General features: G+C 74.9%; 55 protein-coding genes and 1 riboswitch (2 of these 56 cut by a window edge). Of the genes, 50 read left to right on the plus strand and 5 right to left on the minus strand.

All coding sequences use genetic code 11. The features are described from left to right. The 4 genes in view from alaS to NF338_RS08915 are tightly spaced (each overlapping or abutting the next) and all read left to right on the plus strand, a layout consistent with a single transcriptional unit that may run on beyond the window. Positions 1-2,514 carry the 3' portion of an alanine--tRNA ligase gene (alaS, locus tag NF338_RS08900; RefSeq protein WP_264030429.1) on the plus strand. 174 nt of this gene lie to the left of the window's left edge, so 2,514 of the gene's 2,688 nt are visible here — the last part of the coding sequence; its start codon lies off the left edge, out of view; it ends in the stop codon at positions 2,512-2,514. Next, positions 2,511-3,047, plus strand: a complete 537-nt coding sequence (gene ruvX / locus NF338_RS08905) for a Holliday junction resolvase RuvX (protein ID WP_264030430.1) — start codon at positions 2,511-2,513, stop codon at positions 3,045-3,047. Before alaS ends, ruvX begins: the two co-directional genes overlap by 4 nt. Further along, complete coding sequence (gene mltG / locus NF338_RS08910; RefSeq protein WP_264030431.1) at positions 3,044-4,198, plus strand: endolytic transglycosylase MltG; 1,155 nt, start codon at positions 3,044-3,046, stop codon at positions 4,196-4,198. The genes ruvX and mltG overlap by 4 nt, the downstream gene beginning before the upstream one ends. Beyond that, positions 4,195-5,073 (plus strand): shikimate dehydrogenase, encoded by an 879-nt coding sequence (locus NF338_RS08915; protein ID WP_264030432.1) that lies wholly within the window; start codon positions 4,195-4,197, stop codon positions 5,071-5,073. Before mltG ends, NF338_RS08915 begins: the two co-directional genes overlap by 4 nt. A 51-nt stretch (positions 5,074-5,124) precedes the next feature. Here NF338_RS08915 and NF338_RS08920 read toward each other — a convergent pair whose 3' ends face one another. After that, positions 5,125-5,820: a prepilin peptidase gene (locus tag NF338_RS08920; protein WP_264030433.1), complete on the minus strand. Its 696-nt coding sequence runs from the start codon at positions 5,818-5,820 to the stop codon at positions 5,125-5,127. Positions 5,821-5,998: 178 nt separating this feature from the next. On the opposite strand from NF338_RS08920, the gene aroC reads away from it, so the two are divergent. The 3 genes from aroC (at position 5,999) to aroB (ending at position 9,014) form a co-directional block, all read left to right on the plus strand. Next, positions 5,999-7,216: a chorismate synthase gene (gene aroC, locus NF338_RS08925; RefSeq protein WP_264030434.1), complete on the plus strand. Its 1,218-nt coding sequence runs from the start codon at positions 5,999-6,001 to the stop codon at positions 7,214-7,216. After that, complete coding sequence (locus tag NF338_RS08930; protein ID WP_264030435.1) at positions 7,216-7,824, plus strand: shikimate kinase; 609 nt, start codon at positions 7,216-7,218, stop codon at positions 7,822-7,824. Before aroC ends, NF338_RS08930 begins: the two co-directional genes overlap by 1 nt. Before the next feature lie 107 nt (positions 7,825-7,931). Next, positions 7,932-9,014, plus strand: a complete 1,083-nt coding sequence (aroB, locus tag NF338_RS08935; RefSeq protein WP_264030538.1) for a 3-dehydroquinate synthase — start codon at positions 7,932-7,934, stop codon at positions 9,012-9,014. A gap of 19 nt (positions 9,015-9,033) precedes the next feature. Here aroB and NF338_RS08940 read toward each other — a convergent pair whose 3' ends face one another. Both NF338_RS08940 and NF338_RS08945 read right to left on the minus strand, forming a co-directional pair. Further along, a complete protein-coding gene (locus NF338_RS08940; RefSeq protein ID WP_264030436.1) occupies positions 9,034-9,816 on the minus strand; it encodes a glycerophosphodiester phosphodiesterase family protein in 783 nt (260 codons plus the stop codon). Further along, positions 9,813-10,835 carry an alpha/beta hydrolase gene (locus NF338_RS08945; RefSeq protein WP_264030437.1) on the minus strand — a complete coding sequence of 341 codons (1,023 nt, stop codon included), beginning with the start codon at positions 10,833-10,835 and terminating at the stop codon, positions 9,813-9,815. Before NF338_RS08945 ends, NF338_RS08940 begins: the two co-directional genes overlap by 4 nt. A 123-nt stretch (positions 10,836-10,958) precedes the next feature. Here NF338_RS08945 and NF338_RS08950 point away from each other — a divergent pair, with 123 nt between their 5' ends. The 25 genes from NF338_RS08950 (at position 10,959) to NF338_RS09070 (ending at position 36,630) form a co-directional block, all read left to right on the plus strand. Further along, positions 10,959-11,405, plus strand: a complete 447-nt coding sequence (locus NF338_RS08950) for a type II 3-dehydroquinate dehydratase (protein WP_141388149.1) — start codon at positions 10,959-10,961, stop codon at positions 11,403-11,405. Positions 11,406-11,499: 94 nt separating this feature from the next. Next, positions 11,500-12,150, plus strand: coding sequence for a SatD family protein (locus NF338_RS08955; RefSeq protein WP_264030438.1), 651 nt, complete (start codon positions 11,500-11,502; stop codon positions 12,148-12,150). After that, a complete protein-coding gene (locus NF338_RS08960) occupies positions 12,147-12,638 on the plus strand; it encodes a hypothetical protein (protein WP_264030439.1) in 492 nt (163 codons plus the stop codon). Before NF338_RS08955 ends, NF338_RS08960 begins: the two co-directional genes overlap by 4 nt. A 110-nt stretch (positions 12,639-12,748) precedes the next feature. Continuing rightward, positions 12,749-13,312: an elongation factor P gene (gene efp / locus NF338_RS08965; RefSeq protein ID WP_087472015.1), complete on the plus strand. Its 564-nt coding sequence runs from the start codon at positions 12,749-12,751 to the stop codon at positions 13,310-13,312. Between the two features lie 48 nt (positions 13,313-13,360). Continuing rightward, positions 13,361-13,780 carry a transcription antitermination factor NusB gene (nusB, locus tag NF338_RS08970; protein WP_087472016.1) on the plus strand — a complete coding sequence of 140 codons (420 nt, stop codon included), beginning with the start codon at positions 13,361-13,363 and terminating at the stop codon, positions 13,778-13,780. Positions 13,781-13,960: 180 nt separating this feature from the next. Next, a complete protein-coding gene (gene pyrR, locus NF338_RS08975) occupies positions 13,961-14,608 on the plus strand; it encodes a bifunctional pyr operon transcriptional regulator/uracil phosphoribosyltransferase PyrR (RefSeq protein WP_264030440.1) in 648 nt (215 codons plus the stop codon). Further along, positions 14,605-15,696 (plus strand): aspartate carbamoyltransferase catalytic subunit, encoded by a 1,092-nt coding sequence (locus NF338_RS08980; RefSeq protein WP_264030441.1) that lies wholly within the window; start codon positions 14,605-14,607, stop codon positions 15,694-15,696. Before pyrR ends, NF338_RS08980 begins: the two co-directional genes overlap by 4 nt. After that, positions 15,693-17,057 carry a dihydroorotase gene (locus NF338_RS08985; RefSeq protein WP_264030442.1) on the plus strand — a complete coding sequence of 455 codons (1,365 nt, stop codon included), beginning with the start codon at positions 15,693-15,695 and terminating at the stop codon, positions 17,055-17,057. Before NF338_RS08980 ends, NF338_RS08985 begins: the two co-directional genes overlap by 4 nt. Continuing rightward, positions 17,054-17,758, plus strand: a complete 705-nt coding sequence (locus NF338_RS08990; RefSeq protein ID WP_264030443.1) for a hypothetical protein — start codon at positions 17,054-17,056, stop codon at positions 17,756-17,758. Before NF338_RS08985 ends, NF338_RS08990 begins: the two co-directional genes overlap by 4 nt. Continuing rightward, complete coding sequence (gene carA, locus NF338_RS08995; RefSeq protein WP_412846455.1) at positions 17,755-19,014, plus strand: glutamine-hydrolyzing carbamoyl-phosphate synthase small subunit; 1,260 nt, start codon at positions 17,755-17,757, stop codon at positions 19,012-19,014. Before NF338_RS08990 ends, carA begins: the two co-directional genes overlap by 4 nt. Before the next feature lie 2 nt (positions 19,015-19,016). After that, positions 19,017-22,388, plus strand: a complete 3,372-nt coding sequence (carB, locus tag NF338_RS09000) for a carbamoyl-phosphate synthase large subunit (RefSeq protein WP_264030444.1) — start codon at positions 19,017-19,019, stop codon at positions 22,386-22,388. 32 nt (positions 22,389-22,420) lie between these two features. Further along, the gene (pyrF, locus tag NF338_RS09005; protein WP_412846504.1) at positions 22,421-23,251 is read left to right on the plus strand and encodes an orotidine-5'-phosphate decarboxylase; all 831 of its coding nucleotides are present in this window, start codon (positions 22,421-22,423) and stop codon (positions 23,249-23,251) included. A gap of 131 nt (positions 23,252-23,382) precedes the next feature. Further along, a complete protein-coding gene (locus tag NF338_RS09010; RefSeq protein ID WP_264030446.1) occupies positions 23,383-24,273 on the plus strand; it encodes a tyrosine-protein phosphatase in 891 nt (296 codons plus the stop codon). Positions 24,274-24,540: 267 nt separating this feature from the next. Then, positions 24,541-24,852 carry an integration host factor, actinobacterial type gene (gene mihF, locus NF338_RS09015; RefSeq protein WP_021482878.1) on the plus strand — a complete coding sequence of 104 codons (312 nt, stop codon included), beginning with the start codon at positions 24,541-24,543 and terminating at the stop codon, positions 24,850-24,852. A 61-nt stretch (positions 24,853-24,913) separates the two neighbouring features. Continuing rightward, positions 24,914-25,576: a guanylate kinase gene (gene gmk, locus NF338_RS09020; protein ID WP_264030447.1), complete on the plus strand. Its 663-nt coding sequence runs from the start codon at positions 24,914-24,916 to the stop codon at positions 25,574-25,576. 178 nt (positions 25,577-25,754) lie between these two features. After that, positions 25,755-26,033: a DNA-directed RNA polymerase subunit omega gene (gene rpoZ, locus NF338_RS09025; RefSeq protein ID WP_047234226.1), complete on the plus strand. Its 279-nt coding sequence runs from the start codon at positions 25,755-25,757 to the stop codon at positions 26,031-26,033. 107 nt (positions 26,034-26,140) lie between these two features. Next, positions 26,141-27,427 carry a bifunctional phosphopantothenoylcysteine decarboxylase/phosphopantothenate--cysteine ligase CoaBC gene (coaBC, locus tag NF338_RS09030; protein ID WP_264030448.1) on the plus strand — a complete coding sequence of 429 codons (1,287 nt, stop codon included), beginning with the start codon at positions 26,141-26,143 and terminating at the stop codon, positions 27,425-27,427. A gap of 63 nt (positions 27,428-27,490) precedes the next feature. Then, positions 27,491-28,687: a methionine adenosyltransferase gene (gene metK / locus NF338_RS09035; protein ID WP_264030449.1), complete on the plus strand. Its 1,197-nt coding sequence runs from the start codon at positions 27,491-27,493 to the stop codon at positions 28,685-28,687. Between the two features lie 145 nt (positions 28,688-28,832). Then, complete coding sequence (locus NF338_RS09040; protein WP_264030450.1) at positions 28,833-31,199, plus strand: primosomal protein N'; 2,367 nt, start codon at positions 28,833-28,835, stop codon at positions 31,197-31,199. Further along, positions 31,196-31,870: an HAD family hydrolase gene (locus tag NF338_RS09045; RefSeq protein ID WP_264030451.1), complete on the plus strand. Its 675-nt coding sequence runs from the start codon at positions 31,196-31,198 to the stop codon at positions 31,868-31,870. The genes NF338_RS09040 and NF338_RS09045 overlap by 4 nt, the downstream gene beginning before the upstream one ends. A gap of 62 nt (positions 31,871-31,932) precedes the next feature. Beyond that, positions 31,933-32,247, plus strand: coding sequence for a hypothetical protein (locus NF338_RS09050; RefSeq protein WP_264030452.1), 315 nt, complete (start codon positions 31,933-31,935; stop codon positions 32,245-32,247). Positions 32,248-32,329: 82 nt separating this feature from the next. Beyond that, positions 32,330-33,283: a methionyl-tRNA formyltransferase gene (fmt, locus tag NF338_RS09055; RefSeq protein ID WP_264030453.1), complete on the plus strand. Its 954-nt coding sequence runs from the start codon at positions 32,330-32,332 to the stop codon at positions 33,281-33,283. Next, complete coding sequence (locus tag NF338_RS09060) at positions 33,280-34,995, plus strand: RsmB/NOP family class I SAM-dependent RNA methyltransferase (RefSeq protein ID WP_264030454.1); 1,716 nt, start codon at positions 33,280-33,282, stop codon at positions 34,993-34,995. The genes fmt and NF338_RS09060 overlap by 4 nt, the downstream gene beginning before the upstream one ends. Positions 34,996-35,119: 124 nt before the next feature. Further along, positions 35,120-35,347: a helix-turn-helix domain-containing protein gene (locus tag NF338_RS09065; protein ID WP_087472029.1), complete on the plus strand. Its 228-nt coding sequence runs from the start codon at positions 35,120-35,122 to the stop codon at positions 35,345-35,347. Then, entirely contained in the window at positions 35,344-36,630 is a 1,287-nt protein-coding gene (locus NF338_RS09070; protein ID WP_264030455.1) for a type II toxin-antitoxin system HipA family toxin, read from the plus strand. Before NF338_RS09065 ends, NF338_RS09070 begins: the two co-directional genes overlap by 4 nt. A 147-nt stretch (positions 36,631-36,777) precedes the next feature. Here NF338_RS09070 and NF338_RS09075 read toward each other — a convergent pair whose 3' ends face one another. Continuing rightward, positions 36,778-37,368, minus strand: a complete 591-nt coding sequence (locus NF338_RS09075; RefSeq protein WP_264030456.1) for a GNAT family N-acetyltransferase — start codon at positions 37,366-37,368, stop codon at positions 36,778-36,780. A gap of 55 nt (positions 37,369-37,423) precedes the next feature. Between NF338_RS09075 and rpe the strand changes: the two genes are divergently transcribed. From rpe to NF338_RS09115, 8 genes are all read left to right on the plus strand, one after another. Continuing rightward, positions 37,424-38,092 (plus strand): ribulose-phosphate 3-epimerase, encoded by a 669-nt coding sequence (gene rpe, locus NF338_RS09080; RefSeq protein ID WP_087472032.1) that lies wholly within the window; start codon positions 37,424-37,426, stop codon positions 38,090-38,092. 217 nt (positions 38,093-38,309) lie between these two features. After that, positions 38,310-38,435, plus strand: a riboswitch (FMN riboswitch). 160 nt (positions 38,436-38,595) lie between these two features. Beyond that, positions 38,596-39,720, plus strand: a complete 1,125-nt coding sequence (gene ribD / locus NF338_RS09085) for a bifunctional diaminohydroxyphosphoribosylaminopyrimidine deaminase/5-amino-6-(5-phosphoribosylamino)uracil reductase RibD (RefSeq protein WP_264030457.1) — start codon at positions 38,596-38,598, stop codon at positions 39,718-39,720. Beyond that, on the plus strand, positions 39,720-40,343 hold the full coding sequence (locus NF338_RS09090) for a riboflavin synthase (protein WP_264030458.1): 624 nt from the start codon (positions 39,720-39,722) through the stop codon (positions 40,341-40,343). Before ribD ends, NF338_RS09090 begins: the two co-directional genes overlap by 1 nt. A 47-nt stretch (positions 40,344-40,390) precedes the next feature. Then, positions 40,391-41,758, plus strand: a complete 1,368-nt coding sequence (ribA, locus tag NF338_RS09095) for a GTP cyclohydrolase II (RefSeq protein WP_264030459.1) — start codon at positions 40,391-40,393, stop codon at positions 41,756-41,758. Next, entirely contained in the window at positions 41,755-42,222 is a 468-nt protein-coding gene (gene ribH, locus NF338_RS09100; protein WP_264030460.1) for a 6,7-dimethyl-8-ribityllumazine synthase, read from the plus strand. The genes ribA and ribH overlap by 4 nt, the downstream gene beginning before the upstream one ends. A 73-nt stretch (positions 42,223-42,295) precedes the next feature. Beyond that, positions 42,296-42,559 carry a phosphoribosyl-ATP diphosphatase gene (locus NF338_RS09105; protein ID WP_024839663.1) on the plus strand — a complete coding sequence of 88 codons (264 nt, stop codon included), beginning with the start codon at positions 42,296-42,298 and terminating at the stop codon, positions 42,557-42,559. Positions 42,560-42,668: 109 nt separating this feature from the next. Continuing rightward, on the plus strand, positions 42,669-43,523 hold the full coding sequence (gene hisG, locus NF338_RS09110) for an ATP phosphoribosyltransferase (RefSeq protein ID WP_253049399.1): 855 nt from the start codon (positions 42,669-42,671) through the stop codon (positions 43,521-43,523). 60 nt (positions 43,524-43,583) lie between these two features. Continuing rightward, positions 43,584-44,078 carry a PH domain-containing protein gene (locus NF338_RS09115; RefSeq protein WP_087472036.1) on the plus strand — a complete coding sequence of 165 codons (495 nt, stop codon included), beginning with the start codon at positions 43,584-43,586 and terminating at the stop codon, positions 44,076-44,078. A 95-nt stretch (positions 44,079-44,173) separates the two neighbouring features. Here the strand turns inward: NF338_RS09115 and NF338_RS09120 are convergent, their stop codons facing one another. Further along, a complete protein-coding gene (locus tag NF338_RS09120; protein WP_264030461.1) occupies positions 44,174-46,078 on the minus strand; it encodes a DEAD/DEAH box helicase in 1,905 nt (634 codons plus the stop codon). Positions 46,079-46,478: 400 nt separating this feature from the next. Between NF338_RS09120 and NF338_RS09125 the strand changes: the two genes are divergently transcribed. From NF338_RS09125 to NF338_RS09170, 10 genes are all read left to right on the plus strand, one after another. Beyond that, positions 46,479-47,105 (plus strand): CDP-alcohol phosphatidyltransferase family protein, encoded by a 627-nt coding sequence (locus NF338_RS09125; protein ID WP_264030540.1) that lies wholly within the window; start codon positions 46,479-46,481, stop codon positions 47,103-47,105. After that, positions 47,102-48,073: a DUF881 domain-containing protein gene (locus NF338_RS09130; RefSeq protein ID WP_244286150.1), complete on the plus strand. Its 972-nt coding sequence runs from the start codon at positions 47,102-47,104 to the stop codon at positions 48,071-48,073. Before NF338_RS09125 ends, NF338_RS09130 begins: the two co-directional genes overlap by 4 nt. Then, positions 48,070-48,402, plus strand: coding sequence for a small basic family protein (locus NF338_RS09135; protein ID WP_021483549.1), 333 nt, complete (start codon positions 48,070-48,072; stop codon positions 48,400-48,402). The genes NF338_RS09130 and NF338_RS09135 overlap by 4 nt, the downstream gene beginning before the upstream one ends. Further along, complete coding sequence (locus NF338_RS09140; protein WP_264030462.1) at positions 48,399-49,736, plus strand: DUF881 domain-containing protein; 1,338 nt, start codon at positions 48,399-48,401, stop codon at positions 49,734-49,736. The genes NF338_RS09135 and NF338_RS09140 overlap by 4 nt, the downstream gene beginning before the upstream one ends. 176 nt (positions 49,737-49,912) lie before the next feature. Next, on the plus strand, positions 49,913-50,395 hold the full coding sequence (locus tag NF338_RS09145) for an FHA domain-containing protein (protein WP_087472040.1): 483 nt from the start codon (positions 49,913-49,915) through the stop codon (positions 50,393-50,395). After that, positions 50,392-51,153: a MerR family transcriptional regulator gene (locus NF338_RS09150; protein WP_264030463.1), complete on the plus strand. Its 762-nt coding sequence runs from the start codon at positions 50,392-50,394 to the stop codon at positions 51,151-51,153. Before NF338_RS09145 ends, NF338_RS09150 begins: the two co-directional genes overlap by 4 nt. A gap of 106 nt (positions 51,154-51,259) precedes the next feature. Beyond that, positions 51,260-51,733: a bifunctional nuclease family protein gene (locus tag NF338_RS09155; protein ID WP_024839673.1), complete on the plus strand. Its 474-nt coding sequence runs from the start codon at positions 51,260-51,262 to the stop codon at positions 51,731-51,733. Between the two features lie 215 nt (positions 51,734-51,948). Beyond that, complete coding sequence (locus tag NF338_RS09160; protein WP_264030464.1) at positions 51,949-52,539, plus strand: MerR family transcriptional regulator; 591 nt, start codon at positions 51,949-51,951, stop codon at positions 52,537-52,539. A 195-nt stretch (positions 52,540-52,734) separates the two neighbouring features. Beyond that, positions 52,735-56,133 carry a pyruvate carboxylase gene (locus NF338_RS09165; RefSeq protein ID WP_264030465.1) on the plus strand — a complete coding sequence of 1,133 codons (3,399 nt, stop codon included), beginning with the start codon at positions 52,735-52,737 and terminating at the stop codon, positions 56,131-56,133. 118 nt (positions 56,134-56,251) lie between these two features. Next, positions 56,252-56,702: the 5' portion of an MBL fold metallo-hydrolase gene (locus NF338_RS09170; protein WP_264030466.1), read on the plus strand. The gene runs 392 nt beyond the window's last position; 451 of the gene's 843 nt are visible here — the first part of the coding sequence; it begins with the start codon at positions 56,252-56,254; the stop codon falls past the right edge of the window.

The following is a 56,702-nucleotide window of genomic DNA, read 5'->3' on the forward strand; positions in this document are numbered from 1 at the left end:
GCGACGAGCGTCCAGAAGTGCGTGCGCACGCTCGACATCGACGAGGTCGGCAAGACGACCCGCCACGGCACGTTCTTCCAGATGAACGGCAACTTCTCCTTCGGGGACTACTTCAAGGAAGGCGCGATCACCTACGCCTGGGACCTCGTCACGGGCTCGCGTGAGGAGGGCAAGTACGGGTTCGACCCGGAGACCGTCTGGGTGACCGTCTACCACGACGACGACGAGGCACGGCAGCTCTGGAAGCGCATCGCCGGCCTGCCCGACGAGCGCATCCAGGCCCGCGGCAAGAAGGACAACTACTGGTCGACCGGCCAGCCCGGTCCCGCCGGCCCGTGCTCGGAGATCTACATCGACCGCGGCCCCGAGTTCGGTCAGGAGGGTGGCCCCGTCGTCGACGAGGACCGCTACCTCGAGATCTGGAACCTCGTGTTCATGCAGTACGCGATCGACGACGTGAAGTCGAAGGAGGAGTTCCGGATCGTCTCGGAGCTCGCGCGCAAGAACATCGATACGGGCATGGGCCTGGAGCGCGTCGCCTACCTGCTCCAGGGCAAGGACAACCTCTACGAGATCGACGAGGTCTTCCCCGTCATCGCGGCCGCCGAGGCGCTCTCGGGGAGGCGCTACGGCGCGAACCGCGAGGACGACGTGCGCATGCGCGTCGTGGCCGACCACGTCCGCTCGGCGCTCATGATCATGAGCGACGGCGTGCGTCCCTCCAACGAGGGTCGCGGCTACGTCCTGCGCCGCCTGCTGCGCCGCTCCGTGCGCGCCATGCGCCTGCTCGGTGTGGAGGACCGCGCGATGCCCGCGCTGCTCCCCGTGAGCCGCGACGCCATGGCCCCGTCGTACCCGGAGGTCGCGACCGACTTCGAGCGCATCTCGAACGTCGCCTACACCGAGGAGGACGCGTTCCGGCGCACCCTCACGTCGGGGACGACGATCCTCGACACGGCCGTCACCAAGGCCAAGGCCGCCGCGGGGACAGGCGGGGTGCCGCTGCTCGGCGGCGACCAGGCGTTCGCCCTGCACGACACGTACGGCTTCCCGATCGACCTCACGCTCGAGATGGCAGCCGAGCAGGGCGTCCAGGTCGACGAGAAGGCGTTCCGCGCCCTCATGACCGAGCAGCGCCAGCGCGCCCGCGCCGACGCGCTCGCCAAGCGCTCGGGCGGGGTCGACACGGCCGCCTACGAGTCGCTCGCGGGCGAGCTCTCCGCGCCGGTGGAGTTCCTCGGCTACACCGAGTCCTCGGCCGCCGTGCGCGTCGCGGGCCTGCTCGTCGACGGCGTGCCCGCGCCCGCCGCGACCGCGCCCGCGGACGTCGAGGTCGTGCTCGACCGCACGCCGTTCTACGCGGAGGCCGGCGGCCAGCTCGCCGACCACGGGACGATCGTGCTCGACGGCGGCGCGACCATCGAGGTCGACGACGTCCAGCGCCCGATCAAGGGCCTGTCCGTGCACCGCGGCCGCCTCGTCGAGGGGACCGCGGCGCTCGGCGACCCGGGGACCGCGACGATCGATCGCGACCGCCGCAAGGCGATCAGCCGCGCCCACTCGGCGACGCACATGATCCACAAGGCGCTGCAGGAGTCGCTCGGCAAGGAGTCGACCCAGGCCGGGTCGGAGAACGCGCCGAGCCGGATCCGCTTCGACTTCCGCCGGTCGTCGGCCGTGCCCGCGGGCGCGCTGTCGGAGATCGAGGAGCGGGTCAACACCCAGCTCCAGGAGAACCTCGAGGTCACGGACCAGCTCATGCCGATCACCGAGGCGCGCGCCCTGGGCGCGATGGCGCTGTTCGGCGAGAAGTACGGCGACGTCGTCCGCGTGGTGTCGATCGGCGGGGACTGGTCGCGCGAGCTGTGCGCCGGCACGCACGTGCGCCAGACGGGCCAGCTGGGCCTCGTCACGCTGCTCGGCGAGTCGTCGATCGGCTCGGGCGTGCGCCGCGTGGACGCCCTGGTCGGCGACGGCGCCTACGGCTTCCAGGCCAAGGAGCACGCGCTCGTCGGCCAGCTCACGGGCCTGCTCAACGTGCGGACCGAGGAGCTGCCCGACCGCGTGGGCGCGCTCGTGTCCCGATTGCGCGACGCGGAGAAGGAGCTCGCGCAGCTCCGGCAGGGCCAGCTCCTCGCGGTGGCCGGCACGCTCGCCGCAGGCGCGGAGCTCGTCGGCGGCACGCGCGTCGTCGTGCACGACGCCGGTGAGGTCGCCTCCGCGGACGACCTCCGCGCGCTCGCGCTCGACGTGCGGGGTCGCCTCGGCGAGTCCGAGCCGGCCGTCGTGGCCGTCGGCGGCGTCGCGAAGGGCCGCCCGCAGGTGGTCGTCGTGACCAACGCCTCCGCCCGGGCCGCCGGCCTGCGCGCGGGCGTGCTCGCCAAGGCGGCCGCCCAGACGCTCGGCGGTGGCGGCGGCGGCAAGGACGACATGGCCCAGGGCGGCGGTACGGACGTGTCCGCGCTGCCCGCCGCGCTCCAGGGCGTGCGCGACGGCGCCGCGGTCGCCGCGTGACAGGCGTCCCCTCGCTGCCCGGTGACGACGAGCGCGCCCCCCTCACGCGGGGGGCGCGCCTCGCCGTCGACGTCGGCAGCGTGCGCGTCGGGCTCGCGGCGAGCGACCCCGACGGGCTCGTGGCGACCCCGGTCGAGACGCTCGCGCGTGACACGCGCACCGGCGCCGCGGTCCCGTCGGACATCGCACGGATCGCGGCCGAGGTCGAGGAGCGCGGGGCACGCGTGGTCTACGTGGGCCTCCCGCGCCACCTCTCCGGGAGCGAGGGCGCCGCCGCCCAGGGCGCGCGGGCGTACGCTGGACGGGTGGCACGCGTCGTCGCACCGGTGCCGGTGCACCTCGTCGACGAGCGGATGTCGACGGTCAGCGCCCACCAGGCGCTGCACGCGTCGGGACGCGCCGGCAAGAAGCACCGCAGCGTCGTCGACCAGGCCGCCGCCGTTATCATTCTGCAATCCGCTCTCGACGCCGAGCGGGGCGCGGGGGCGCGCGCCGGAGAACCTGTAGACCCGACAGGAGACCACCGACCGTGACCGACCTGTTCGAACGGCCCGCCGTCCAGGGCGAGCAGCAGCCCGCGCGCTCGTCGCGCTCGGAGCAGCGCGCGCGCCGGGCGGCGAAGAAGCGACGCCAGCGCCGGCGCCGCCGCGCCCTCGTGGTGCTGCTCGTCTCCCTCCTCGTGGTGGGCGGAGCGGGGTACCTGCTGCTCAACAACGCCTCCGACCTCTTCGGGTTCGACAACCCGCTCGAGGCGAAGGACTTCGAGGGCCCGGGCACCGACCCCGTCGACGTCGTCATCGAGCCCGGCTCGACCGGCCGCGACATGGGCGCGGTGCTCACCGAGGCGGGCGTCGTCGCTAGCTCGGCGGCGTTCGCCAAGGCGTTCGAGGAGAACCCCAACGCGGGGAAGATCCAGCCGGGCACCCACACCCTGCTCCTCGGTATGCCCGCGAAGGATGCCGTCGCGCGCCTCGTCGCGAACGACTCGCGCGTCGAGACGAAGATCACCATCCCCGAGGGCTACACGGTCAAGCAGATCCTCGAGAAGGCGTCCTCCGTGACGGACATCCCGGTCGCCGACTTCGAGGCCGCCATGGCCGACACCGCCGCGACGGGCCTGCCCGCGGAGGCGAACGGCAACTACGAGGGCTGGCTCTACCCGACGACGTACGTCCTCGAGCCCGGCGACGTGAGCCCCCAGGGGGTCATCCAGGGGATGGTCTCGCAGACGGTCATGAAGCTTGACGAGCTCGGGGTGGCTCCGGAAGATCGCGAGACCGTGCTCAACAAGGCCTCGCTCATCGAGCGAGAGGCGAAGTACGCGCCGGACCGTCCCAAGATGGCGCGTGCGATCGAGAACCGCCTCGCGATCAACATGGCGCTCCAGATCGATGCGGCGGTCGCCTACGGCCTGGACAAGCCGGGGACCGAGCTGACGCGTGACGACACGCAGAACCCCGACAACCCCTACAACACCTACGTGCACAAGGGGCTGCCGCCGACCCCGATCGCCAGCCCGGGCGCCGAGTCGTTGGCCGCCGTCGTGAACCCTGAGCCGGGGGACTGGATCTTCTGGACCGCCGTGAACCTCGAGACCGGGGAGACGAAGTTCGCCGTGACGTGGGACGAGCACGAGGCGAACGTCGCCGAGCTTCGTCGGTGGCAGGCGGAGAACGGCGGGTGAGCGCGCCGCGCGCGCCGCGACGGGCGGCCGTCCTCGGCCACCCCGTCGCCCACTCGCTGTCCCCGGTGCTGCACCGCGCCGCATACGAGGCGCTCGGCCTCGACGGCTGGACGTACGAGGCGATCGACACGATCGAGGAGCAGCTCCCGGCGCTGGTCAACGGTCTCGACGCGTCGTGGGCGGGCCTCAGCCTGACCATGCCGCTCAAGCACGCGGTGATCCCGCTTCTCGACCACGTCGACCCGCTCGCGAACGTCGTCGGCGCCGTGAACACGCTCGTCGTGCAGCCCACGGGCGGCCGGCGGCCGACGTTCGTCGGGACGAACACCGACGTGCACGGGCTCGTCGCCGCGCTCCGGGAAGGCCTGGGGGAGCGGGACGCACGGACGGCCGTCGTGCTCGGGGCGGGCGCGACCGCCGCGTCGACGCTCGCCGCTCTCGCCGAGCTCGGCTGCACCACGCCGACGGTCCTGGTGCGCTCGCTCGGGCGCACCGGCACGCTCCAGCGCGCGGCGCACCGCATGGGCGTCGAGCCGCGCTTCGAGATCCTTGACCCGTCGTCCTCCGCACTGCGCGACCGCCTCGGGCGGGCCGACGCGGTCGTCGCGACCCTTCCGTCGCGTGCGGCCGACCCGGTGGCCGAGGCGCTGGCACAGGCTGCCGCGCCGGTCGCAGGCGTGCTGCTCGACGTCGTCTACGACCCCCGGCCCACGGCGCTCTCGGCCGCGTGGGCAACCCTGGGCGGCACCGTCGTGGGCGGCGAGCGCATGCTCCTGCACCAGGCGGCGGAGCAGGTGCGTCTCATGACGGGCAAGGTGGCCCCGCTCGCCGCGATGGACCGGGCGCTCGGGGCCGCCCTCGGCGTCGCGGTCTGACGGAGTTCCGGGAGACCGTCGGTCAGGCTGGCGCGCGTCGGGACCCCGCCGTCACGCGACGGCGTGCACCCGGAGCGCCGCGTCGCCGAGCACGGCGGCGACTCCCGCCCCGATGACCATGAACGGGCCGAACGGCACGGCGGTGTCCCGGCGTGCGCGGCGCGTGACGACGAGCGCGAGCGCCCACACGCCGCCGAGCACGAACGGCAGGACGAGACCGGCGACGAGCTCGCCCCACCCGAGCCAGGCGAGCGGCGCGGCGAGCATCCCCGCGAGCTTCACGTCACCGAAGCCCAGGCCCGGCGGGTACGCGATCCGCAGCGCGGCGTAGGCACCGAAGCCCAGGAGACTGCCGACGACGGCACGGCCGAGGGCGGCGCCGTCCGCGGTGACGAGCGCGGCGAGGCCGAGCAGGAGCACGGCCGCGAGCCAGGACGGCAGGACGATCACGTCGGGCAGCCGGTGCGTCCGCGCGTCCACCACGGCGACGATCGCTCCCGCCGCGGCGACGAGCACGAGGGCCGGCGTCGCCCACGACGGACCCGACCACCACGTCGTGCCGGCCGCGGCGAGCCCGGCAAGGACGATCCCGGGCGGCCCGGAGAGCCGCAGCTCGCGGACCAGGTCGTCGCCCCGGCGTCGCACCCAGGGTCGCTCGTCCTCGGCCATCACGTGCTCGACCGCCTCCGATGCGGCGACCCGCGCCGGCGCGCCGTCCGTCGTCGTCCCGTCCCCCTGCTGGACCATGCGCGGCACCGTAGCGCGCCCGCCACCGCGCGCGCCGCCGTCGTCCACGACGCGCCGGACCGCGCGTCCGCCTCTCCGATCCTCGGGTCTTCGCCGCCCGGGGACCCGGTCGGCGATCGCCGGTCCGCACTGCGGGCGCCCGCCGGGACGTGGGTGCCGACGTGGGAGGATGGCGATCATGCTGCGTTGGTTGACATCGGGTGAGTCGCACGGTGAGGCGCTGGTCGGGATCCTCGACGGGCTGCCCGCGGGCGTCGAGCTCACCACGGAGGACGTGAAGGCCGCGCTCGCGCGTCGTCGCCTCGGGTACGGGCGCGGCTCGCGCCAGAAGTTCGAGCAGGACGTGCTGCGCGTCCTGGGCGGGCTGCGTCACGGCGTGACCCAGGGCGGCCCGCTCGCGCTCGAGATCGCGAACTCCGAGTGGCCCAAGTGGGTCGACGTCATGTCGTCCGACCCGGTGCCGCCCGAGGCGCTCCAGGTCGACGCCGGGACGGGCGACGTGCGCGAGATCGCGCGCAACCGGCCGCTCACGCGTCCGCGCCCCGGCCACGCCGACCTCGTGGGCATGCGCAAGTACGGCTTCGACGACGCCCGCCCCGTGCTGGAGCGGGCGTCGGCGCGCGAGACGGCGACGCGCGTCGCCCTCGGCGCCGCGGCGGCGAAGTTCCTCGAGCAGGCGCTGGGCGTCCGCCTCGTGTCGCACGTCGTGGGTATCGGCCCCGTCGAGGTCCCCGAGGACGCCGCGGTGCCCGGGCCCGACGACGTCGCCGCGCTCGACGCCGACCCGGTGCGCTGCTTCGACGCCGCGACGTCCGCCGCGATGGTCGCGGAGATCGACGAGTGCCAGAAGGCGGGCGACACGCTCGGCGGCGTCGTCGAGGTGCTCGCCTACGGTGTCCCGTCCGGGCTCGGCACGTACGCGCAGAGCGACCGGCGCCTCGACGCGCGGCTCGCCGCGGTGCTCATGGGCATCCAGGCGATCAAGGGCGTGGAGGTCGGCGACGGCTTCCGCACCGCGCGCCGCCGCGGGTCCGCGGCGCACGACGAGATCGAGCGCGGCACCGACGGCCGCATCCACCGCCTGAGCAACCGCGCGGGCGGCGTCGAGGGCGGCATGTCGAACGGCGAGGTGGTGCGCGTGCGCGCCGCGATGAAGCCCATCTCCACCGTGCCGCGCGCGCTCGCGACGGTCGACGTCGTCACGGGCGAGGTCGCCAAGGCCCAGCACCAGCGCTCCGACGTGTGTGCCGTCCCTCCGGCGGCGGTCGTCGCCGAGGCCATGGTCGCGCTCGTGCTCGCCGAGCAGGCGCTCGAGAAGTTCGGCGGCGACTCCGTCGCGGAGGTCCGCCGCAACGCCGAGGCCTACCTTGCCGCGATCCCGGAGCTCCAGCGCTGATGACGCCCGTCCCCCCAGGCACGCGCCCGGTCGTCGTCCTCGTCGGCCCGCCCGGCAGCGGCAAGTCGACGGTGTCGCGGCACCTCGCGGACCTGCTGGGCCTCGCGCAGCGTGACACGGACACCGACGTCGAGACCGCGGCCGGCAAGCCGGTCGCCGACATCTTCGTCGACCACGGCGAGCCGCACTTCCGCGAGCTCGAGCGCGAGGCAGTGACGACGGCGCTCGCGACCCACGACGGCGTCCTCGCCCTGGGCGGCGGCGCCGTCCTCGACGAGCACACCCAGACCGCCCTCGCGGCGTACGTCGCGTCGGGCGGTGCCGTGGTGTTCCTCGACGTGAGCCTCGCGCACGCGGCGCCGCGCGTCGGGCTCAACCAGTCCCGCCCGCTGCTGCTGGGCAACCCGCGGGCACGGTGGGTCGCCCTCATGGAGGCGCGGCGTCCCGTCTACGAGCGGGTCGCGACGCTGCACGTCGTCACCGACGCGCGCACGCCCGCGCAGGTCGCCCAGGAGATCCGGGCGCACCTCGCGGGTGGCGGCGGCGCGGCGGACCGTGCCGCCGCGCCCGCCCCCGCCGACACCCCGGCCGAACAGGAGAACGCGTGAGCGACACGACCCCCGCCCCGGACACCGAGCCCGTCGTCGGGCCGACCGACGAGCGTCCCGCGCCGACGCGCGTCCGGGTCGTCGGGGACCAGCCGTACGACGTCGTCGTGGGCCGGCACCTGCTCGGCGAGCTCCCCACCATGCTCGGCGAGCGGGTGCGCCGCGTGCTCGTGGTCCACCCCGCGGCCCTCGCCGCGACGGCCGAGGTGGTCCACGAGGACCTCAAGGCGTCGGGCTACGAGGCCTTCGTCGCAGAGGTCCCGGACGCGGAGGAGGCCAAGACCGCGCAGGTCGCGGCGTTCCTGTGGGGCGTGCTGGGGCAGCTGGACTTCACGCGCACGGACGCGGTCGTCACGGTCGGCGGGGGCGCGACGACCGACCTCGGCGGGTTCGTCGCCGCGACCTGGCTGCGCGGCATCCGCGTGGTGCACGTGCCGACGACGCTGCTCGCGATGGTCGACGCGGCGGTCGGCGGCAAGACGGGCATCAACACCGCCGAGGGCAAGAACCTCGTCGGGTCGTTCCACCCGCCCGCGGGCGTGCTGTGCGACCTCGCGGCGCTCGAGTCGCTCGGGCGCTGGGACTTCGTCGCCGGCATGGCGGAGGTCGTCAAGACGGGCTTCATCGCCGACGAGCGCATCCTCGAGCTCGTCGAGGAGCACGCCGACGCGCTGAGCGCGTGGGGCACGCGCCCGACCACCGACGAGACGTGGGCGGTCGTCGCCGAGCTCGTCGAGCGCTCGATCGCGGTCAAGGCGCGCGTCGTGGGGGAGGACCTCAAGGAGGCCGGCCTGCGCGAGATCCTCAACTACGGGCACACGCTGGGCCACGCGGTCGAGCTCACCGAGCGCTACCAGTGGCGCCACGGCGCCGCCGTCTCCGTCGGCATGGTGTTCGCGGCCGAGCTCTCGCGCCTCGCGGGGAAGCTCGACGACGCGGTCGTCGAGCGCCACCGCGCGGTCCTCGGCTCGCTCGGGCTGCCGCTCACGTACCGCGGCGACCGCTGGGAGCAGCTCCTGTCCGCCATGCGCCGCGACAAGAAGTCGCGCGGCGACCTCCTGCGCTTCGTCGTGCTCGACGACGTCGCCCGGCCCACGCGGCTCGAGGGCCCGGACCCGACGCTCCTCGCCGCGGCCTACGCCGAGGTCGCGGCCGACGCGCCGGTGGGACGCGGCCCCGTCGCGCTCTGACGTCGCGCCGCCCGCGCGCTCACGCCCACAGGCCGCGCGCCCGGAGCACGTCGCGCAGCAGGTCCGCGCGGTCGGTGACGATCCCGTCGACCCCGAGGTCCAGCAGCCGGTGCATCGTCGCGCGGTCGTTCACGGTCCACGCGTGCACCGCCACGCCCGCCCGGTGCGCGGCGCGCACGAACCCCGAGTCGACGACGCGCACCCAGCCCCCGCGCACGGGGACCTGGAGGCAGTCGACCGAGCGCGCCGCGAGGCGGGCCAGCGCGTCCGTGCGCGCCCTCCCGGCGAGGAACATGCCCAGGACCGCGCCTCGCGCCCCCGAGACGGTGACTGGGCGCGAGAGCCGTGCCACCGTCGCCTCCCGGCGCGACGCCGCGAACGACGCGACGCACACGCGGTCGTGCGCGCGCGTGCGCTCGATCGCCCGCGCGACCGGCTCGGCGGCCGCCGCGGACTTCACGTCGAGGTTCACCCGCAGGTCCGGCCACGTGCCCAGCACGTCCTCGAGCGACGGCACGGGCTCGGTCCCGCCGATCCGGGCCGCGCGCACGGTCCGCCACGGGAGGTCGGCGACGAGCCCGTGCGCGTCCGTCGTGCGGTCGAGGGACGCGTCGTGGAGCGCGACGGCGACCCCGTCCGCCGTCGCGTGGGCGTCCGTCTCGACGTACCGCAGCCCGAGGTCGCGCGCGGCGGCGAAGGCCGCCATGGAGTTCTCCAGGCCCGCGCGCGAGAACCCGCGGTGCGCGAGCGCGACGAACGGCGCCTCGAGGTAGCCGCCGGTGCGGTCCGCGGCGACGCTCACGCCGCCACCCGGGCCGCGTGCTCGTCGAGCCAGCCCGTGAGGGCGCTCAGATAGCTCGCGCGCGGGCCGTCGGCGGAGAGCGTGAGGTCGTGCACCGCGTCGGGGACGACGAGCTCCGTCACGTCGCGCCCGAGCCGCGGTGCGAGCCGGGCGATCTGCGCGACGTCGAGGACGGTGTCGGTCGTGTCGAGGTCCCGCTCTCGGTCCGGGCTCGTCGGGTCGTCCGTCCCGGACCGCTCCGCCCGGGCGACGAGCACCGGGCACGCGACCTCCAGGCCGCGCGCCACGCGCGCGTGCCCCCGCCGCACCGCCCGCAGCCAGCCGGCCCGCACGGGCACGCCCTCGGGGCGCTTGAGCGTGGTGTCGAAGGCCCACCGACCGCCACGGTCCGCGAGCAGGTGCCCGGTGTACGCGGAGGGACCTGCGCTGACGACCGTCAGCGGGCTCCACGGCCCGACGGCGTCCAGCACCCGCGTCCCCACGGTCCGCTCGACCCACGACGCGCGCAGGTCCAGGAACGGGCTGTCGAGCACGAGCGCGTCGCACCCGCCCCCACCCCGGTGGGAGTGCGCCCACAGCGCGGCGACGAGGCCGCCGGTCGAGTGCGCGTGCACGACCACCGGTCCCGGCGTCCGCCGCGCGGCCGCGACCGCCACGCCGAGGTCCGCCGCCGTCTCGCGCAGGTCGTCCACGTAGTGCGGCACCTGCCCCGGACGCAGCGACCGGCCCGCGCGCCGCAGGTCCACTCCCAGCGCGTCCCACCCCGCCTCGGCGAGCGCCGCGACGACGTGGTCCTGGAAGACGTAGTCGTTGTACCCGTGGACGAGGACGACGGTCCCGGCAGGGCGCGCCGGTCGGTCCGCGCGCCGCACCAGCGTCAGGACCGGCGGGACCGCCTCGCGCGCGCTGCCCGGGGTGGAGACGCCCGGCAGCCGTGGGGCCGGGAGCTCGAGCGACTCCCACCCCTCGACCAGCGCGTCGGGCTCCCAGCGGGCGCGGGGGACGGCGACGAGGCTCACCCCGCCAGCGTGCCCGACGGCGCGGCCCGCCGCGCGTCGAGAGAAGCACCCCCGCCGTGGGGCCCGACCACGGCACGAGCACGTACGCGCCGCGCGCCCACGGCGCCGCTAGGCTCGGGCGCCATGGAACGCGTGCTGGTCCTCAACGGACCCAACCTCGGCCGGCTCGGAGTGCGCGAGCCGGAGATCTACGGCTCGGCGTCGATGGCCGACCTCCAGGAGTCCGCCCTCGCGTGGGGGAGCGCGCTCGACCTCACGGTCGACGTGCGGCAGACCGACGACGAGTCCGAGCTCGTGGGCTGGCTCCACGAGGCCGTCGACGCGCGCGCCCACGTCGTGCTCAACCCGGCCGCGTTCACGCACTACTCCTACGCCGTGCGCGACGCCGCGGCGCAGGTCACGACCTCCGGCCTCCTGCTCGTCGAGGTGCACCTGAGCAACCCCGCGGCGCGCGAGGCTTTCCGCAGCCACTCCGTCGTCGGCGCGGTCGCGACAGGCACGATCGCGGGGTTCGGGTTCGACTCGTACCGGCTCGCGCTCGAGGCGCTCGCGGCCCGGCTGCGGGGCTGACGTCGGGTCGTCCGCTCCCGACAGCCTGCCTTGATCCCTCGCCATCAAGTCCTCATGCTTGATACCTCCATCTCAAGGGTATAGCCTGGATCGCATGTTCGTCCTCACCGTCGACCAGCGCGGGAGCACGGGCCACCCCGACCGGGTGCCCGAGGTGCTCGCCCGCCTGGGCGAGCTCCTCGACGGCCGCCCCGGCGTCGTGGTCCCGTTCGACCGGACCGTGGGCGACGAGGTGCAGGGCGTGCTCGGCGACGCCGGCACCGTGGTCGAGGTCGTGCTGGACCTGCTGCGCGACGGAGGCTGGAGCGTCGGCGTCGGCGCCGGGAGCGTCGACGAGCCCCTGCCAGCCGTCTCGCGCGAGGCCTCCGGGGAGGCGTTCGTGCGGGCGCGGGAGGCGGTCGAGCAGGCCAAGTCGCGTGCGGCGACGGCGCCCGTCGCGGTCCGGGGCGAGCCGTCGGCGCGGGCGGCCGAGGTCGAGGCGCTCCTGCGCCTCCTCGCGGCGGTCGTGGAGCGGCGGACCGCCCCGGGGTGGGAGGCGGTCGACACGCTCGCGCGTGTGGGTGGCACCCAGAAGGATGTGGCCCGCGTGCTCGGGGTCTCCGAGCAGGCGGTGAGCCAGCGGCTGCGCGTCGCGCTGTGGCCCGAGGAGGCGGCGGTGCGACCCGTGGTGGCGAGGCTGCTGGGCGAGCTCAGGTCGAGTCGTCAGGGTGAGCCGTTCGAGGATCCGCGGAAGGGTGGGAGATGACGGACCCGGTGTCGGTCGTGCTGGTCGTGCTGGTGTGGGTCGTCGCGCTCGTCGCGAGCGTGCTCGGCGGAGGGCCCGTGACGCAGTGGGTGCTGCGCGCCGCGGCACGCTCCGGCGACCCGGCACGCTCGGGCTCCGGCGGTGCGGGGCGCGGGAGGGCCCGGTCCGCCGCGGCTGACCCGGCCGCCGTCCCCGTCCCCCCGCCGCCGCCTCCGGCGACCGGGCCCATCGGCACCGAGGCCGTCAAGGCGCTGCGCGGCGGCACGTGGATCGGGATCCTCGAACGGTTCGCCATCACCGGCTGCCTCCTCGCCGGTGAGCCCGGCGGGATCGCCTTCGTCGTGGCGATCAAGGGCCTCGGGCGCTACCCGGAGCTGCGCGAGCACCCTGTGGCGTCCGAGCGGTTCGTCATCGGGACCCTCGCCTCGATGTGCTGGGCGGCGACCGTGGGCGTCGTGGCGGACGCGGTCCTCGTCGCGCTCCGGTAAGATCGTCAAGGCCCATTTCCGCATCCCGCCCTCGGGGGACCCTCTCGTGCCGTCCGGCACGCGGTTCCGCGTGGGGCGGAGACCGCAGACCCTCCGACAGGAAGACGAACGTGGCGACCACCAACGACATCAAGAACGGCACCGTGCTGCGACTCGACGGCCAGCTGTGGACCGTGATCGAGTTCCAGCACGTCAAGCCCGGCAAGGGTGGCGCGTTCGTCCGCACCAAGATCAAGAACGTCATGACGGGCAAGACGATCGACAAGACGTTCAACGCCGGCCTCAAGATCGAGACGGCCAACGTCGACCGCCGCGACTTCCAGTACCTGTACCAGGACGGCGCGGACTACGTGTTCATGGACACCTCGACGTACGACCAGATCACGATCTCGGCGGAGATCGTGGGCGACGCCAAGGACTACATGCTCGAGAACCAGAACGTGCTCATCGCGTCCAACGACGGTCAGCCGCTCTACATCGAGCTCCCCGCCTCGGTGGTCCTCGAGATCACGTACACCGAGCCCGGCCTCCAGGGCGACCGCTCCACGGGCGGCACCAAGCCGGCGACGCTCGAGACGGGCGCGCAGATCCAGGTCCCGCTCTTCCTCGAGCAGGGCACCAAGGTCAAGGTCGACACGCGCGACGGCTCGTACCTCGGCCGCGTGAACGACTGACCGGGTACCCCGAGAGCCGCTGAGAGCCGAGAGAGACAGCCGATCACCATGGCCGCACGCACCAAGGCGCGCAAGCGCGCGCTCGACGTCCTCTTCGAGGCGGAGCAGCGTCAGGTGGACCCGACGACCCTCCTCGCGGAGCGCGTCGCCGACCCCGGCACCGCGCAGACCGCCCTGCCGCAGTACGCGGTCGACATCGTCGAGGGCGTGCTCGCGCACCGCGACCGCATCGACGAGCTGATCGAGACGTACTCCCACGGGTGGACGCTCGAGCGGATGCCGGCGGTCGACCGGGCCCTGCTGCGCATCGGCGGCTGGGAGATCCTCTTCAACGACGACGTGCCCGACGTCGTCGCGATCGACGAGGCCGTCGACCTCGCGCGCTCGCTGTCGACCGACGACTCGCCGTCGTTCGTCAACGGGCTGCTCGCGCGGATCGTCGAGATGAAGCCGACGATCACCGCCTGAGCACCCCCGCGGCCCCCGGGCCGCCACCACCCCGCCGCGGCGTCGGTCACCGAGTGTGACCGACGCCGCGTCTCGTCGGGCGGGACGAGCGCCCGGTCCGCGACGCGCGACGGTAGGGTGGGTGACCGTCAGACATCCTTTAAGGCCCGTCCTGTGAGGCGGGGAAGGAGGTCGCCGGACATGAGCTCTGGCGCTGCTGTGCCCACACCCGCTTCATCGACCCCCGAGGCCGGGACCGTCGTCCTGACGGCCGCCGACATCTCCCGCGCGCTGACGCGCATCGCCCACGAGATCGTGGAGCGCAACAAGGGGGCCCACGACCTGGTCCTCCTCGGCATCCCGACGCGCGGTGTCCCGCTCGCGACGCGGCTCGCCGAGCGACTCGCCGCCATCGAGGAGACGCCCGCCGACGGCGCGCCCGACCCGCACGCCATCGTCGGCGAGCTCGACGTGACGATGTACCGCGACGACCTGCACCGCCACCCGACGCGCACGATCGGCGCGACGCGCCTGCCCGCGTCGGGCATCGACGGCAAGGTCGTGGTGCTCGTCGACGACGTCCTGTACTCGGGGCGCACGATCCGCGCCGCGCTCGACGCGATCAGCGACCTCGGGCGTCCGCGCGCCGTGCAGCTCGCCGCGCTCGTCGACCGGGGCCACCGCGAGCTGCCGATCCGTCCCGACTTCGTCGGCAAGAACCTGCCGACCTCGACGTCCGAGCGCGTCAGCGTGCGCCTCGCGGAGGTCGACGGCACGTCCGCGGACGGGTCCGCCACGGACGCGGTCGTGATCCGGCCCGCGACCCCGGGGGCGGAGGCGCGCGCATGAGGCACCTCCTGTCCACCCAGGACCTCGCCCGCACCGACGCGGTGCGCATCCTCGACACGGCCGCGCAGATGGCCGCGACGCAGGCGCGCGAGATCAAGAAGCTCCCGACGCTGCGCGGCCGCACGGTCGTCAACCTCTTCTACGAGGACTCGACGCGCACCCGCATCTCGTTCGAGACCGCCGCCAAGCGCCTGTCGGCCGACGTCATCAACTTCTCGGCCAAGGGCTCGAGCGTGTCCAAGGGGGAGTCGCTCAAGGACACCGCGCTGACCCTCCAGGCGATGGGCGCGGACGCGGTCGTCGTCCGCCACCAGGCCTCCGGGGCCCCGCACCTGCTCGCCCACGCGGGCTGGCTCGACGCCGCGGTCCTCAACGCCGGCGACGGCACGCACCAGCACCCCACGCAGGCGCTGCTGGACGCGTACACGCTGCGGCGCCACCTGTCCGGGACCGCCCTCACCGCCGCCGGAGCGAGCGGCCCGGACGACGCGGCCGCGCGCGGCGCGGGCCTCGACGGGCGGCACGTGGCGATCGTCGGGGACGTGCTGCACTCGCGCGTCGCGCGCTCGAACGTGCACCTGCTGCACACCCTCGGAGCGCGCGTCACGCTCGTGGCCCCGCCCACGCTGCTGCCCGTCGGCGTCCAGACGTGGCCGTGCGCGGTCTCCTACGACCTCGACGCAACCCTCGCGGGCGACACCGCGCACGGCGGCCCGGACGCCGTGATGATGCTGCGCGTGCAGCGCGAGCGCATGAGCGGCTCGGGAGCCGGCGGGGGAGCGTTCTTCCCCAACCCGCTCGAGTACAGCCGCAAGTACGGGCTCGACGCGCGGCGGCTCGGGCTCCTCGCCGAGCACGCGATCGTCATGCACCCCGGGCCGATGAACCGCGGGCTCGAGATCTCCGCGCAGGCGGCGGACTCGCCGCGCGCCGTCATCGTCGAGCAGGTCGCGAACGGAGTCGCCGTGCGCATGGCCGTGCTCTACCTCCTCCTCGCGGGCAGCGACGAGACCGACGCCGCCCCGGCGTCGGGCGTCCCGCTCTCGCCCGCCCAGCCTCCCGCCGTCGAAAGGGTCCCCGCCTCGTGAGCAGCGCCGCAACCACCACGTACGTCCTGCGCGGCGCGCGCCCGCTCGGGGGCGAGCCCGTCGACATCGTGCTCTCCGGCGGCGTGATCGCCGAGATCGCTCCGGTCGGCGCTGCGCGCGCCGGGTCCGACGACGGCGAGACCGTCGTCGTCGACGCGACCGGCCTCGTCGCCCTGCCCGGCCTGGTCGACCTGCACACGCACCTGCGCGAGCCGGGTCGCGAGGACGCGGAGACGATCGAGTCCGGCACGCGCGCCGCCGCGGCGGGCGGGTTCACCGCCGTGCACGCGATGGCGAACACGACGCCCGTCGCGGACACGGCCGGCGTCGTCGAGCAGGTGTGGCGCCTCGGTCGAGACGCGGGCTGGGTCGACGTGCACCCCGTCGGCGCCGTCTCCGTCGGGCTCGCCGGCGAGCAGCTCGCCGAGCTCGGCGCGATGGCCGACTCCGCGGCCCGCGTGCGCGTCTTCTCGGACGACGGGAAGTGCGTCGACGACCCGATCCTCATGCGCCGGGCGCTGGAGTACGTCAAGGCGTTCGACGGCGTCGTCGCCCAGCACGCGCAGGAGCCGCGCCTCACCGAGGGCGCCCAGATGAACGAGGGCGTCGTCTCGGCCGAGCTCGGCCTCGCGGGCTGGCCCGCGGTCGCCGAGGAGGCGATCATCGCGCGCGACGTGCTCCTCGCGGAGCACGTGGGCTCGCGCCTGCACGTGTGCCACCTGTCGACCGCGGGCTCGGTCGAGATCGTGCGCTGGGCCAAGGGCCGCGGCATCGACGTCACCGCCGAGGTCACGCCCCACCACCTCGTCCTCACGGACGACCTCGCGCGCGGCTACGACCCGACCTTCAAGGTCAACCCGCCGCTGCGCACCGCCGCTGACGTCGAGGCGGTGCGCGAGGGCCTCGCGGACGGGACGATCGACATCGTCGCGACCGACCACGCGCCCCACGCTCGCGAGGACAAGGACTGCGAGTGGGCCGCGGCCGCGTTCGGCATGACCGGCCTGGAGACGGCGCTGAGCGTCGTGCAGCAGACCATGGTCGACACCGGCCGCCTCACGTGGGCCGACGTCGCGCGCGTGCTGTCGAGCGCGCCCGCGCGCATCGGCCGCATCGACGCCGGCGAGCGCGCCCAGGGCCGCCCGCTCGAGGTCGGCGAGCCCGCCAACGTCACGCTCGTCGACCCGGCCGCACGCCGGGTCGTCGACGGCGCTGGGCAGGTCACGGCGAGCACCAACACGCCGTTCCAGGGTCGCGAGCTGCCCGGTGCCGTCGTCGCGACGTTCCTGCGCGGGCGGGCCACGGTCCTCGACGGCGCACCCGTCCCGGCGGGCACCGACGCGCGGGGGGTGCGGGCGTGAACCTGCCCCAGCCCGTCGCGGTCGGCATCTGGGTCGTCCTCGGCGTCGTCCTGCTGACGCTCGTCCTCGTCGGTCGACGCCGCCTCGTGCGCCGCTCGGTCGGCGTCGTCCCGACGCCTCCGGCGGCGCCCGCCGACGCGGCGCGGGGCGCCGTGGTGCTCGGGCCGCTCGACGCGCTCTACGTGTCCAGCACGCTCGCGGGCGACTGGCTCGCGCGCGTCGGGGCCCACGGCCTCGGCGACCGGTCCCAGGCCCAGGTCACCGTGCACGACGGCGGCCTGCACGTCGCGCGCAGCGGCGCCCCGGACGTGTGGGTGCCCGCAGCGGCGGTCGGGGGCGCGTCCCTCACGCCCGGCATGGCCGGCAAGTTCGTCGGCAAGGAGGCCATCGTCGTCGTGACGTGGACCGTGCCCGCGGAGCCCGTCCCCGCCGACGCGCCCGAGGCTCCGGCGAACCCCGAGGTACGGCTCGACACCGGCCTCCTGCCCCGACACGACCACGACGTCGCGCGCCTCCTGGAGGCCGTCCAGCGCCTCGCCGGACGAGCCGACGGCGACCGCGACGCACCCGCCGCCGACGGCTCCCACGAGCGACGACCCGGGGCGCCGAGCGGCGCCGCCCCCGCAGACCCCGCAGACCCGGCGCCGACGCGCGAGAGCGCGACACCCGGCACCGACGAGAACGACGAGGAAGCACCGTGACCGCCCCAGTGAACCCAGCGACCACCCTGACCTCAGCGACCGCACCGCCCACCGACCGGGCCCTGATCGTCCTCGAGGACGGCACCGTGCAGACCGGGCGCGCCTACGGCGCGCGCGGCACCACGGTCGGCGAGATCGTCTTCAACACCGGCATGACCGGCTACCAGGAGACGCTCACCGACCCCTCCTACCACCGCCAGATCGTCGTCATGACGGCGCCCCACATCGGGAACACCGGCGTCAACGACGAGGACCCCGAGTCCGGCAAGATCTGGGTCGCCGGGTACGTCGTGCGCGACGCCGCCCGCCGGGCCTCGAGCTGGCGCGCGCAGCGCACCCTGGACGACGAGCTCGCCGTGCAGGGCGTCGTCGGCATCAGCGACGTCGACACGCGCGCCCTGACGCGCCACCTGCGCGAGCTCGGCGTGATGCGCGCGGGCATCTTCTCCGGCGACGCGCTCGTGCGCGACGGCTACCCCCGCACCGTCGAGGACCTCGTCGCCGAGGTGCAGGCCGCGCCCGCGATGGCCGGCGCCGACCTCGCGCGCGAGGTCAGCACGGACGAGGCGTACGTCGTCGAGCCCTTCGAGGGCACGACGCCCGACGGCGAGCCCGTCGCGACCGTCGTCGCCGTCGACCTCGGCATCAAGTCGATGACGCCGCAGCGCCTCGCGCAGCGGGGGGTGCGCGTGCACGTGGTGCCCGCGGCCTCGACCATCGAGGACGTCGAGGCGTACGCGCCCGACGGCGTGTTCTTCTCCAACGGCCCGGGCGACCCGGGCGCCGCCACGCACGAGGTCGAGCTGCTGCGCGACGTCCTGGACCGCGGCACCCCGTTCTTCGGGATCTGCTTCGGCAACCAGATCCTCGGCCGCGCCCTCGGGTACGGCACGTACAAGCTCGCGTACGGCCACCGCGGCATCAACCAGCCCGTCATGGACCGCCGCACCGGCAAGGTCGAGGTCACCGCGCACAACCACGGGTTCGCCGTGGACGCGCCGCTCGACGGCGAGTCCGTCGCCCCGCACGACGGGGGCCGCTACGGGCGCGTCGTGGTGTCGCACGTCGGGCTCAACGACCAGGTGGTCGAGGGGCTCGAGTGCCTCGACCTGCCCGCCTTCTCCGTCCAGTACCACCCCGAGGCCGCGGCCGGCCCTCACGACGCCGCGTACCTCTTCGACCGCTTCGTCGAGCTCATGGCGTCCCGACGCGCCGAGAGCTCCGCAGCCGCCGACCAGAACACCAAGGAGAGCTGACCGTGCCTCGCAGAACCGACATCTCCAGCGTCCTGGTCATCGGGTCCGGCCCGATCGTCATCGGCCAGGCGTGCGAGTTCGACTACTCCGGCACCCAGGCGTGCCGCGTGCTCAAGGAGGAGGGCCTGCGGGTCGTCCTCGTGAACTCGAACCCGGCCACGATCATGACCGACCCCGAGTTCGCCGACGCGACCTACGTCGAGCCGATCACGACCGAGGTGCTCACCTCGATCATCGCCAAGGAGCGCCCCGACGCGCTCCTGCCCACGCTCGGCGGGCAGACCGCGCTCAACGCGGCGATCGCGCTCGACGAGGCGGGCGTCCTCGCCGAGTACGGGGTCGAGCTCATCGGCGCGAACATCGAGGCGATCCAGAAGGGCGAGGACCGCCAGCAGTTCAAGGACGTCGTCGAGAAGTGCGGCGGCGAGTCGGCGCGCTCGGTCATCGTGCACACGGTCGACGAGGCGATCGCGGCCGCGGGCGACCTCGGCTACCCGATGGTCGTGCGCCCGTCCTTCACGATGGGCGGCCTCGGCTCGGGCTTCGCGTACGACGAGGAGGAGCTGCGCCGCATCGTCGGGCAGGGCCTGCACTACTCCCCGGTGACCGAGGTGCTCCTCGAGGAGTCGATCCTCGGCTGGAAGGAGTACGAGCTCGAGCTCATGCGCGACAAGCACGACAACGTCGTGGTGGTGTGCTCGATCGAGAACGTCGACCCCGTCGGCGTGCACACCGGCGACTCGATCACGGTCGCGCCGTCGCTGACGCTCACGGACCGCGAGTACCAGAAGCTGCGCGACATCGGCATCGCCGTGATCCGCGAGGTCGGGGTCGACACGGGTGGCTGCAACATCCAGTTCGCCGTGGACCCGGACACGGGCCGCGTCATCGTCATCGAGATGAACCCGCGCGTCTCGCGCTCGTCCGCGCTCGCGTCCAAGGCGACCGGGTTCCCGATCGCGAAGATCGCGGCGAAGCTCGCCGTCGGCTACACGCTCGACGAGATCCCCAACGACATCACGCAGGTGACCCCGGCCTCGTTCGAGCCCACGCTCGACTACGTGGTCGTCAAGGTGCCGCGGTTCGCGTTCGAGAAGTTCCCGGCCGCCGACCCGACGCTCACGACGACCATGAAGTCCGTCGGCGAGGCCATGGCGCTCGGGCGCAACTTTACCGAGGCGCTCGGCAAGGCGCTGCGCTCGATCGACAAGGGCGGGTCGGTGTTCCACTGGGACGGCGACCCCGTCTCGGGCGCGGACCTCGACGAGCTCCTCGTGCGCATCGCGCGCCCCACGGAGAACCGCATCATCGGCGTCCAGCAGGCGCTGCGCGCCGGAGCGAGCGTCGAGCAGGTCTTCGAGGCGACGAAGATCGACCCGTGGTACCTCGACCAGATCCAGCTCGTCAACGAGGTCGCGGCGGCCGTCGCGGGCGCCCCGGCGCTCACCGAGGACGTGCTGCGCGAGGCGAAGAAGCACGGCCTGTCCGACGCGCAGGTCGCGCGCCTGCGCGGCATGGGCCCGGCGGGCGAGGCCACGGTGCGCGAGGTGCGGTACGCGCTCGGCGTGCGCCCCGTCTACAAGACGGTCGACACGTGCGCGGCCGAGTTCGCGGCCCGCACGCCGTACCACTACTCGTCCTACGACCTCGAGACCGAGGTCGCCCCGCGCGAGCGCGAGGCCGTGATCATCCTCGGCTCGGGCCCGAACCGCATCGGCCAGGGCATCGAGTTCGACTACTCGTGCGTGCACGCGGCGCTCACGCTGCGCGAGCGCTACGAGACGATCATGGTCAACTGCAACCCGGAGACGGTCTCGACGGACTACGACACCTCCGACCGCCTGTACTTCGAGCCGCTCACGTTCGAGGACGTGCTCGAGGTGTACCAGGCCGAGCTCGCCGCGGGCCCGGTGAAGGGCATCATCGTCCAGCTCGGCGGCCAGACGCCGCTCGCGCTCGCCCAGCGCCTCGCCGACGCCGGCCTGCCGATCCTCGGCACGAGCCCCGAGGCGATCGACGCCGCCGAGGACCGCGGCGAGTTCGGCCGCGTGCTCGTCGAGGCGGGCCTGCCGGCCCCGGCGTTCGGCACCGCGCGCTCGCTCGACGAGGCGAAGGACGTCGCGGCCGGCATCGGCTACCCGGTGCTCGTGCGCCCGTCCTACGTGCTCGGCGGTCGCGGCATGGAGATCGTCTACTCGGCCGAGCAGCTCACGGGCTACGTCGAGCGCGCGCTCGCCGCGGCCGCCGCCGAGGACCGCACGGCCGGCACGCTGCCCGCGCCGCTGCTCATCGACCGCTTCCTCGACGACGCGATGGAGATCGACGTCGACGCGCTCTACGACGGCACCGAGCTGTTCCTCGGCGGCGTGATGGAGCACATCGAGGAGGCCGGCGTCCACTCCGGCGACTCGGCGTGCGTGCTGCCTCCGGTGTCGCTGTCCGAGCAGGAGATCGAGCGCATCCGCCGCTCGACCGAGGCCATCGCGAAGGGCGTCGGCGTGCGCGGCCTGCTCAACGTGCAGTACGCGCTCGTCTCGGACGTCCTGTACGTCCTGGAGGCCAACCCGCGCGCGTCGCGCACCGTGCCGTTCGTCTCCAAGGCGACGGGCACGTCGCTCGCCAAGGCCGCGGCCCGCGTCATGGCGGGTGAGACGATCGCCGAGCTGCGCGCGGCGGGTGCCCTGCCCGCCGAGGGCGACGGCGGCACGCTCCCGCTCGACGCGCCGATCGCGGTCAAGGAGGCGGTCCTGCCGTTCAAGCGTTTCCGTACCGCCGACGGCGTGGTCGTGGACACGGTCCTCGGCCCGGAGATGCGTTCCACGGGCGAGGTGATGGGCTTCGACCGCGACTTCCCGCACGCGTTCGCCAAGTCGCAGGCCGCGGCGTTCGGCGGGCTGCCGACGTCGGGCCGCGTGTTCGTCTCGGTCGCCGACCGCGACAAGCGCTCGATCGTGTTCCCGGTCAAGCGGCTCGCGGAGCTCGGGTTCGAGATCCTCGCGACGGACGGCACGTCGAGCGTGCTGCGCCGCAACGGCATCGCGTCGCGCGTGGTGCGCAAGTTCTCCGCGGGCCGCGGTGCGGACGGCGAGCCGACGATCGTCGACCTCATCACGGCCGGCGAGGTGGACATGGTCATCAACACCCCGTCCGGGCAGGGCGCTCGTGCCGACGGCTACGAGATCCGGGCCGCCACGACCGCGGCGGACAAGCCGATCGCGACGACGGTCGACCAGCTCGCCGCGGCGGTGCAGGGCATCGAGGCGGTCCTGGCGGGACCGTTCGCGGTGGCCAGCCTCCAGGAGCACATGGCGGGCGAGGGCCTGACGGCCGGCGTCACGCTGCCCATGGCCGCCGCGGAGCGGGTGAGCGCGTGAGCGCGGGCTTCGGCGCGCGGCTCGCTGCCGCGATGGACGACCACGGGCCGCTGTGCGTCGGGATCGACCCGCACGCGAGCCTCCTCGACGCGTGGGGCCTGCCCGACGACGCCGACGGTGTCCGTGAGCTCGGCCTGCGGGTCGTCGAGGCGGTCGGGGGGCGGGTGGCCGCGGTCAAGCCGCAGGCGGCGTTCTTCGAGCGCCACGGCTCGCGCGGGGTCGCGGCCCTCGAGGAGGTCATCGCGGCCGCCCGGGCGGCGGGGACGCTCGTCGTCGTCGACGCCAAGCGTGGCGACATCGGCTCCACCATGGACGCGTACGCCGAGGCGTTCCTCCGGGACGGCTCGCCGCTCGCGGGGGACGCGCTGACCGTCTCGCCGTACCTCGGCTTCGGGTCGCTCGCGCCGGCGGTCGACCTCGCCCTGTCGTCCGGCCGCGGGCTGTTCGTCCTGTGCCTCACCTCCAACCAGGAGGGCCACGAGGTGCAGCACGCGCGCACGCTCACGACCGACGGCCGGCCGGCCGGGCCGAGCGTCTCCGCGGCGATGGCTGCCCACGCGGCCGTCCTCAACCAGGGCGCCGAGCCGATGGGCTCGGTCGGTCTCGTCGTCGGGGCGACCGTCGGCGACGCGGCGGCGCGGACCGGGACGGACCTGACCGCCGTGAACGGGCCGCTGCTCGCGCCGGGCGTGGGTGCCCAGGGCGCGGGGGAGCGCGAGCTCGCCACCGTGTTCGGGGACGCTCGTCGTCAGGTGCTCGCGTCCTCCTCGCGCGGCGTCCTGCGCGCGGGACCGGACGTCGACGCGCTGCGCGCGGCGGCCCGGTCGGCCACTGACGAGGTCGCGCGCGCACTGCGCGGTTGAGCGACGGTCACCCGGTCGACGGGGCCGGCACCTGCGGGTGCCGGCCCCGTCGCCGCGCCGGCGTCCGGGCGTGGACACCGCCGTCCCGCCGAACTGACCCTGCGGCCGTCGTGCCGTGCGAGACTGCGCCCATGACCTCCCACGACGCGACCTCGAGCCCCTCCGCCATGCCCGAGCGCGGCGAGAAGAACTCGGCCGTACCCGCACCCGCGGCCGGAGCGGTGCCGGGGGCGCTCGACGTGCCGGGCACGTGGAACGCGCGCGACGTCGGTGGCCGGGCCGTCCCGGTCGGTCACGACGAGCCGCTGCGCACCGGCGTGCTCCTGCGGACGGCGAGCCTGTCGCGCCTGACCCCGGCGGGCCAGGCGGCGCTCTCCGACCTCGGGGTGACGACGGTGCTCGACCTGCGCGGGGACGACGAGCTCGAGCGTGACGGCGCGGACGTCGTGCCGGGCGGTGTCCGGGTGCTGCGCCGCGGCATGGACCCGACGCGGGGCCTGCAGGCCGGGGGCGGCGCCGGCGGGGGAGCGTCGGCCGACCCCGCGGCGCTCATCGCGGGCCTGCTGGCGGCCGACGACCCGACGGCGGTCGCGCGCCGCATGATGCACGGCGTGTACGCGACGTTCGTCCAGGACCCGGGCATCCGCGCCACGGTCGGGCGCGTGCTCGGCGAGGTCGCGTCGTCGGAGGGCGCCGCGGTCGTGCACTGCTCGGCGGGCAAGGACCGCACCGGGTGGGTGGTCGCCCTCGCCCAGTACGTCGCGGGCGTCGGGGAGGAGGACCGCCGGGCGGAGTACCTCGCGAGCCGCACCGCCGTCGGTGGCCTCGCCGCGCTCGTCCCGCCCATCCCGGGCCTGTCCCCGGACGCGTTGGCCTCGGTCCTGACCGTGGAGCCCGAGTACCTCGAGGGCGCGTGGGAGCTCGCGGCCCGGGAGCACGGGAGCGTGGACGGCTACCTCGTCGCGTGCGGGGTGACGACCCCGGTGCGCGACGCCCTCGTGGCCCGCCTCGTGGCGTCCTGATCGTCGTCCTCGACCTCCGCACGTCGTCCGCGCGTCGGCCGCTCAGCGTCTGCCCAGCGTCGGCTCGGTGCGGCGTCGGTGCGTCGACCGCGCGCGACGCGCCACGTCCAGTCGTTGCCCGATCGGTCGAGGCTCGCTACTTTCGAGGGGTCGGCTCCGTGCGTCGGCGCAGGTCGCCCGGGTGATTCACCCGATAAGGGCTCCTCGTCGAGGCACGCCGGGACGACTGAGTGGGCCCATCCGCCTGACGACGAGTAGGTGACTTGCGTGGCACTTCCACCCCTGACCCCAGAACAGCGCGCGGCGGCGCTCGAGAAGGCCGCAGAGGCCCGACGCGTGCGCGCCGAGGTGAAGAACAGGCTCAAGTACTCCCAGGGCTCCCTGAAGGAGGTCATCGAGCGCGGGCAGACGGACGACATGATCGGCAAGCTCAAGGTGGTCTCGTTGCTGGAGTCCCTTCCCGGCGTGGGTAAGGTGAAGGCTCGGGCGATCATGGAGGAGATCGGGATCGCCGAGACACGTCGTGTCCGCGGCCTCGGTCCCCACCAGTCCGCGGCCCTCATCGAGAGGTTTGGCTGACATTTCCGCGCACCCGTCCGAGCCGACGCCGCACGCCCCCACCGAGGGGACGTCGGCGCCGGTGGTCTCACCCAGCCCCGCCCGCCTGACCGTCCTGGCCGGACCGACCGCCGTCGGGAAGGGGACGGTGTCGGCCGACATCCGCGCCCGGTACCCGGAGGTGTGGCTGTCCGTGTCGGCGACGACGCGCGACCCGCGGCCGGGCGAGGAGGACGGCGTCCACTACCTGTTCGTCGGCGCGGACGAGTTCGCCCGCATGGTCGCGGAGCGCGAGCTGCTCGAGTGGGCGGTGGTGCACGGTCGCAACAGCTACGGCACGCCCCGGCGCGCGGTCGAGGAGAAGCTCGCCGCGGGCGTGCCGGCGCTCCTGGAGATCGACCTCCAGGGCGCGCGCCAGGTCCGCGCCTCCATGCCCGAGGCGCGGTTCGTGTTCCTCGCCCCGCCGAGCTGGGACGAGCTGGTGCGCCGGCTCGTGGGCCGCGGCACGGAGGACGCGGAGGAGCGCGAGCGCCGGCTCACGACGGCGCGGGTCGAGCTCGCGGCGGAGTCGGAGTTCGACCACGTGATCGTCAACGACGAGGTGCACCGCGCGACGGACGAGCTCGTGCGCGTCATGGGGCTCGAGCCGCGCCCGGTCGTGGCGGCGACGGGCGATCCCGCGCCGGCGGGGGCTCCCGCGCCGGCCGGGCGCACCGAGCGGCGCATCGAACAGCACAGCGAGTAGACTGTCCTGCGGTGCCCGTGCGCGGGCCCGCTCCCCGGTGGGCCGCTGGCCCGGTCGGCGGCCCGCCTGCTGTGCGCGGTGCCGCGGCCGCCCGGCCCCGGACGGAGCGGTCGGCGCGCCGCCGCCATCGACCAGCTGCAGCCGTCGGCTGCAGACCCTTGAACCCACGGAGCGAACTGTGTCCGGAACCGTCGCCGCCCCCGAGGGCATCACCGACCCGCCCATCGACGACCTGCTGGAGCACGTCGACTCGAAGTACGCGCTCGTCATCTACTCGGCCAAGCGCGCGCGCCAGATCAACGCGTACTACTCGCAGCTCAGCGAGGGCCTGCTGGAGAACGTCGGGCCCCTGCTCGAGACGCGCAACCAGGAGAAGCCGCTGTCGATCGCGATGCGCGAGATCAACGCGGGCCTGCTGACGATCGAGGCCGAGCCCGACGAGGCAGACGAGGCCTGAGCCCGTACGCCGCGCACCTCCCCGTGGAGGGCGCGGCGTTCGTGCGTCCACGGCCGTCCAACGGCATGGTGGGCGCGGTGCCGGGCTGGACCGGCGGGAGGAGCGACATGCGGATCGTGCTCGGGGTGAGCGGCGGGGTCGCGGCGTACAAGGCCGTGCTGCTGCTGCGGCTGCTGCGCGAGCAGGGCCATCGGGTGCGGGTCGTGCCCACGGCGTCGGCCCTGCGGTTCGTGGGCGCCCCCACCTGGGAGGCGCTGTCGGGCGAGCCCGCCACGGACCAGGTGTTCGAGGACGTGGAGCACGTGCCGCACGTCGCGCTCGGCCAGGGCGCCGACCTCGTCGTCGTGGCGCCCGCGACCGCGGACCTGCTCGCGCGGGCGGCGTCGGGTCGGGCGGACGACCTGCTCACCTCGACGCTGCTGACCGCGCGCTGCCCGGTCGTGATGGCGCCCGCGATGCACACCGAGATGTGGGAGCACCCGGCCACGCGCGCGAACGTGGCCACGCTGCGCGCGCGCGGCGTGCACGTGATCGAGCCGGCGTCGGGCCGCCTGACGGGCGCCGACACGGGTCCGGGCCGCCTGCCCGAGCCGGACGAGATCGCGCGGGTCGCGCTGGCCGTCGTCGAGGGTCCCGGCGACGGCGCCCGTGTCGAGGGCGCCGGGCCGGGGCGCGACCTCGCGGGCCGGCGCGTCGTGGTGTCCGCCGGGGGGACGCGCGAGCCGATCGACCCGGTCCGCTTCATCGGCAACCGCTCGAGCGGGCGTCAGGGGGCCGAGCTCGCGCGGGCCGCGCGGGCGCGGGGTGCTCACGTGACGCTCGTCGCGGCGAACCTCGCCCCGGACGTCGCCGCGCTGGTGCAGGGCGCCGGCCTGGACGACGTGGTCACGGTCGAGACGACGGCCCAGCTGCGCGAGGCCGTGCGCGCCGCCGCGGCGGCGGCCGACGTCGTGGTGATGGCTGCGGCGGTCGCGGACTTCCGTCCGGCGCACGCGCCCGGGGCGAAGATCAAGAAGGTGCCGGGCCGCGGTCCTGAGCCGATCGCGCTCGTCGAGAACCCGGACGTGCTCGCCGAGCTCGCGCACGACCGGCTGCGCGCCGACCAGGTCGTGGTGGGCTTCGCGGCCGAGACGGGGGACGCCGACGGCTCGGTGCTCGACCACGGCCGGGCGAAGGCGCGCCGCAAGGGCGCCGACCTGCTCGTCGTGAACGCGGTGGGCGAGGGGCTCGGGTTCGGCGTCGACGCGAACGACGTGACCGTCGTCGACGGGGCCGGCGAGGTCGTCGCGACGGCGGGCGGGACCAAGCGCGCGGTGGCGGACGCCGTGTGGGACGTCGTCGCGGGCCGCGTGGCCGCGGGGTCGCCGGGTGGCGGGGTCTCACGGGCCGAGTGACCCGCGTCTCGTCTCGCCTACCGGATGCCCGCGCCCACGCCTCGGGACAGTAGGCTGTGCGGCATGGCTGATCTGCGTCTGTTCACGTCCGAGTCCGTCACCGAGGGACACCCGGACAAGGTCTGCGACCAGATCTCCGACTCCATCCTCGACGCGCTCCTGACGCAGGACCCGACGTCCCGCGTGGCGGTCGAGACCATGGTCACCACCGGCCTCGTGCACGTCGCGGGCGAGGTGACGACCGACGCGTACGTCGAGATCCCGCAGATCGTGCGCGACGTCGTGCGCCGCATCGGGTACACGTCGTCCGCGATCGGGTTCGACGCGGACTCGTGCGGCATCTCGGTGTCGATCGGGCAGCAGTCGCCCGACATCGCGCAAGGCGTCGACAAGAGCCTCGAGGAGCGCGACGACCAGCGCGACCACGACCCGCTCGACGCGCAGGGCGCGGGCGACCAGGGCCTGATGTTCGGGTACGCGAGCGACGACACCCCGAGCCTCATGCCGCTGCCGGTCTGGCTCGCGCACCGCCTCGCGGAGCGCCTCGCGCTGGTGCGCCGCGACGGGACGGTGCCGGGGCTGCGCCCGGACGGCAAGACGCAGGTCACCATCGGGTACGACGGCGACCGTGCGGTCACGCTCGACACCGTCGTCCTGTCGACGCAGCACGACCCGGACGTGCGCCAGGACGCGCTGCACCGCCTCATCGCGGACGACGTGGTCGCACCGGTCCTCGCAGCCGCAGGCGTGGACCTGGACACGCGCGAGACGCGCCTGTTCGTGAACCCGACGGGCACCTTCGTCGTCGGTGGCCCGCAGGGCGACGCCGGCCTGACGGGGCGCAAGATCATCGTGGACACCTACGGCGGCATGGCCCGCCACGGGGGCGGCGCGTTCTCGGGCAAGGACCCGTCCAAGGTGGACCGCTCGGCCGCGTACGCGACGCGCTGGGTCGCGAAGAACGTCGTCGCGGCGGGCCTCGCGCGCCGCTGCGAGGTGCAGGTCGCGTACGCGATCGGCAAGGCGCACCCCGTGGGCCTGTACGTCGAGACGTTCGGCACGGAGAAGGTGCCGGTCGAGCGCATCACGGCCGCGATCCGCGAGGTGTTCGACCTGCGCCCGGCGGCGATCATCCGTGACCTGGACCTGCTGCGTCCCATCTACGCCGCGACGGCCGCGTACGGGCACTTCGGCCGCGAGCTGGAGCAGTTCACGTGGGAGCGCACGGACCGCGTCGCGGACCTGCAGTCCCAGGTGTGACGCGCCCGGCCGGGCCCCGCGCGGTCGTGACCGCCGGGACGCCCGTCGACCGGCCCGCCGTGTCCGTGACCGCCCGGGTGACCGCCCGGGTGACGGCCCGGGCGACCGCCGAGGTCGTGACGGCGGCGCGTGGTTCGATGACGTCGTGAGCGAGCCCGAGGACACGTCGCAGGCGGTGCAGGACACCCTGCCGGGCGTCACGGCGCCCGCAGCACGGCGCCCCGCCGCCCCGGCGTCCCTGCAGGTCGCCGCCCACCTGCCCGTCGCGCGCCTGGCGCTCGACCTGGCGCCCCCGCACCTGGACCGCGCGTTCGACTACCTCGTTCCCGCCGCGATGTCCGACGACGCGCAGCCCGGCGTCCGGGTCAAGGTGCGGTTCGCCGGTCGTGACGTCGACGGGTACGTCCTGGACCGGGCCGAGCGGTCCGACCACGACGGCCGCCTGCTGCCGCTGCGCCGCGTCGTCTCGCCCGAGCCCGTGCTCTCGCCCGCCGTGGCGCGGCTCGCGCGGTCCGTCGCCGACCACTACGCGGGCACCCTCTCGGACGTGCTCCGCCTCGCCGTCCCGCCACGGCACGCGCGCGCCGAGCAGGCGCTCGCGGCCTCCGTCGCCGCGGCGCCCGACGGCGACGGCGCGGGAGGCGTGGCGCCGGACGACGGGCGCGGGGCCGACGGTGTGCCCGCTGCCCCGCCCGGTACGGACGGTGCGGCGGCCTCCCCCGGGGCGCCCGGCGGTTCGGTGTGGGCGCCGTACCGCGCCGGTGCGGCGTTCCTCGCGCACGTCGCAGGCGGGGGCGCCCCGCGGGCCGTGTGGACCGCGCTGCCCGGGCTCGCGCCCCCCGCCTCTCCTGCGCCGGGGTCGGAGTCCGCGTCAGGTGCGGACGAGCGAGGACGGGGCGCGGGCCGGGCGCGCCGCGGGGCGGACCCCCTGCCCGTGACGCACTGGGCGGCCGCGGTCGCGGAGGCGGTGCGCGCGGCCCGGTCGGGTGGCCGGGGGGCGCTCGTCGTCGTGCCCGACGCGCGCGACGTGGACCAGGTCTGCGCCGCCCTGGCCGCCGCGGGCCTGCCCGCCTGGGACGCGGCCACCGGGGGCGAGGTCGTGCGCCTGACCGCGGACGAGGGGCCCGCCCCCCGCTACCGCGGGTTCCTCGCGGTGCTGCACGGGCGGGCGCGCGTCGTCGTGGGGACCCGGGCGGCGGCCTTCGCCCCGGTGGCGGACCTCGGCCTCGTGGTGTGCTGGAACGACGGCGAGGACACGCTCGCCGAGCCGCGCGCCCCCTACCCGCACGCGCGCGAGGTCCTCGCGCTGCGCAGCGACCAGGAGGGGGCGGCGTTCCTCCTCGGGTCGCACGGCCGCACGGTCGCGGCGCACGCTCTCGTGGTGCGGGGCTGGGCGCACGACCTGGCCGCACCGCGCGACGTCGTGCGGTCGCGGGCACCCCGGGTCCGTGCCCTGACCTCGGTGGAGCTCGCGGCCGAGGGTCCGGGGGCCGCGGCCCGTATCCCGACCGCAGCCTGGCGGGCTGCGCGGTCCGCGCTGGAGCAGGGACCGGTGCTGGTGCAGGTGCCCCGCTCCGGGTACGTGCCCGTCGTCGCGTGCGGGCGCTGCCGCACACCCGCGCGCTGCACCGTGTGCCACGGCCCGCTCGCGCTGTCCGGTCCGCAGGCGACGCCGCAGTGCGCGTGGTGCGGGGCGCTCGCGGGCGGCTGGTCGTGCGCGGAGTGCCACTGGACGGGCCTGCGGTCGGTGCGGGTCGGTTCGCAGCGCACGGCGGAGGAGCTGGGGCGCGCGTTCGCGGGCGTGCCCGTGCACGTCTCCGGCGCTGCCGCCGCGGGCGGGGTGCTGGGTGCGGTGTCGTCGCGCCCGGCGCTCGTGGTCGCGACGCCGGGCGCGGAGCCGGTCGCCGAGGGCGGGTACGCGGCCGCGCTGCTGCTCGACGCCGCGGTCAGCACCGCGCACGTCGGGCTGGACGTCGCGCAGGACGCGCTCGCCCGCTGGCTCGCCGCGGCGGCGCTCGTGCGTCCGGCGACGGCGGGCGGGCAGGTGCTGCTCGTCGGCGACGCCGCCCCGGCACCGACGAACGCGCTCGTGCGCTGGGACCCGGCGCTCCTCGCGGACCGCGAGCTCGACGAGCGGGCCGAGCTGTCCCTGCCGCCCGCCGTGCGGGTGGCGGCGGTGACGGGGGACCGTCCGGCGGTCGCGGCGCTGCTGGGGAGGGTCGAGCTGGCGCGGCCCGACGCCGTCCTCGGACCGGTGGAGGTGCCCGCGCCCCCGCCGCGCGGGCGTGCGCCGGGAGCCGGGCCGGGCACTGGGGCGGGCACGGGCACGGGGACCGGCGACGGCGCGGGACCGGGGCTGCTGGACGCCCCGCCGGTGCGCGCCGTCGTGCGCGTGCCCGTGCGCGACGGTCGGCGGCTCGCGCGCGAGCTCGCCGCGTCGCTCGCGGTGCGCTCGGCGCGGCGGGAGCCGGGTAGCGTGCGGGTGGAGCTCGACCCGAAGGAGATCTTGTGACGCACCACCCCGCCACGGCCGACGGCACCCCCGGAGGCGCCCCGGCGCGCGCCATCGACGCCGTGCTGTACGACTTCGGCAACGTCCTGGTGGGCTGGGACCCGTACGGCGCCTACGCCGGGCTGGACCGCGAGGGCGTCGACGCGTTCTTCGACGACGTCGACTTCCGGGTCCTCAACCACGAGCGCGACGCTGGGGCCACCTGGACGGACGCTCGCGCCGTGGTCGAGGCCTCCCACCCGCATCACGTGGCGCTCCTGGACCGGTACGTCGCGCAGTTCTCCGCGACGCTCACCGGCCCCGTGGAAGGCTCCGAGGAGCTCGTGCGCGAGCTGCGCGACCTCGGCCTGCGCCTGTACGGGCTGACGAACTGGTCCGCCGAGCTGTACCCGCACGCCGGGCCCGCCGCCCCGGCCACGACGCTCATGGAGGACGTGCTCGTCTCCGGGCGCGAGGGCCTCGCCAAGCCCGACCCCGCGATCTTCGTGCTCGCGGTCGAGCGGTTCGGCCTCGACCCGGCGCGCACCCTCTTCACCGACGACAGCGCCGCGAACATCGACGCCGCGGCCCGGCTCGGTCTGCGCACCCACCTCTTCGACGGCACCCCGGGGTTGCGGGAGGCCCTGCGCGACCTCGGAGTGCCCGTGGCGCGGGGCCGCGAGGCGTCGTGACAGGCGACGGTGCCGGTCTCCGGCGTCACCTGACCACACGCGAGCGGGACGTCCTCGTCCGGATGGTGCGAGAGGGGGCCCGAGGTGAGCCCGTCTCGCCGGCCCAGGACTCCGAGGACCGCCGGCGCTGGCTCGCGCAGGTCGACGCGGTGCGCGTGGTCGGGACGTGCGGGTGCGGCATGTGCCCGACGATCGACCTCGCCGTCCCCGGGGTACCGGACGCCACGGCAGCGCCACTCGTCGTCCTGGAAGCGGGGGTCGACCGTGCGCTCGTGCTGCTCTTCGTGGACGCCGACCTCCTGAGCTGTCTGGAGCTCGCGCCGCTCGACGACACGCGATTCGTCGAGCTCCCGCCCGCGAACGAGCTGCGGTTCTAGCGGTCACGGCCGAGGTGACGGCCCGAGCCGATGCCCAGGCTCCGTGGTCGGCGGCCGGAACGGGCCACCTAGGATTGGGCCCATGCGCCTGCTGTTCGCCGGGACCCCGGATACCGCGGTCCCGTCCCTCGACGCCCTCCTCGACTCCCGCCACGACGTCGTCGCCGTCCTCACGCGTGCCGACGCGCCGTCGGGCCGGGGGCGGCGCCTGACCCCGAGCCCCGTCCGCGTGCGCGCGGAGGAGGCCGGGATCCCCGTGATCACCGACCGTCCCCGCGGCGAGGACTTCCTCGCGCGCCTGGCCGAGCTCGACGTCGACGCGGCGCCCGTCGTCGCGTACGGGGAGATCCTGCGCCCCGACGTGCTCGCCGTGCCGCGCCACGGGTGGGTGAACCTGCACTTCTCCGTCCTGCCGGCCTGGCGCGGTGCCGCGCCCGTGCAGCGCGCGATCATCGCCGGGGACGAGGTCACCGGCGCCACGACGTTCCTCATCGAGGAGGGCCTGGACTCCGGCCCCACGCTCGGCACCACGACCGAGACCATCCGTCCCCGGGACACCGCCGGGGACCTCCTGGGCCGCCTCGCCGTGTCCGGCGCGGGGCTGCTCGTCGCGACGCTCGACGCACTGGAGGACGGCACGCTGCGCCCGCAGCCCCAGCCCGCCGACGGCGTCTCCCACGCCGCGAAGCTCACGCCCGCCGACGCGGAGGTCCGCTGGGACCACCCGGCGCTCGCGGTCGACCGCCTCGTGCGCGGCTGCACCCCCGCGCCGGGCTCCTGGACCACCGTCCCCGGTCCCGACGGCGCGCCCGCGCGCCTCGGGCTCGCCCCGGTGACGCCGCGCCCCGACGTCACCGACCTCGCCCCCGGGCACGTGCGGGCCGGGAAGAAGGAGGTCCTCGTCGGCACCGCCACGCACGCCGTCCAGCTCGGGGACGTCGCGCCCGTCGGCAAGAAGCAGATGCCCGCCGCCGACTGGGCCCGCGGCGCCCGCCTCCCCGAAGATCTCGTGCTCGGTGCGGAGGTCGTCCGATGAGCGGCGGCACGCCCGCGGACCGCGACCGCGACGCGCCCCGCCGGCGGTCGACCGACGGATCGAACGCACGTTCGAACGACTCGGCGAGCGGGTACCGGCGTGGAGGGCGCGGCTCGAACGCGCGTTCGAACGACTCGGGAGCGACCCGCGGCAACGGCTCGAACGCCCGTTCGAACGGTGCGGACGGCGGCCGGGACCGCCGCGACGACGAGCGCCGCGACGACGAGCGCCGCGACGCCCGCGGCCGCCAGCGCGGCGCCGCCCGCTCCCGCGGCGAGACGTCCCGCAGCTCGAACGCGCCGTCCCAGCGTCGCAAGGGCACCGACCCGGCCCGCGCCGTCGCGTTCGACGTCCTGCGTCAGGTCGACGGCTCCGACGCCTACGCCAACCTCGTCCTGCCGCCCCTCCTGCGCGAGCGCGGCATCCGCGGCCGCGACGCCGGGTTCGCCACCGAGCTCGCCTACGGCACCCTGCGCCTGCGCGGTCGCTACGACGCCGTCCTCGCGCTGTGCCTCGACCGGCCCCTCGACCGCCTCGACCCGCCCGTGCTCGACGTCCTGCGCCTCGGCGCCCACCAGCTCCTCGGCATGCGTGTGCCCCAGCACGCGGCCGTGTCCGAGACGGTCGGGCTCGCGCGCGAGCGCACCGGTGCCGGGAGCGCCCAGCTCGTCAACGCCGTCCTGCGCCGCGTCGCACGCACCCCCCTCGACGACTGGCTCACCACGATCGCCGACGACGCCCCCGACGGCCTCGCGGCGCTCGCGGCCACCCAGAGCCACCCCGTCTGGATCGCCCGCGCCCTGCGCGACGCCCTCGCCGGCAACGGCCGCCCGGTCGCCGAGCTCGACGCGCTCCTCGCCGCGGACAACGACGCCCCCCGCGTCACGCTCGTCGCCCGCCCCGGTCTCGCCGACCCCGAGGAGCTGGCCGACGGCGACGACCGCGTCACGCCCACGCGCTGGGCTCCCACCGCGCTGCGGCTCGAGGGCGGCGACCCCGCCGCGTTCGGCGCCGTCCGCGACGGCCGCGCCGGGGTCCAGGACGAGGGCAGCCAGCTCGTCGCCCTCGCCCTCGCCGCGGCGCCGCTGACCGGTCCCGACGCGCGCTGGCTCGACCTGTGCGCCGGCCCCGGCGGCAAGGCCGCGCTCCTCGCGGCGCTCGCGGCCGAGCGGGGCGCGCGCCTCGTCGCCAACGAGGTCCAGCCGCACCGCGCCCGCCTCGTGGAGAAGGCCCTCGCCGCCGTCCCGGCCGACGCCGTGGAGGCCGTCCGCACGGGCGACGGCCGCGCCGTCGGGCAGGACGAGCCGGGCGCCTACGACCGCGTGCTCCTCGACGCTCCCTGCACCGGCCTCGGTGCGCTGCGCCGCCGTCCCGAGTCACGCTGGCGGCGCACCCCCGCCGACCTCGCGACCCTCACCGGGCTCCAGCGCGAGCTCCTCGACTCCGCCCTGGACGCCGTCCGGCCCGGGGGAGTGGTCGGCTACGTCACGTGCTCCCCTCACCTCGCCGAGACCCAGGTCGTCGCCGCCGACGTGCTGCGCCGCCGCGACGACGTCGAGCTCCTCGACGCCCCGGCGGTCGTCCGCGACGTCGTGCTCCCCGAGGCGCGCGACACGATCGAGCTCGGCGACCGCCGGGACGTCCAGCTCTGGCCGCACGTCCACGGCACCGACGCGATGCACCTCACGCTCTTGCGCCGCAAGGACCGCTGACGACGTCCGTCCTTGTCGTCATATCTCGACAACGGCATGGTGTCGGGGTAACATGACACCGTGTCGTGTCGGAGAAACCTGACACGCCGCGGAGAGAGGGACACCCGACCGCAGGAGAACACCCATGGCCGACACCTGGACGACCCCCCGCAGCCCCCGCGACCTCGGCGCCTACCTCGGCCGCGTCCGCCGCGCCCGCGGGCTCACCCAGGCACAGGTCGCCGAGGAGCTCGGCATCACCCGCCAGTACCTCTCCGAGCTCGAGAACGGCGTCGAGAACCTCTGGGTCCAACGGCTCTTCGAGCTCCTCGACACCCTCGACGTCGACCTGCGGCTCCAGGAGCGCCCATGACCACCGTCACCGCCTGGCTCTACGGCACCCCCGTCGCCACCCTCGCACCCGCCAGCACGCGCACCACCGACAGCACCCCCCGCGTCACCCTCACCTGGACCGCAGACGCCCTCGACCGCTGGGGACACGACGCGCGCGTCCTGTCCCACCTGCTGCCCATCACCCCACCCGACGAACCCGGACCCCACCCCGCCCGCGTCGCCGCCTGGCTCGACGGCCTCCTCCCCGAAGGCCGCACCCGCGACGCCATGGCCATCGACGCCGGCATCGACCCCGACGACGCCCTCGCCTTCCTCGTCCACTACGGCCACGACACCGCCGGCGCCGTCCTCCTCACGCCCGACGGACACCCCCTCCCCACCCCCGGCACACCCGAACGACTCGACGACGCCGCCGTCGCACGACTCCTGCGCGCCGCCGTCGCCCGCAGCGGGGGAGAAGGCCGCACCGACCACCTCACCAGCTCACTGCCCGGCATGGAACCCAAGATCACCCTCCTCCATGACGAGCACGGCTGGGCCCGCCCCCACGGATCTGCCCCCACCACCCACATCCTCAAGGTCGCCCGCCCCTCCGACTCACCCACCGCCGACCTCGTCAACACCGAAGCCGCCGCCCTCGACCTCGCCCGCCGCGTCGACCTCACCACCGTCGACGCCCACGTCACCGAATTCGACGGTGAGCGCGCCATCGTCGTCACCCGCTACGACCGCATCCCCGACCCCCGCGAACCCAGCGGAACCGCCCGCCTCCACCAGGAGGACACCGCCCAAGCCCTCGGCATCAACACCCGCGACCCCGAACGCAAGTTCCAGCACGGGCGCCGCTTCCCCTCCCTCGCCGCCATCGCCCGCACCCTCCGCGACGACGGCACCCGCCCCGACCCCCTCCTCGCCCTCACCACCTTCAACCTCGCCGTCGGCAACACCGACGCCCACGCCAAGAACATCTCCGTCCTCCGCCACGCCGACGGCACCGTCCGCCTCGCCCCCGCCTACGACGTCTCCATGCACCTCCACCACGACCACGCCTCCCGCGTCTTCGCCATGGACGTCGCCGGAGGACGCGACATGGACCGCCTCACCGCCGAGGACCTGATCACCGAAGGCACCACCTGGGGCCTGCCCCGACGCCGCGCCCAGCGCGCCGTCGCCCAGACCCTCGACGGACTCCTCGCGGCGCTCGCGGACATCGACCGTGACGCCCACCCGGGCGTGAGCCGGAATGCCTGGCGCACCGTCGAGCAGCGCACGACCGACCTCCGCCGCGGACTCCTCGCCTGATCCCGGCACGCCGAGGAGGAGCACTGGTCGTGGCTCGACCACCCCGGGCGGTGACCCGTCACCGGCGGGGCGAACGACCGCCAACGGGCATGGACCACGCCTCGACCTCGGCGCGTCGGGCGGGCTGTGACGGGTCTCGTCGCCGGGTCAGAGGGAGCGCTGGAGGAGGATCGTGTCGACCCAGCGTCCGTGCTTGAAGCCGACGGCGGTGAGGCGGCCGGTCTCGGCGAAGCCGAAGCGACGGTGGAGGGGGAGCGATGCGGCCGCCTCGGGGACGTCGGCGACGACGGAGACGACCTGCCGCACGCCTGCCGCGGAGCACGCGTCGAGGAGCGCGCCGAGCAGGGCCGTGCCGATCCCGCGGCCGGTGTGGGCAGGATCGAGGTAGATCGTGTCCTCGGCGGTGTGCCGGTAGGCGGGCTTCGGCCGCCACGCGGACGCGTAGGCGTAGCCCGCGACCACGGGGCCTCCCGCGGTTCCGCGCTTCGTCGGGACGTCGACCTCCGCGACGAGGAACGGCAGGCCGCGCGCGGTGACGTCGTCGAGCTTGCGCTGCCACGCGGAGGCGTCCCAGACCTCTTCCTCGAACGTCACGCACGTGTCGCGCACGAACGGGGCGGCGATCTCGGCGACGCGCTCGAGATCGCCGGGGGTCGCGGGGCGGACCCGCACGTCCGGGCGGTCCGTCGCGCGCGTGACCGCGGGGTCCGTCGAGTCAGGGGAGGGGAGGGTGCTCACGGGAGGAGCCTACGAGGGCCGACCCCGGCAGGACGGCACCCCTAGGCTGGGGCCCATGGCAGCCCTCATCGCACCGAGCATCCTGTCCGCCGACTTCGCGAACCTCGAGCGCGACCTGAACGCGATCTCGACCGCGGACTACGCGCACGTCGACGTCATGGACAACCACTTCGTGCCGAACCTCACGCTCGGGCTGCCGGTCTTCGAGCGTCTGGCGCAGGTATCGCCGGTCCCGATCGACGCGCACCTCATGATCGAGGACCCGGACCGCTGGGCGCCGGCGTACGCGGAGGCCGGGGCCGCGTCCGTGACGTTCCACGCCGAGGCCGCTGCTGCCCCTGTGCGGCTCGCGCGCGAGCTCCGGCGCCTCGGGTCTCGCGCGGGCCTCGCGCTGCGTCCTGCGACGCCTGTGGAGCCCTTCCTGGACCTCCTGGCGGAGGTCGACATGATCCTCGTCATGACGGTCGAGCCGGGCTTCGGCGGGCAGTCGTTCATCGACGGGACGCTCCCGAAGATCCGGCGCGCGCGCGAGGCCGTGAGCGAGTCGGGGCTGGACGTGTGGATCCAGGTCGACGGGGGAGTGTCGCGCTCGACCATCGAGCGGGCGGCCGACGCGGGGGCGAACGTCTTCGTCGCGGGGTCGGCGGTGTACGGGGCGGAGAGCGTGCCGGGCGAGATCCAGGCGCTGCGCGAGCTGGCGGAGGCCTCGGCGCACGCACACTGACGGGCGAACCGAGAAGGAGCCCGAGCAAGGGGCTCCTTCTCTCGATTCCATAAAAATAGTGTGCCAAGCGGCCACAATCACCCCCGCCACGCGAAGAAGCCTCGCCAAACAGCACCGAGAAGCGGGGGGTGGTCCGGTTCACGTTCGCTCGACGGGCGGACGCATCGGTGCCGAGGAATGCGCGAGTAGCATGCTCGGTTGAAGCAGCAGTACGCACGAACGTGCTCCGGGGTCGGTGCAATTCCGAGCCGGCGGTGACAGTCCGCGACCCGCGCCCACGCGCGGTTGACCTGGTGGAACTCCAGGACCGACGGTGACAGTCCGGATGGGAGGAAGCACGTGCGGCGCGGCCACGCCCAGAGCGTGGGGCTCCGGCGACCCGTCGGTGCACCCGTTTCGTGACGGCGACGGCCTCGCCGTGGTGAGCGACGCCGTCGGGCCGGTCCAGGCCTGACCCCGCCGCCCGCCCTCACCCCGGAGCACGCGTGCCCGGGAGGAGGACGATGGGCGAGCACCCCAGCACCCTGACGATCGACGCCGCGATGGCGCGCGCGCTCGAGCTCGCGGGACACGGGCCCGCGCACGGACCCAACCCCCGGGTCGGCTGCGTCCTGCTGGGGCCCGCCCCGCACGGCCGTGCCCTGCCCGACGGCGCCGCGCCCGACTCGCTGGACCCGCACCCACGGCCGGTCCTCGCCGAGGGCTACCACCAGGGAGCGGGGACGCCGCACGCCGAGGCCGCGGCCCTCGCGGACGCGCGGGCGCGAGGCGTCGACGTCACCGGGGCGACCGCCGTCGTCACGCTCGAGCCGTGCGCCCACACCGGCCGCACCGGGCCGTGCGCAGACGCGCTCGTCGCCGCGGGGATCGCGGAGGTCGTGCACGCCGTCGACGACCCGAACCCCGTGGCGACGGGTGGTGCGCACCGCCTGCGCGCGGCCGGGGTGCGCGTCGTGCGCGGCCTGCGCGCCGCCGAGGGCGAGGAGCTTCTCCGGGCGTGGCTGACGTCCGTGCGCCGCGGGACGCCGTACGTGACGCTCAAGACGGCGACGACGCTCGACGGGTACGTCGCCGCCGAGGACGGCACGAGCCGCTGGATCACCGGGCCGGCCGCCCGCGAGCACGCGCACCGCGTGCGCGCCGAGGTCGACGCGATCCTCGTCGGTACGGGCACGCTCCTCACGGACGACCCGGCGCTCACCGCACGGGTGCGCACGCACGACGCCGCGAGCGCCGAGAGCCTCGCGGCGCACCAGCCCCTGCGGGTCGTCGTCGGGCTGCGCGGGATCCCGCCGACGGCGCGCGTGCGCGGGGAGGGCGGCGAGCTGCTGCACCTGCTGACGCGCGACGTCGGGCAGGTGCTGGAACGGCTCGGGGAGCGCGAGGTGCGGCACGTGCTCGTGGAGGGGGGTCCGACGCTCGCGACGGCTTTCCTCGCGGCGGGCGCGGTGGACGAGCTGCACGCGTACGTGGCCCCGGTGCTGCTGGGGAGCGGTCGGCGGGCCGTGGACGGGCTGGGCGTGGCGACGATCGCCGACGCGCACCGGTTCCGCACGGTCGAGGTGCGGCGTGTCGGCGACGACGCGCTGGTGGTGTCCAGGAAGAGCACGGAAGGGCGGGACGGCTGATGTTCACGGGGATCGTGGAGGAGATCGGGAAGGTCCGGGACATCGGGTTCCCGGGCGGCGAGGGGGAGGACGCGGTGCTCACGGTCGAGGGGCCGCTCGCGGCGTCCGACGCGGGCCTGGGCGACTCGATCGCGGTCAACGGTGTGTGCCTGACGGTCACGAGCCTCGGGGGCGACGGCTCGTTCACGGCGGACGTGATGCCGGAGTCGTTGCGTCGTACTGCCCTGGGCGACCTCGTGGCGGGGGCGCCGGTGAACCTGGAGCGGGCCGTCCGGGCGGACGCGCGCCTGGGCGGTCACGTGGTGCAGGGGCACGTGGACGGTGTCGGGACGCTCGTGAGCCGCGACCCGGGGGAGCGCTGGGACGACCTGGTGTTCTCCGCTCCCGCGGGCTTGACGCGGTACGTCGCGGAGAAGGGCTCGATCGCGGTGAGCGGGGTGTCCCTCACGGTGACGCACGTGGACGACGAGACGTTCGGCGTCTCGCTCATCCCGACGACGCTCGAGGCGACGGTCCTCGGCGGCCTGGTGCCCGGCGACCGGGTGAACCTCGAGGTGGACGTGCTCGCGAAGTACGTCGAGCGCCTGCTCCTGTCTGGTGTCGTCCCCGGGAGCGCGTCGTGACGGGCGCGGGGTCCGCGAGCGCCGGGGTGCCGGACGGTTCGGGGGGCGTGCGCCTGGGGTCGGTCGAGGAGGCGCTGGCGGAGATCCGGGCGGGGCGGCCGGTGCTGGTGGCGGACTCGCCGGACCGGGAGAACGAGGCGGACGTGGTGTTCGCGGCGCGGGGGGTGTCGGCGGAGTGGGTGGCGTGGACGATCCGGCACTCGTCGGGGTACCTGTGCGCGCCGATGCCCGCGGTGCGGGCGGACGCGCTGGAGCTGCCGTTGATGGTGCCGCACAGCCAGGACCCGCGGCGGACGGCGTACACGGTGACGGTGGACGCGGCGACGGGGGTGACGACGGGGATCTCGGCGGAGGACCGGGCGCGGACGTTGCGGGTGCTGGCGGACCCGGCGTCGGGTCCGGTGGACCTGATCCGGCCGGGGCACGTGCTGCCGTTGCGGGCGGTCCCGGGCGGGGTGCTGCATCGCGCGGGGCACACGGAGGCCGCGGTGGACCTGGTGCGCCTGGCGGGGATGGGCGAGGTCGGGGGCATCGCGGAGCTGGTGCACGACGACGGGACGATGATGCGTCTGGGGGACGCGGCGGCCCTGGCGGAGCGGGACGGGCTGGTGCTCATCACGATCGCGGACCTGGTGGCGTGGCGGCGGGTGCACGACCCGGCGCCGGCGGCGGCTCCGGACGTGCCGGACCGGGAGTCGTTGGCCCGGCGGGTGCACCGGACGGCGGAGGCGGACCTGCCGACGGCGCACGGCCGGTTCCGGGTGGTCGGGTACCGGGATCTGCGGACGGGGGCGGAGCACGTCGCCCTGGTGCCGGCGGTGCCTCCGGCCGCGGGTGGTGACGCGGGCGCGGGGTCCGCGAGCGCCGTCGGGCCGGACGGGGTACCGGTGGTGCGGGTGCACTCGGAGTGCCTGACGGGTGACGCGTTCGGGTCGTTGCGGTGCGACTGCGGTCCGCAGCTGCAGGCGGCGATGGAGCGGGTCGCGGCGGAGGGGGGCGCGGTGGTGTACCTGCGGGGGCACGAGGGGCGTGGCATCGGGCTGCTGGCGAAGATCGGCGCCTACGAGCTGCAGGACGCGGGTCTGGACACGGTGCAGGCGAACCTGGAGCTGGGGTGGCCGGTGGACCGTCGGGAGTACGGGGCGGCGGCGGCGATCCTGGCGGACCTGGGGTTGTCGCGGGTGCGGTTGCTGACGAACAACCCGGCGAAGGTGACGGGGCTGGTGGCCTCGGGCATCGACGTGGTGGGGACGGAGCGGATCGAGGTGGGTCACGGTGAGCACAACCGGGCGTACCTGGTGACGAAGAAGGTGGCGATGGGTCACCTGCTGGACACGGTGGCGGTCCCGGACGGGGCTGTCCTGGTGGAGCCGGGCGACGAGCCGGGTGCGGAGACGAAGGAGGACGAGGGATGAGCGGGGCAGGTGCGCCGACGGTGAGCGTGGACGGGTCGGGGCTGCGGGTGACGGTGGTCGCGGCGAGCTGGCACACGCAGGTGATGGACGGGTTGCTGGCGGGTGCGCGCCGGGCGTTGGCGGCGGCGAACGTGTCGCACGTGAGCGTGGTGCGGGTGCCGGGGTCGTTCGAGCTGCCGGTGGCGGCGGCGCGCGCGGTGGAGCACGGCGCGGACGCGGTGGTGGCGCTGGGGGTGGTGATCCGTGGGGGGACGCCGCACTTCGAGTACGTGTGCCAGGCGGCGACGTCGGGCCTGACGGACGTGAGCGTGCGCACGGGCGTGCCGGTGGGGTTCGGCGTGCTGACGTGCGACGACGAGCAGCAGGCGCTGGACCGGGCGGGCCTGGAGGGGTCGCGCGAGGACAAGGGTGCGGAGGCCGCGGAGGCCGCGGTCGCGACGGTGGTGGCGCTGCGCGACCTGTGACGGGGCGGCCGGGGCGTGCCCGCTGGGCGGACCGCGCCCCGGCCTCGCCCGGGCGGCGGATACCCTGGGGCGCGTGAAGACGTTCGAGTCCCTGTTCGCGGAGCTGTCCGAGAAGGCCACGACGCGACCTGCCGGTTCCGGCACGGTCGCGGAGCTGGACGCCGGCGTGCACGCGATCGGGAAGAAGGTGGTCGAGGAGGCCGCCGAGGTGTGGATGGCCGCCGAGTACGAGGGCGACGTGAAGACGGCGGAGGAGATCTCCCAGCTCCTCTACCACCTGCAGGTCCTCATGCTGGCGAAGGGTCTGAGCCTGCAGGACGTGTACGAGCATCTGTGAGCGGCCGTGCCGGTGAGCGTCGCCGCTCCCGGCCGCGAGCGCCGCTCGCCCCTCGCTCGTCTCTGCTGTTGCCCGCGTCCTGCCCGATCCCCTGAACGAAGGTCCTGTCATGCTGCGTATCGCCGTCCCCAACAAGGGGTCCCTGTCCGAGCCCGCCGTCGAGATGCTGCGGGAGGCGGGGTACCGCCAGCGGCGTGACTCGCGCGAGCTGGTGCTGGCCGACCCGGACAACGACGTCGAGTTCTTTTTCCTGCGTCCGCGCGACATCGCGGTGTACGTGGGGTCGGGCACGGTCGACGTGGGGATCACGGGCCGGGACCTGCTGCTGGACTCGGGCGCGGACGCGGTGGAGCACATGCAGCTCGGCTTCGGCGGGTCGACGTTCCGGTACGCGGCCCCGGCGGGCACGGTGACGTCGCTCGAGCAGGTGCAGGGGCTGCGGGTGGCGACGTCGTACGAGGTGCTGGTCGAGGGTCACCTGCGCTCGCACGGCGTGGAGGCCACGGTCGTGCACCTGGACGGCGCGGTGGAGTCGGCGGTGCAGCTCGGGGTGGCGGACGTCGTCGCGGACGTCGTGTCGACGGGCACGACGCTGCGGGGCGCGGGCCTGGAGGTGTTCGGCGACCCGATCCTCGTGTCGGAGGCGGTCCTCATCCGTCCGCGCGCGGTCGCGGAGGCGGACGTCCCGGCCGGTGTCGAGGTGCTGAGCCGGCGCCTGCAGGGTGTGCTCACGGCCCGGCAGTACGTCCTCATGGACTACGACGTGCCGGTGTCGCTGGTGGAGCGGGCGGTCGCGATCACGCCGGGCCTGGAATCGCCGACGGTGTCCCCGCTGCACGACCGGGACTGGGCGGCGGTGCGGGCGATGGTGCGCCGCGACCAGACGAACCAGGTCATGGACGCCCTGTACGACGTGGGGGCGCGCGCGATCCTCGTGACGCGGATCCACGCGTCCCGCCTCTGACCTCGATCGCCTTGGCGGGCGGCGCCTGTGGGCGTCGTGCGGGTGTGAGACGGTGGCGGCATGAGCACCGACCCGTTCCCGGACCCTGGGCTGCCGGGGGAGCGTGACGACGACCCGTACCGGCCGTTCCGGCCCCGGTTCGGCCTGGTGTCGGCGTGGGCGACGGGCGTCGTCGTGGTCGGGGGGTGCGTCGTCGTGGGTCTGTCCGCGACGGGGCCGCTCGGTACGTCCTGGGTGAACCGCCTCTCCCTGGCTGCGTTCGCACTGTTCGCGGCGTGGCTGCTGTGGCGCCTCGGGGGCGTGCACGCCGTCCCGACGCGCGACGGCCTGCGGGTGCGCAACGTCATCTACACGCGCGAGCTGGTGTGGGCGCAGGTCGTGTCGGTCCGGTTCGGCAGCGGCGACGCGTGGGTGCGCCTGGACCTCGCCGACGGGTCGACGCTCGCCGTCATGGGGATCCAGCGGGCCGACGGCGCGCGCGGTGACGCGGAGGCGCGTCGCCTGGCGGCGCTGGTCCAGGCGCACGGCGAGGCGCACGAGGGACCGCGCACCTGAGGCGCGACGACGCGTGCGGAACGCGAACGGCCCCCGATCCAGCGGATCGGGGGCCGTTCGTCTGCGCACGTCGCCGGGCGGCGACGGCGGGTGCGTCAGTACGCCGTGCGGTGGCGGGGCTTGCGCTCGCCCCGGTCGTCGGCCCGGTCGATGCGGTCGCGGCGCTCGTCGCGTCGACCGGTCGGGCCGTGGCCGCCGCGCGGGCCGCGCGAGGCGGGCGCGCCCTCGTCCAGGCGGATGCGCAGCGCCTTGCCGGCCACCCGGGCCCGGGAGATGCGGTCCATGGTCTCCGCGTCGAGCGGCGCGGTGATGTCGACGAGCGAGAACGACGGGAAGATGTCGATCTTGCCGACGTCCGACCCGGCGAGGCCGGCCTCGTTCGTCAGGGCGCCGACGATGCCGCCGGGCATCACGCCGTCCTTGTGACCGACGGACAGGCGGTAGCGGGTCCCGACGGCGTCACGCCGGATGCCGCGCGTGCCGTCGCCCTCGCGGCGGCCCGACGCGCGCTCGCCGCGCGGACGCTCGCCGGTGCGTTCGGTGCGGCGCGCCTTCGCCTGCTCGCGCGCGGCGGCACGCTCGGCCTCGAACCGCTCCTGCTCCTCGCGGGCGCGGGGGCCGTCGTCGCCGACCGCGAGCGCCACCATCGCCGCGGCGAGGTCGACGGGGTCGACGTCGTGCTCGGCGACGAACGTGCGGACCAGGTCCGCGTACAGGGAGAGCCGCCCGGCCTCGCGGCGCGCGGGGACCTGGTCGAGGAGCTTGCGCGCGCGGTGCGCGGAGACGTCCGCGGGGGAGGGGATCTCGATCTCCTCGAGCGGGGTGCGGGTCGTACGCTCGATGGCGCGCAGGCGGCCGCGCTCGTGCGGGGTGACGAAGCTCAGCGCCTCGCCGGTGCGGCCGGCGCGACCGGTGCGCCCGATGCGGTGCACGTACGCCTCGGGCTCGCCGGGCAGGTCGAAGTTCACGACGAGGCCGATGCGGTCCACGTCGAGGCCACGCGCGGCCACGTCGGTCGCGACGAGGACGTCGAGCGCGCCGGAGCGCAGGCGCTCGACGATCTTCTCGCGGTCCTTCTGCGCGACGTCGCCCGAGATGGTGGCGGCGGAGATGCCGCGCTCGACGAGCGCGGACCCGACCTCCTCGGCCGCGCCGCGGGTGCGGGTGAACACGATCGCGGCGTCCGCGTCGGACACCGCGAGGACGCGGGCGAGCGACCCGGTCTTGTGGCGGAACGGGACGACGGCGTACGTCTGGCGCACGCTCGTCACCGTGGAGGACTGGCGGGCGACGGCGATCTCGACCGGGTCGGTGAGGTGCTCGTTCGCGACGCGGCGGATCGGCGCGGGCATCGTCGCGGAGAAGAGGGCGACCTGACGCTCGCGCGGGGCGCGGGAGAAGATCGTGTCGACGTCCTCCGCGAAGCCCATGCGGAGCATCTCGTCGGCCTCGTCGAGCACGAGGAAGCGCACGTCGTCGAGCACGAGGGTGCCGCGCTCGATGTGGTCGATGACGCGCCCGGGCGTGCCGACGACGACCTGCGCGCCGGCCGCGAGCGCCCGCTGCTGCGGCTGGTAGGGGGAGCCGCCGTAGACGGCGACGACGTCGACCTTGGGCAGGTGGGTCGCGAACGACTCGACGGCGTCGGCGACCTGCATCGCGAGCTCGCGCGTCGGGGTCAGGACGACGGCCTGCACGCGGCGCAGGGACGGGTCGATCGCGGCGAGGAGGGGGAGCCCGAACGCGGCGGTCTTGCCGGTGCCGGTCTGCGCGACGCCGGTGATGTCGCGGCCCGCGAGGAGCGCCGGGATGGCCTCGGCCTGGATCGCGGACGGGGTGACGAAGCCGAGGTCGGCGACGGCGCGCTCCAGGGGAGCGGGCAGGCCGAGGTCGGCGAAGACGGGACCGGTCGGCTTCGGGCGGGCCTGGTCCGCGCGCTCGGTGGCGGCGTCGGCGGACTGGTCGAGGGCGTGCGAGGGCGCGAGGACGTCAGCAGTCATGAAGGGGTGAGGACCGTTCGTTTCGGGGTGTGGAGTGGCGTGCGGTCACCAGGACGGTTCTCGCAGGTCGCACTCCCGAACACACCAGGCCGGCCACCAGGACGATCAGGGACGATCGAGGGGGGACGGCCGCTCTCACGGACACACGCGGGACGAGCGACGAACTCCAGAGGTGTGCCCATCCTACCGGAGGTCGCACTCGGGCAGCGGGGCGCACCCGGTGACGTCCCTCACCCGAGGCCTGGCGCCGACGTCGCCTGGGACGGACGAAGCGGGTGATTTCCCCCGTCACGGGCGCCGCGCCGCGAAATGAGGGCCCGGGTTCGGAGGCCCGGTACGTAGGATGGTCCGCGCGCGGCAGGTCGCCGCGACGGCGCGACGTGAGCACGGGGCGGTGGGTGTGTCAGCAGGGCAGCAGGTCAGCTCCCGCGTCCTGACCGTCCCGAACGTCATCAGCCTCCTGCGGCTGCTCCTCGTGCCCGTGTTCGCGGTCCTCATCGTGCGCGGCGACGACGTCTGGGCGCTGGTCGTGCTCGCGGTGTCGGGGGCGTCGGACTGGCTCGACGGCGTCCTCGCGCGACGCCTGGACCAGGTGAGCCGCCTCGGGCAGATGCTCGACCCGGCCGCAGACCGGCTCTTCATCCTCGTCACCCTCCTGGGTCTGGCGTGGCGCGACGTCGTGCCCGTGTGGCTCGTCGTGGTCATCGTGGGACGCGACGTGCTCCTCGTCGGGCTGCTGCCGCTGCTGGCGCGCCACGGGTACGGGCCCCTGCCGGTGAGCTTCGCGGGCAAGGCCGGGACGTTCGCGCTGCTGTACGCGTTCCCGCTGCTGCTGCTCGCCGAGATGCCGGGATGGCTGGGCGACGTCGCCGCGGTCACGGGGTGGGCGTTCACCTGGTGGGGCGTCGGCCTGTACTGGCTCGCGGGCGCCCAGTACGTGCTGCAGACGCGCGCGCTCGTCGTGCGCGACCGGGCGGCCACGGGCGAGACCGACGAGACCGGCACGACGACTCAGGAGGCGCCGTGAGCGAGAACCGTCCGGACCCGGGCGGCGCCGCACGCCGCGCCCCCGTCGACGCGTCGATGACGCTCCTCAACGAGGTCATGCACCGGCCGCTCGACCCGGGGTACGCGGACGCCGCGGCGCGCCGCGCCGCCGGGCAGTCGCCGCACCGTGGCCGCACGGGCACCGTGACCCTCGTCGCCCTGGCGGTCGTCCTGGGCGTCGTGACCACGGCAGCGGCCGTCGAGCTGCGCGCCCCGCAGCCGGGCGTCATCGCGGCGCGCGAGACGCTGGAGCAGGAGATCCTCGACCGGCAGGGCGCCGCCGAGGAGCTCACGGCCCGCGGCGCGGAGCTGTCCGGGGAGATCGAGCAGCTGCAGGGTGCGGCGCTCAGCGGCGCGAGCGCGGACGTGCTGCAGGGCCTCCAGGAGGAGGGCGCGCTCACCGGCACGCAGGCGGTCGAGGGGCAGGGGGTCGTCGTCACGCTCGACGACACCAGCGGCGGCCTGTCGTCCGACACCGTGGACGCGAACTCGCTCGTGCACGACTCCGACCTGCAGCGCGTCGTCAACGCGCTCTGGGCCGGAGGCGCGGAGGCGGTCGCGATCAACGGTCAGCGCCTCACCGGGCTGTCGGCGATCCGCTCCGCCGGGGACGCGGTGCTCGTCGACCTGCAGCCCCTCGTCGGCCCCTACCGGGTCGAGGCGATCGGCGACCCGGACACCCTGCGCACCTCGCTCCTGCGCTCCGGCACGTCGGACTACCTGCAGATCCTGGGAACCCAGTACGGCATCCGGTCGAGCGTGACGACGCAGAGTCGTCTCGACCTGCCAGGCCGCTCCGCGCCCACGCTGTTCTTCGCGAAGGGCCCGGCGGCGCCCGTAGACTCCGACACGCCCGCCGGGAGCACCGACGGCACGACGGACGGCACGACCGACGGGTCCGGGACGGGCCCGGACGCGCACGAGACAGGGCAGGAGATCGTCGAATGATCGCAGTCGTCGGACTGGTGGTGGGCATCGTCGCGGGCCTCGTCCTGCAACCCACCGTGCCCGTGTCGCTGCAGCCCTACCTGCCCATCGCCGTCGTGGCCGCGCTCGACGCCCTGTTCGGGGGCCTGCGGGCCCGGCTCGACGGGCTGTTCGACGACAAGGTCTTCCTCGTCTCGTTCCTGTCGAACGTCGTCGTCGCCGCCCTCATCGTCTTCCTCGGCGACCAGCTCGGCGTCGGGAGCCAGCTCTCCACCGCCGTCGTCGTCGTCCTCGGCATCCGCATCTTCTCCAACGCCGCCGCGATCCGGCGCCACATCTTCAAGGCGTGAGCGTGACCCGCGACCCCCAGGACCCCCGCGACGCGGCCGCCGACGACGTGACGCCGGACGCTGCCGCCCCCGACGACGCCTCGGTGGCCACCGACGAGACCGACGACGTCGCGACCGCGGGTGAGCCGGACGCTCCGCGCACGACCGCCGGCGAGGCGGTCGACGACGCTCCGGGCGAGACCGGTTCCACCGACGACCTGGAAGCCGACCAGGAAGCCGACCTGGAAGCCGACGCGGCGGACGGCCGGGCACCCGAGCGCGACGCCGCGCCCGCGGAGCCGGGCCACACGGTCGACCCTGCCGACGACGAGCTCGGGGACGACCTCGGGGACGACGAGCCCACCGCCGCCGCGACCGCCACCTCTCCCGGCGAGCAGTCGCGGGAAGGGGTCGCGGGCACCGCAGCGCAGGAAGGCGACGAGGACGCGGACGCCCCGGATCACGTCGAGGGCGGCGGCACGCCGGACGCCGACCCCGACCCCGCGGCGCCGGACAGCGACGACGACGCCCCCGCCGGCACGACCGGGACGGACCCCTCGGCACCCCCGGAGCCGCCCGCGACGACGGGGACGATCGGCGCCGTAGGCCGCCACGGCTCCCCGACACGGCCGGAGCCGCGTGGGCTGCGGGGGCTCGGGCGCGCGCTGCGCCCGCGCGCGTCCCGGTCCCAGATCGTCGTCGGGGTCCTGTGCGCTCTGCTCGGCTTCGCGCTCGTCGTCCAGGTGAGCCAGACGCAGGAGGACCAGCTCTCGTCCCTGCGCCAGAGCGACCTCGTGCGCCTCCTCGACGACGTGACCCAGCGCTCCGGCGAGCTCGAGGACCAGGTCTCCTCGCTCGAGTCGACGCGGGACGAGCTCCAGTCGGGGTCCGGGCGCGAGCGTGCCGCCCTCGAGCTCGCCGAGCAGCAGGCCGAGACGCTCGGCATCCTGTCCGGCCGGCTCCCCGCCGAGGGGCCGGGCGTCGAGATCGAGGTCGTCGAGGGCGCGGAGCCGCTCGACGCGTTCGCGCTCTTCAACGTGCTCGAGGAGCTGCGCAACGCGGGCGCGGAGGCGATGGAGGTCAACGGGGTCCGCCTCGTGGCGAGCAGCTACTTCGAGGACTCGGCCGAGGGCGTCGTGGTCGACGGGCAGACGATCTCCTCGCCGTACCGGTGGAACGTGATCGGCGACCCGTCCACGCTCGAGACGGCTCTCGAGATCCCCGGCGGCGCCATGGCGTCGCTGCGGGCGGACGGGGCGCGCACGACGATCACCCAGCAGGACCGGGTCGAGGTCGCCGCGACCGTCGAGCCCGGCGCGCCGCAGTACGCGACCCCGGTCCCCGCCGACGAGTGACCGCGGCTTCCCGCATCCCCGCAGGCCGGGGTAGGTTGGGACGACCGTGGGTCGCGCGCACCGCGTGACCTGCGGGTGTAGTAGTTTTCGAGCACTGTTTCCGCACGTGGGGCCACGGCCCTGCGGTGCGGTGTTCCGAGGTCGAGCACGACGTGCGTGAGCCCCGAGGAGGCGAGATGAGTGTCCCAGGCGGTCCTGAGGTGCCGAACCGGGCGGGTAGCGACACGACGGTCAGCTTCGGCCGGATCGAGGCCCCGATCGAGGAGGGCGTGCAGCCCGGTGGCCTGAGCCCCGAGGAGCACGCCGCGGTCGCGGCCCTGCCGCGCCACTCCGCCCTGCTCATCATGCAGCGCGGTCCCGGGCAGGGGTCCCGCTTCCTCCTCGACGCCGAGCGCACCGTCGCCGGCCGGTCGGAGCGCGCGGACATCTTCCTCGACGACGTCACCGTGTCGCGCAAGCACGCCGAGTTCGTGCGCGAGGGCGAGCACTTCCTCGTGCGCGACGTCGGGTCGCTCAACGGGACGTACGTGAACCGCAGCCGCATCGACGCCGTCGCGCTCGCGACGGGCGACGAGGTGCAGATCGGCAAGTACCGGCTCACGTTCCACGCCAGCCCGCACGCGGGGGCACCGGCGGGCGGCACGGCTCCCCGGTCGTGAACGCCTCGACGGGCGCCGCGCACGCCACGGCTCCGGAGCCCGCCGACGGCGCGGAGCAGTGGCCTCAGGGCATCTCTCGCCGCGCGACCATGCGCATCTCCGACGTGCTGCGCGCGCTGCGGGCCGAGTTCCCGAACGTCAGCCACTCCAAGCTGCGCTTCCTCGAGGAGCAGGGGCTCATCGAGCCCGTGCGCACCGCGTCGGGCTATCGCCAGTACAGCCCCGCGGACGTCGAGCGGCTGCGGTTCGTGCTCGTCGAGCAGCGCGACCGGTACCTGCCGCTCAAGGTCATCAAGGAGCGCCTCGCCGCGCTCGACGCGGGCACCGACGTCGAGGTCCTCGCACCGCGCCTGGCGACGACCGACGGCGAGCCGGGCTCGGCGGCCGTCCGCCAGCGCTACACGGTCGACGCGCTCGTGTCCGCGGCAGGGGTCGAGCGAGACCTCGTCGAGGGACTCATCCAGGCCGGCGTGCTGCGCCAGGCGCCGGGAGGCCAGCTCGACGCGCGCTCGCTCGACGTGGTCGTGCTCGCCGCGGGGCTCGCGGAGTACGGCATCGAGCCGCGCCACCTGCGCTCCCTGCGCACCGCCGCCGACCGGCACGTGAGCCTCGTGCACCAGGTCGTCTCGCCGTGGCGGGGGCAGCAGAGCGCGTCCGCCCGCGCCCACGCGGGCACCGTGGCCTCGGAGGTCGGCGAGCTGTGCGCGCAGCTGCACACCGTGTTCGTGCGCCAGGGGATCGACGACCTCACCCGCTGACCCACCGGTCGGTCCGCCACCTCGCGGGCGCCCGCGCAGGGCCACCCCACCCCCTGCCGGATGCCGGGCGGAGACGTACCGTGGAGGGGTGAGCGACGACGTCCCGATGGTCCCGGTCGAGGTGCTCGGGGTCCGTCAGCAGCAGCGCGACCAGGAGATCGTGGTGCTGCTGCTCGACGACGCGTCCGAGCTCGTGGTGCCGATCGTCATCGGACCGCGGGAGGCGAGCGCGATCGCGATGGCGCAGGCGGGGCTGCCGACGCCACGGCCCATGACCCACGACCTGCTGCGAGACCTGCTCGACGCGGTCGGGGTGCGCCTGGAGCGGGCGGAGATCGTCGCGCTCGACGGCGGCATCTTCTTCGCCGAGCTCGTCCTGAGCAACGGGGTGCGGCTCGACTCGCGCGCGTCGGACGCGATCGCGGTCGCGGTGCGCACCGGCAGCCCGGTGCTGTGCTCGGCGGAGGTCGTCGCGACGGCGGGTGTCGAGGTCGTCGACGTCGCGCAGCAGGAGGAGGTCGAGAAGTTCCGCGACTTCCTGGACCACGTCCAGCCGGAGGACTTCTCCGTGGACGAGTAGGTGGGCGGGTCAGCACCGCCCGGGCCGACCGTCGATCGAAGGTCGAGACGTGCGGGCACAACGGACAACACGGACGTTCGACCTCAGGTCGAGGGTTGGGCGGCCTGATCGCCGGACGCGCGGGCGCGACACGCCCGCACGCTCGGGCCGTCGGTCGTTGACGACCCCCGACGGCGCCCATAGCGTGGTCGAGGACATCACCCCAGGAGGCGACAGTGAACAGCAGCGGTGAGGCGAGCGTCGGTGCCGGCGCGACGGTTCCGCACGGCGCGCAGGGCCTCCTCTTCGGGGAGGACATCACCGAACAGGACACGACGACCGGCTACCGCGGCCCGACCGCGTGCCGTGCTGCGGGCATCACGTACCGCCAGCTCGACTACTGGGCCCGCACCGGACTGGTCGAGCCCACCGTGCGCCCCGCGTCGGGCTCGGGCTCGCACCGCCTGTACAGCTTCCGCGACATCCTCGTCCTCAAGGTCGTCAAGCGGCTCCTGGACACCGGGGTCTCGCTGCAGCAGATCCGCACGGCCGTCGAGCACCTGCGCGAGCGGGGCGTCGACGACCTCGCGCAGATCACCCTCATGAGCGACGGGGCGAGCGTCTACGAGTGCACGTCGCCCGACGAGGTCGTCGACCTCGTGCAGGGCGGTCAGGGCGTGTTCGGCATCGCGGTCGGCCGGGTGTGGCGCGAGGTCGAGGGCACGCTCGCGGAGCTGCCGACCGAGTCGCTCGAGGACGAGGACGTCGCGGCGGTGAGCCCGCAGGACGAGCTCGCGCAGCGCCGTCGGGCCCGCTCCGCCGGCTGACGTCCGCGAGCGCCGCTCGCTCCTGTGGCGGGCGGGGACGCCGGGCACACCCTGGCGATGCATGACGCACGGGGCCTGTGGAGCACGTCACAGCCGGTGCGACGGCCTGCCCCGTGAGGCCGTGGGAGGATCGCCCGGTACGCGGCGCGTCACGCTCTCCCCGGCGGCGTCGCACGGTCGACGGATGGAGTGCCGGTGTTCTCGAAGGTCCTGGTCGCCAATCGCGCGGAGATCGCCGTCAGGGCGTTCCGCGCCGCCTACGAGCTGGGGGCCCGCACCGTCGCGGTGTTCCCGCAGGAGGACCGCAACTCCGAGCACCGGCTCAAGGCCGACGAGGCGTACCTCATCGGGGAGCCGGGCCACCCGGTCCGGGCGTACCTCGACATCGAGGAGATCGTGCGCGTGGCCCGCGAGGCGGGCGCGGACGCGGTCTACCCGGGCTACGGGTTCCTCTCGGAGAACCCGGACCTGGCGCGCGCGTGCGCGGACGCCGGGCTGACGTTCGTCGGCCCGCCGCCGGAGGTGCTCGAGCTCGCGGGCAACAAGGTGCGCGCGCTCAAGGCCGCCCGCGAGGCGGGTCTGCCGGTGCTCGCGTCGAGCGAGCCGTCGTCGGACGTCGACGAGCTCGTGGCCGCGGCGGACGCGATCGGGTTCCCCGTGTTCGTCAAGGCCGTCGCCGGGGGTGGCGGGCGCGGCATGCGCCGCGTCGACGCGCGCGAGGACCTGCCCGAGTCGCTGGCCGCCGCGATGCGCGAGGCCGACGGCGCGTTCGGCGACCCGACCGTGTTCCTCGAGCAGGCGGTGCTGCGCCCGCGCCACATCGAGGTGCAGATCCTCGCCGACGGCGCGGGGAACGTCGTGCACCTGTACGAGCGGGACTGCTCGCTGCAGCGCCGCCACCAGAAGGTCGTCGAGATCGCGCCGGCGCCCAACCTCGACCCGGCGATCCGCGACGCGCTGTGCGCGGACGCGGTGCGGTTCGCCCGCCACATCGGGTACCAGAACGCGGGCACGGTCGAGTTCCTCGTGGACACGGTGGGGGAGCGCGCCGGGCAGCACGTGTTCATCGAGATGAACCCGCGCATCCAGGTCGAGCACACCGTGACCGAGGAGGTCACCGACGTCGACCTCGTGTCCGCGCAGATGCGCATCGCGTCGGGCGAGACGCTGGAGGACCTCGGGATCCGGCAGGAGGACGTGCGCGTCAACGGCGCCGCCCTGCAGACCCGCATCACGACCGAGGACCCCGCGAACGGGTTCCGGCCCGACACGGGCCGCATCATCGCGTATCGCTCCCCGGGCGGGGCGGGCGTGCGGCTCGACGGCGCGACGGCGACGGCCGGGTCCGTCGTCTCGGGCCACTTCGACTCGATGCTCGTCAAGCTCACGTGCCGCGGCCGCGACTTCCCGACGGCGGTGCGCCGCGCCCGGCGCGCGCTCGCCGAGTTCCGCATCCGCGGCATCCGCACGAACATCCCGTTCCTGCAGGCCGTGCTCGCCGACCCGGAGTTCGTCGCGGGGAACGTCGCGACGTCGTTCATCGACGAGCGGCCCGAGCTCCTCGCGGCGCGCGAGAGCGCCGACAGAGGTACGCGCCTGCTCGCGTTCGTGGGAGACACGACGGTCAACCGACCGCTGGGCGAGCCGCGGCGCACGACCGACCCCGCGGCGAAGCTGCCCGCGCTGGACCTGTCGGTCGCGCCGCCGCCCGGGACGCGCCAACAGCTCCTCGAGCTCGGTCCCGAGGGCTTCGCGCGCGCCCTGCGCGGTGAGCAGCGCCTGCGGGTCACGGACACGACGTTCCGCGACGCCCACCAGTCGCTGCTCGCGACACGCGTGCGCACGCACGACCTGGCCGCCGTCGCGCCGTACGTCGCGCGGGCCACCCCGCAGCTGTGGTCGGTCGAGGCGTGGGGCGGGGCGACGTACGACGTCGCGCTGCGCTTCCTCGGCGAGGACCCGTGGGAGCGGCTCGCGACGCTGCGCGAGGCGATGCCGAACCTCGCGATCCAGATGCTGCTGCGCGGCCGCAACACGGTCGGGTACACCCCGTACCCGACGCGCGTCACCGAGGCGTTCGTCGAGGAGGCCGCGACCACGGGCATCGACGTGTTCCGCATCTTCGACGCGCTCAACGACGTCGACCAGATGCGTCCGGCGATCGAGGCCGTGCGTGCCACCGGCACGACGGTCGCGGAGGTCGCGCTGTGCTACACGGGCAACCTGCTCGACCCCGCCGAGGACCTGTACACGCTCGACTACTACCTGCGCCTCGCGGACCGCATCGTCGACGCCGGTGCGCACGTGCTCGCGATCAAGGACATGGCCGGTCTGCTGCGTCCCGCGGCGGCGACGCGCCTCGTGACCGCGCTGCGCGAGCGCTTCGACCTGCCCGTGCACCTGCACACGCACGACACCTCGGGCGGGCAGATGGCCACCCTGCTGGCCGCGGCGGCCGCGGGCGTCGACGCCGTGGACGCCGCGAGCGCCGCCATGGCCGGGACGACGAGCCAGCCGCCGCTGTCGGCGCTCGTCGCGGGCCTGGAGCACACGGAGCGCGACACGGGCCTGTCGCTGGCCGCGGTCGCGGACCTGGAGCCGTACTGGGAGGCGGTGCGCCGTGTCTACGCGCCGTTCGAGTCGGGCCTGCCGGGGCCGACGGGGCGCGTGTACGAGCACGAGATCCCGGGCGGGCAGCTGTCGAACCTGCGCCAGCAGGCGATCGCGCTGGGCCTGGGGGACAAGTTCGAGCAGATCGAGGCGATGTACGCGGCGGCGGACCGCATCCTGGGGCGCCTGGTGAAGGTGACGCCGTCGTCGAAGGTGGTGGGCGACCTGGCGCTGCACCTCGTCGCGGCGGGCGCGGACCCCACCGAGTTCGCGGCCGACCCGCAGGCGTTCGACATCCCGGACTCGGTGATCGGGTTCCTCGGCGGAGAGCTCGGCGACCCGCCCGGGGGCTGGCCGGAGCCGTTCCGCTCCCGCGCGCTCGCCGGTCGGGCCGCGCGGGGCGGCGTGACCCCGCTGTCGCCGGAGGACGAGGCCGAGCTCGCGCAGGCGGGCGAGGTGCGGCGCCGGCGGCTGAACCACCTGCTGTTCGCGGGGCCGACCAAGGAGTTCGAGCAGGTGCGCCAGGCGTACGGGGACGTCTCCGTGCTCGACACCCCCACGTACCTGTACGGGCTCGAGCCCGGCCAGGAGGTCGCGGTCGCGCTCGGCAAGGGCGTGCGGCTGCTCGTGGGGCTCGAGGCGATCGGCACGCCCGACGAGCGGGGCATGCGCACGGTGATGTTCACCCTCAACGGTCAGCTGCGCCCGATCCAGGTGCGCGACCGGGCGGTCGACGTCGACGCGCGCACGGCCGAGAAGGCCGACCCCACGCAGCCGGGGCAGGTCGCGGCGCCGTTCGCGGGCGCGGTGACGCCGGTGGTCGTCGCGGGGGACGTCGTCGAGGCAGGGCAGACGGTCGCCACCGTCGAGGCCATGAAGATGGAGGCCGCGATCACGTCGCCGGTCGCGGGCACGGTCCAGCGCGTCGCGATCGGAGCGGTGCAGCAGCTCGAGGGCGGCGACCTGGTCCTCGTCGTCGGCTGAGCAGGGAGAGCAACGGGCAGCCTCGTGGTCGGGGTGGCAGCCTGAGGCGACGGCCGGTCGCTCCTGTCCGCGCGGTGCGCCGAGCCCGGTTCCGAGCAGGGTGAGACGAGGAGGATCCATGCGAGTCACGTTCCACGGCCACGCGTGCGTCACGGTGCGCCACGGCGGGCAGGTCGTCGCGATCGACCCGGGCACGTTCAGCGACGCGGCGGGTGCGTTGCGCGAGGCCGACACGGTGCTCGTCACCCACCAGCACCCGGATCACGTCGACGCGGCCGCGCTCGGTGCCGCGCTCGCCTCCCGGCGCGGGCTCACGGTCTGGGCGCCCGAGGCGGTGGTCTCGGCGCTGCGCCCCTCCTTGCCGGAGGACACCTCCGCGCGCGTGCACGGTGTCGTGCCGGGTGACGGGCTGGACCTCGGTGGGCTGGAGGTCGTGGTCGGCGGCGGGCAGCACGCGGTGATCCATCGTGACGTCCCCCGGATCGCTAACGTGACCTATCTCGTGCGCGGGGACGGGGCGACGCTCCTGCACCCGGGCGACTCGTTCGACGCGCCGGACGGCGAGACGC

Origin of the sequence: Cellulosimicrobium sp. SH8 (genome assembly GCF_025818875.1) — a bacterium.
GTDB classification, from domain to species: domain Bacteria; phylum Actinomycetota; class Actinomycetes; order Actinomycetales; family Cellulomonadaceae; genus Cellulosimicrobium; species Cellulosimicrobium cellulans_D.

Excerpts from the sequence above, each read along its gene's own strand:
- NF338_RS08920 (WP_264030433.1), bottom strand. The coding sequence starts at position 5,820 with ATGGTCCAGCAGGGGGACGGGACGACGACGGACGGCGCGCCGGCGCGG.
- aroC (WP_264030434.1), top strand. The coding sequence starts at position 5,999 with ATGCTGCGTTGGTTGACATCGGGTGAGTCGCACGGTGAGGCGCTGGTC.
- NF338_RS08930 (WP_264030435.1), top strand. The coding sequence starts at position 7,216 with ATGACGCCCGTCCCCCCAGGCACGCGCCCGGTCGTCGTCCTCGTCGGC.
- NF338_RS08950 (WP_141388149.1), top strand. The coding sequence starts at position 10,959 with ATGGAACGCGTGCTGGTCCTCAACGGACCCAACCTCGGCCGGCTCGGA.
- NF338_RS08955 (WP_264030438.1), top strand. The coding sequence starts at position 11,500 with ATGTTCGTCCTCACCGTCGACCAGCGCGGGAGCACGGGCCACCCCGAC.
- NF338_RS08960 (WP_264030439.1), top strand. The coding sequence starts at position 12,147 with ATGACGGACCCGGTGTCGGTCGTGCTGGTCGTGCTGGTGTGGGTCGTC.
- nusB (WP_087472016.1), top strand. The coding sequence starts at position 13,361 with ATGGCCGCACGCACCAAGGCGCGCAAGCGCGCGCTCGACGTCCTCTTC.
- pyrR (WP_264030440.1), top strand. The coding sequence starts at position 13,961 with ATGAGCTCTGGCGCTGCTGTGCCCACACCCGCTTCATCGACCCCCGAG.
- NF338_RS08980 (WP_264030441.1), top strand. The coding sequence starts at position 14,605 with ATGAGGCACCTCCTGTCCACCCAGGACCTCGCCCGCACCGACGCGGTG.
- pyrF (WP_412846504.1), top strand. The coding sequence starts at position 22,421 with ATGGACGACCACGGGCCGCTGTGCGTCGGGATCGACCCGCACGCGAGC.
- NF338_RS09010 (WP_264030446.1), top strand. The coding sequence starts at position 23,383 with ATGACCTCCCACGACGCGACCTCGAGCCCCTCCGCCATGCCCGAGCGC.
- coaBC (WP_264030448.1), top strand. The coding sequence starts at position 26,141 with ATGCGGATCGTGCTCGGGGTGAGCGGCGGGGTCGCGGCGTACAAGGCC.
- metK (WP_264030449.1), top strand. The coding sequence starts at position 27,491 with ATGGCTGATCTGCGTCTGTTCACGTCCGAGTCCGTCACCGAGGGACAC.
- NF338_RS09050 (WP_264030452.1), top strand. The coding sequence starts at position 31,933 with ATGGTGCGAGAGGGGGCCCGAGGTGAGCCCGTCTCGCCGGCCCAGGAC.
- fmt (WP_264030453.1), top strand. The coding sequence starts at position 32,330 with ATGCGCCTGCTGTTCGCCGGGACCCCGGATACCGCGGTCCCGTCCCTC.
- NF338_RS09060 (WP_264030454.1), top strand. The coding sequence starts at position 33,280 with ATGAGCGGCGGCACGCCCGCGGACCGCGACCGCGACGCGCCCCGCCGG.
- NF338_RS09065 (WP_087472029.1), top strand. The coding sequence starts at position 35,120 with ATGGCCGACACCTGGACGACCCCCCGCAGCCCCCGCGACCTCGGCGCC.
- NF338_RS09070 (WP_264030455.1), top strand. The coding sequence starts at position 35,344 with ATGACCACCGTCACCGCCTGGCTCTACGGCACCCCCGTCGCCACCCTC.
- rpe (WP_087472032.1), top strand. The coding sequence starts at position 37,424 with ATGGCAGCCCTCATCGCACCGAGCATCCTGTCCGCCGACTTCGCGAAC.
- ribD (WP_264030457.1), top strand. The coding sequence starts at position 38,596 with ATGGGCGAGCACCCCAGCACCCTGACGATCGACGCCGCGATGGCGCGC.
- NF338_RS09090 (WP_264030458.1), top strand. The coding sequence starts at position 39,720 with ATGTTCACGGGGATCGTGGAGGAGATCGGGAAGGTCCGGGACATCGGG.
- ribH (WP_264030460.1), top strand. The coding sequence starts at position 41,755 with ATGAGCGGGGCAGGTGCGCCGACGGTGAGCGTGGACGGGTCGGGGCTG.
- hisG (WP_253049399.1), top strand. The coding sequence starts at position 42,669 with ATGCTGCGTATCGCCGTCCCCAACAAGGGGTCCCTGTCCGAGCCCGCC.
- NF338_RS09115 (WP_087472036.1), top strand. The coding sequence starts at position 43,584 with ATGAGCACCGACCCGTTCCCGGACCCTGGGCTGCCGGGGGAGCGTGAC.
- NF338_RS09120 (WP_264030461.1), bottom strand. The coding sequence starts at position 46,078 with ATGACTGCTGACGTCCTCGCGCCCTCGCACGCCCTCGACCAGTCCGCC.
- NF338_RS09135 (WP_021483549.1), top strand. The coding sequence starts at position 48,070 with ATGATCGCAGTCGTCGGACTGGTGGTGGGCATCGTCGCGGGCCTCGTC.
- NF338_RS09145 (WP_087472040.1), top strand. The coding sequence starts at position 49,913 with ATGAGTGTCCCAGGCGGTCCTGAGGTGCCGAACCGGGCGGGTAGCGAC.
- NF338_RS09155 (WP_024839673.1), top strand. The coding sequence starts at position 51,260 with ATGGTCCCGGTCGAGGTGCTCGGGGTCCGTCAGCAGCAGCGCGACCAG.